At 71.1% G+C, this 56,706-nt stretch carries 53 protein-coding genes (2 of these 53 cut by a window edge); 24 read left to right on the forward strand and 29 right to left on the reverse strand.

The features are described 5' to 3' along the window. Positions 1–232 carry the 5' portion of a monocarboxylate uptake permease MctP gene (gene mctP / locus AB0J40_RS06125; RefSeq protein WP_364448292.1) on the reverse strand. 1,424 nt of this gene lie to the left of the window's left edge, so 232 of the gene's 1,656 nt are visible here — the first part of the coding sequence; its start codon is at positions 230–232; the stop codon falls past the left edge of the window. After that, a complete protein-coding gene (locus AB0J40_RS06130; protein ID WP_364448295.1) occupies positions 229–507 on the reverse strand; it encodes a DUF3311 domain-containing protein in 279 nt (92 codons plus the stop codon). The genes mctP and AB0J40_RS06130 overlap by 4 nt, the downstream gene beginning before the upstream one ends. A gap of 188 nt (positions 508–695) precedes the next feature. Here AB0J40_RS06130 and AB0J40_RS06135 point away from each other — a divergent pair, with 188 nt between their 5' ends. The 3 genes from AB0J40_RS06135 (at position 696) to AB0J40_RS06145 (ending at position 3,526) form a co-directional block, all read left to right on the forward strand. After that, positions 696–2,315, forward strand: coding sequence for an alpha/beta hydrolase (locus tag AB0J40_RS06135; RefSeq protein WP_364448297.1), 1,620 nt, complete (start codon positions 696–698; stop codon positions 2,313–2,315). Positions 2,316–2,428: 113 nt separating this feature from the next. Beyond that, positions 2,429–2,701 (forward strand): helix-turn-helix transcriptional regulator, encoded by a 273-nt coding sequence (locus tag AB0J40_RS06140; protein ID WP_364448300.1) that lies wholly within the window; start codon positions 2,429–2,431, stop codon positions 2,699–2,701. Between the two features lie 9 nt (positions 2,702–2,710). Further along, positions 2,711–3,526: a GNAT family N-acetyltransferase gene (locus AB0J40_RS06145; RefSeq protein WP_364448303.1), complete on the forward strand. Its 816-nt coding sequence runs from the start codon at positions 2,711–2,713 to the stop codon at positions 3,524–3,526. Here the strand turns inward: AB0J40_RS06145 and AB0J40_RS06150 are convergent. The 11 genes from AB0J40_RS06150 to AB0J40_RS06200 all read right to left on the reverse strand — a co-directional run bounded on the left by AB0J40_RS06150 (position 3,523) and on the right by AB0J40_RS06200 (position 15,262). Beyond that, entirely contained in the window at positions 3,523–4,101 is a 579-nt protein-coding gene (locus AB0J40_RS06150) for a hypothetical protein (RefSeq protein WP_364448305.1), read from the reverse strand. The two genes, AB0J40_RS06145 and AB0J40_RS06150, sit on opposite strands and share 4 nt — an antisense overlap. A gap of 30 nt (positions 4,102–4,131) precedes the next feature. After that, on the reverse strand, positions 4,132–5,409 hold the full coding sequence (locus tag AB0J40_RS06155; protein WP_364448308.1) for a hypothetical protein: 1,278 nt from the start codon (positions 5,407–5,409) through the stop codon (positions 4,132–4,134). Then, on the reverse strand, positions 5,403–6,008 hold the full coding sequence (locus tag AB0J40_RS06160; protein WP_364448311.1) for an ABC transporter ATP-binding protein: 606 nt from the start codon (positions 6,006–6,008) through the stop codon (positions 5,403–5,405). The genes AB0J40_RS06155 and AB0J40_RS06160 overlap by 7 nt, the downstream gene beginning before the upstream one ends. Then, a complete protein-coding gene (locus AB0J40_RS06165; protein WP_364448313.1) occupies positions 6,005–6,886 on the reverse strand; it encodes an LLM class F420-dependent oxidoreductase in 882 nt (293 codons plus the stop codon). The genes AB0J40_RS06160 and AB0J40_RS06165 overlap by 4 nt, the downstream gene beginning before the upstream one ends. 13 nt (positions 6,887–6,899) lie before the next feature. Further along, positions 6,900–7,742, reverse strand: a complete 843-nt coding sequence (locus AB0J40_RS06170) for a TIGR03621 family F420-dependent LLM class oxidoreductase (RefSeq protein WP_364448316.1) — start codon at positions 7,740–7,742, stop codon at positions 6,900–6,902. Positions 7,743–7,824: 82 nt separating this feature from the next. Beyond that, the gene (locus AB0J40_RS06175) at positions 7,825–9,648 is read right to left on the reverse strand and encodes a phosphoenolpyruvate carboxykinase (GTP) (RefSeq protein WP_364448319.1); all 1,824 of its coding nucleotides are present in this window, start codon (positions 9,646–9,648) and stop codon (positions 7,825–7,827) included. A gap of 349 nt (positions 9,649–9,997) precedes the next feature. After that, a complete protein-coding gene (locus tag AB0J40_RS06180) occupies positions 9,998–10,699 on the reverse strand; it encodes a hypothetical protein (RefSeq protein ID WP_364448322.1) in 702 nt (233 codons plus the stop codon). 104 nt (positions 10,700–10,803) lie between these two features. Continuing rightward, on the reverse strand, positions 10,804–12,642 hold the full coding sequence (locus tag AB0J40_RS06185; protein ID WP_364448325.1) for a dynamin family protein: 1,839 nt from the start codon (positions 12,640–12,642) through the stop codon (positions 10,804–10,806). Next, on the reverse strand, positions 12,639–13,028 hold the full coding sequence (gene grpE / locus AB0J40_RS06190; protein WP_364448327.1) for a nucleotide exchange factor GrpE: 390 nt from the start codon (positions 13,026–13,028) through the stop codon (positions 12,639–12,641). Before grpE ends, AB0J40_RS06185 begins: the two co-directional genes overlap by 4 nt. 18 nt (positions 13,029–13,046) lie before the next feature. Continuing rightward, entirely contained in the window at positions 13,047–13,694 is a 648-nt protein-coding gene (locus AB0J40_RS06195) for a hypothetical protein (RefSeq protein ID WP_364448329.1), read from the reverse strand. Between the two features lie 59 nt (positions 13,695–13,753). Beyond that, a complete protein-coding gene (locus AB0J40_RS06200) occupies positions 13,754–15,262 on the reverse strand; it encodes a dynamin family protein (RefSeq protein ID WP_364448715.1) in 1,509 nt (502 codons plus the stop codon). Between the two features lie 206 nt (positions 15,263–15,468). On the opposite strand from AB0J40_RS06200, the gene AB0J40_RS06205 reads away from it, so the two are divergent. Next, positions 15,469–16,620, forward strand: a complete 1,152-nt coding sequence (locus tag AB0J40_RS06205; protein WP_364448717.1) for a sensor histidine kinase — start codon at positions 15,469–15,471, stop codon at positions 16,618–16,620. After that, positions 16,617–17,273, forward strand: coding sequence for a response regulator transcription factor (locus tag AB0J40_RS06210; RefSeq protein WP_364448332.1), 657 nt, complete (start codon positions 16,617–16,619; stop codon positions 17,271–17,273). The genes AB0J40_RS06205 and AB0J40_RS06210 overlap by 4 nt, the downstream gene beginning before the upstream one ends. Positions 17,274–17,282: 9 nt before the next feature. Here the strand turns inward: AB0J40_RS06210 and AB0J40_RS06215 are convergent, their stop codons facing one another. After that, positions 17,283–18,047 (reverse strand): LysR family transcriptional regulator, encoded by a 765-nt coding sequence (locus AB0J40_RS06215; protein WP_364448335.1) that lies wholly within the window; start codon positions 18,045–18,047, stop codon positions 17,283–17,285. A gap of 70 nt (positions 18,048–18,117) precedes the next feature. Between AB0J40_RS06215 and AB0J40_RS06220 the strand changes: the two genes are divergently transcribed. After that, positions 18,118–18,843: an SDR family NAD(P)-dependent oxidoreductase gene (locus tag AB0J40_RS06220; protein WP_364448338.1), complete on the forward strand. Its 726-nt coding sequence runs from the start codon at positions 18,118–18,120 to the stop codon at positions 18,841–18,843. Positions 18,844–18,850: 7 nt separating this feature from the next. Here AB0J40_RS06220 and AB0J40_RS06225 read toward each other — a convergent pair whose 3' ends face one another. Both AB0J40_RS06225 and AB0J40_RS06230 read right to left on the reverse strand, forming a co-directional pair. Then, complete coding sequence (locus AB0J40_RS06225) at positions 18,851–19,795, reverse strand: SDR family NAD(P)-dependent oxidoreductase (RefSeq protein WP_364448341.1); 945 nt, start codon at positions 19,793–19,795, stop codon at positions 18,851–18,853. Then, entirely contained in the window at positions 19,792–20,379 is a 588-nt protein-coding gene (locus AB0J40_RS06230) for a TetR/AcrR family transcriptional regulator (protein WP_364448343.1), read from the reverse strand. Before AB0J40_RS06230 ends, AB0J40_RS06225 begins: the two co-directional genes overlap by 4 nt. Positions 20,380–20,576: 197 nt before the next feature. Between AB0J40_RS06230 and AB0J40_RS06235 the strand changes: the two genes are divergently transcribed. The 6 genes from AB0J40_RS06235 to trmB all read left to right on the forward strand — a co-directional run bounded on the left by AB0J40_RS06235 (position 20,577) and on the right by trmB (position 25,470). Next, positions 20,577–21,515: an ABC transporter ATP-binding protein gene (locus AB0J40_RS06235; RefSeq protein ID WP_364448346.1), complete on the forward strand. Its 939-nt coding sequence runs from the start codon at positions 20,577–20,579 to the stop codon at positions 21,513–21,515. Positions 21,516–21,531: 16 nt separating this feature from the next. Then, a complete protein-coding gene (locus AB0J40_RS06240) occupies positions 21,532–22,281 on the forward strand; it encodes an ABC transporter permease (RefSeq protein ID WP_364448348.1) in 750 nt (249 codons plus the stop codon). 91 nt (positions 22,282–22,372) lie between these two features. Beyond that, positions 22,373–23,278 (forward strand): ATP-binding cassette domain-containing protein, encoded by a 906-nt coding sequence (locus AB0J40_RS06245; RefSeq protein WP_364448351.1) that lies wholly within the window; start codon positions 22,373–22,375, stop codon positions 23,276–23,278. After that, positions 23,275–24,039 carry a hypothetical protein gene (locus AB0J40_RS06250; protein WP_364448353.1) on the forward strand — a complete coding sequence of 255 codons (765 nt, stop codon included), beginning with the start codon at positions 23,275–23,277 and terminating at the stop codon, positions 24,037–24,039. The genes AB0J40_RS06245 and AB0J40_RS06250 overlap by 4 nt, the downstream gene beginning before the upstream one ends. A gap of 174 nt (positions 24,040–24,213) precedes the next feature. Continuing rightward, positions 24,214–24,765: a hypothetical protein gene (locus AB0J40_RS06255; protein WP_364448720.1), complete on the forward strand. Its 552-nt coding sequence runs from the start codon at positions 24,214–24,216 to the stop codon at positions 24,763–24,765. A 72-nt stretch (positions 24,766–24,837) separates the two neighbouring features. Then, a complete protein-coding gene (gene trmB, locus AB0J40_RS06260) occupies positions 24,838–25,470 on the forward strand; it encodes a tRNA (guanosine(46)-N7)-methyltransferase TrmB (protein WP_364448722.1) in 633 nt (210 codons plus the stop codon). 39 nt (positions 25,471–25,509) lie between these two features. Here trmB and AB0J40_RS06265 read toward each other — a convergent pair whose 3' ends face one another. Then, positions 25,510–27,759, reverse strand: coding sequence for an ABC transporter permease (locus AB0J40_RS06265; protein WP_364448356.1), 2,250 nt, complete (start codon positions 27,757–27,759; stop codon positions 25,510–25,512). Next, entirely contained in the window at positions 27,756–28,457 is a 702-nt protein-coding gene (locus AB0J40_RS06270; RefSeq protein ID WP_257926046.1) for an ABC transporter ATP-binding protein, read from the reverse strand. Before AB0J40_RS06270 ends, AB0J40_RS06265 begins: the two co-directional genes overlap by 4 nt. Before the next feature lie 173 nt (positions 28,458–28,630). On the opposite strand from AB0J40_RS06270, the gene AB0J40_RS06275 reads away from it, so the two are divergent. Genes AB0J40_RS06275 through AB0J40_RS06285 form a run of 3 tightly spaced genes read left to right on the forward strand, consistent with a single transcriptional unit; the run spans position 28,631 to position 32,396 of the window. Beyond that, positions 28,631–30,418 (forward strand): histidine kinase, encoded by a 1,788-nt coding sequence (locus AB0J40_RS06275; protein WP_364448359.1) that lies wholly within the window; start codon positions 28,631–28,633, stop codon positions 30,416–30,418. Next, entirely contained in the window at positions 30,415–31,065 is a 651-nt protein-coding gene (locus tag AB0J40_RS06280) for a response regulator transcription factor (RefSeq protein WP_364448362.1), read from the forward strand. The genes AB0J40_RS06275 and AB0J40_RS06280 overlap by 4 nt, the downstream gene beginning before the upstream one ends. Before the next feature lie 23 nt (positions 31,066–31,088). Further along, positions 31,089–32,396, forward strand: a complete 1,308-nt coding sequence (locus AB0J40_RS06285; RefSeq protein ID WP_364448365.1) for an amidohydrolase — start codon at positions 31,089–31,091, stop codon at positions 32,394–32,396. A gap of 123 nt (positions 32,397–32,519) precedes the next feature. Here the strand turns inward: AB0J40_RS06285 and AB0J40_RS06290 are convergent, their stop codons facing one another. From AB0J40_RS06290 to AB0J40_RS06310, 5 genes are all read right to left on the reverse strand, one after another. Then, positions 32,520–33,197 carry an SDR family oxidoreductase gene (locus AB0J40_RS06290; RefSeq protein WP_364448366.1) on the reverse strand — a complete coding sequence of 226 codons (678 nt, stop codon included), beginning with the start codon at positions 33,195–33,197 and terminating at the stop codon, positions 32,520–32,522. Positions 33,198–33,210: 13 nt separating this feature from the next. Then, positions 33,211–34,818 carry an SdrD B-like domain-containing protein gene (locus AB0J40_RS06295; protein WP_364448368.1) on the reverse strand — a complete coding sequence of 536 codons (1,608 nt, stop codon included), beginning with the start codon at positions 34,816–34,818 and terminating at the stop codon, positions 33,211–33,213. 85 nt (positions 34,819–34,903) lie between these two features. Continuing rightward, on the reverse strand, positions 34,904–36,964 hold the full coding sequence (locus AB0J40_RS06300; protein WP_364448371.1) for a PhoX family phosphatase: 2,061 nt from the start codon (positions 36,962–36,964) through the stop codon (positions 34,904–34,906). Positions 36,965–37,063: 99 nt separating this feature from the next. Beyond that, positions 37,064–38,281: an MFS transporter gene (locus AB0J40_RS06305; protein ID WP_364448373.1), complete on the reverse strand. Its 1,218-nt coding sequence runs from the start codon at positions 38,279–38,281 to the stop codon at positions 37,064–37,066. Then, complete coding sequence (locus AB0J40_RS06310) at positions 38,271–38,729, reverse strand: MarR family transcriptional regulator (protein ID WP_364448376.1); 459 nt, start codon at positions 38,727–38,729, stop codon at positions 38,271–38,273. The genes AB0J40_RS06305 and AB0J40_RS06310 overlap by 11 nt, the downstream gene beginning before the upstream one ends. A gap of 66 nt (positions 38,730–38,795) precedes the next feature. On the opposite strand from AB0J40_RS06310, the gene AB0J40_RS06315 reads away from it, so the two are divergent. Beyond that, a complete protein-coding gene (locus AB0J40_RS06315; protein WP_364448378.1) occupies positions 38,796–39,434 on the forward strand; it encodes an HAD family phosphatase in 639 nt (212 codons plus the stop codon). On the opposite strand, the gene AB0J40_RS06320 is transcribed toward AB0J40_RS06315, so the two are convergent. The 4 genes from AB0J40_RS06320 to AB0J40_RS06335 form a co-directional block, all read right to left on the reverse strand. Then, the gene (locus tag AB0J40_RS06320) at positions 39,427–40,137 is read right to left on the reverse strand and encodes a hypothetical protein (protein ID WP_364448381.1); all 711 of its coding nucleotides are present in this window, start codon (positions 40,135–40,137) and stop codon (positions 39,427–39,429) included. The two genes, AB0J40_RS06315 and AB0J40_RS06320, sit on opposite strands and share 8 nt — an antisense overlap. Next, complete coding sequence (locus AB0J40_RS06325) at positions 40,134–40,664, reverse strand: SigE family RNA polymerase sigma factor (protein ID WP_364448384.1); 531 nt, start codon at positions 40,662–40,664, stop codon at positions 40,134–40,136. Before AB0J40_RS06325 ends, AB0J40_RS06320 begins: the two co-directional genes overlap by 4 nt. A 91-nt stretch (positions 40,665–40,755) precedes the next feature. Further along, the gene (locus AB0J40_RS06330) at positions 40,756–41,844 is read right to left on the reverse strand and encodes an inositol-3-phosphate synthase (RefSeq protein ID WP_364448386.1); all 1,089 of its coding nucleotides are present in this window, start codon (positions 41,842–41,844) and stop codon (positions 40,756–40,758) included. Between the two features lie 71 nt (positions 41,845–41,915). Further along, a complete protein-coding gene (locus AB0J40_RS06335) occupies positions 41,916–42,461 on the reverse strand; it encodes a PadR family transcriptional regulator (RefSeq protein ID WP_091304998.1) in 546 nt (181 codons plus the stop codon). 245 nt (positions 42,462–42,706) lie between these two features. On the opposite strand from AB0J40_RS06335, the gene AB0J40_RS06340 reads away from it, so the two are divergent. The 4 genes from AB0J40_RS06340 (at position 42,707) to AB0J40_RS06355 (ending at position 50,903) form a co-directional block, all read left to right on the forward strand. Next, positions 42,707–43,105 (forward strand): DUF5318 domain-containing protein, encoded by a 399-nt coding sequence (locus AB0J40_RS06340; protein ID WP_086679625.1) that lies wholly within the window; start codon positions 42,707–42,709, stop codon positions 43,103–43,105. Between the two features lie 67 nt (positions 43,106–43,172). Continuing rightward, complete coding sequence (locus AB0J40_RS06345; protein ID WP_364448390.1) at positions 43,173–45,908, forward strand: transglycosylase domain-containing protein; 2,736 nt, start codon at positions 43,173–43,175, stop codon at positions 45,906–45,908. Between the two features lie 326 nt (positions 45,909–46,234). Beyond that, positions 46,235–48,487: a transglycosylase domain-containing protein gene (locus AB0J40_RS06350; RefSeq protein ID WP_364448723.1), complete on the forward strand. Its 2,253-nt coding sequence runs from the start codon at positions 46,235–46,237 to the stop codon at positions 48,485–48,487. A 79-nt stretch (positions 48,488–48,566) separates the two neighbouring features. Then, a complete protein-coding gene (locus AB0J40_RS06355; RefSeq protein WP_364448393.1) occupies positions 48,567–50,903 on the forward strand; it encodes a transglycosylase domain-containing protein in 2,337 nt (778 codons plus the stop codon). A 42-nt stretch (positions 50,904–50,945) separates the two neighbouring features. On the opposite strand, the gene AB0J40_RS06360 is transcribed toward AB0J40_RS06355, so the two are convergent. Continuing rightward, positions 50,946–51,989 (reverse strand): Gfo/Idh/MocA family oxidoreductase, encoded by a 1,044-nt coding sequence (locus AB0J40_RS06360; protein WP_364448395.1) that lies wholly within the window; start codon positions 51,987–51,989, stop codon positions 50,946–50,948. Positions 51,990–52,045: 56 nt separating this feature from the next. On the opposite strand from AB0J40_RS06360, the gene AB0J40_RS06365 reads away from it, so the two are divergent. Both AB0J40_RS06365 and AB0J40_RS06370 read left to right on the forward strand, forming a co-directional pair. After that, a complete protein-coding gene (locus tag AB0J40_RS06365) occupies positions 52,046–53,104 on the forward strand; it encodes an ROK family transcriptional regulator (RefSeq protein WP_364448725.1) in 1,059 nt (352 codons plus the stop codon). Positions 53,105–53,153: 49 nt separating this feature from the next. Then, positions 53,154–54,704, forward strand: coding sequence for a glycosyltransferase 87 family protein (locus AB0J40_RS06370; RefSeq protein ID WP_364448398.1), 1,551 nt, complete (start codon positions 53,154–53,156; stop codon positions 54,702–54,704). Here the strand turns inward: AB0J40_RS06370 and AB0J40_RS06375 are convergent. Further along, positions 54,701–55,474, reverse strand: a complete 774-nt coding sequence (locus tag AB0J40_RS06375; protein ID WP_364448401.1) for a deoxyribonuclease IV — start codon at positions 55,472–55,474, stop codon at positions 54,701–54,703. The genes AB0J40_RS06370 and AB0J40_RS06375 overlap by 4 nt on opposite strands. A 114-nt stretch (positions 55,475–55,588) precedes the next feature. Between AB0J40_RS06375 and AB0J40_RS06380 the strand changes: the two genes are divergently transcribed. After that, the gene (locus AB0J40_RS06380) at positions 55,589–56,389 is read left to right on the forward strand and encodes a hypothetical protein (RefSeq protein ID WP_364448404.1); all 801 of its coding nucleotides are present in this window, start codon (positions 55,589–55,591) and stop codon (positions 56,387–56,389) included. Positions 56,390–56,510: 121 nt separating this feature from the next. Continuing rightward, on the forward strand, positions 56,511–56,706 hold the start of the coding sequence (locus AB0J40_RS06385) for a hypothetical protein (protein ID WP_364448406.1). Its footprint extends 707 nt past the window's final position; the window shows 196 of its 903 coding nt (coding positions 1–196); its start codon is at positions 56,511–56,513; its stop codon lies beyond the right edge, outside the window.

The following is a 56,706-nucleotide window of genomic DNA, read 5'->3' on the forward strand; positions in this document are numbered from 1 at the left end:
CGGCGCTGAACACCAGCGCGGGCACCGCGACGAACGTGTACGCGGTGTAGAGGTCACCGCCGAGCAGGAACCACGTGATCCACGAGCCGAACTTGCGGCCGCCGAGACCCCACTCGTCCAGGTGGTCCAGCGTGCTGCCGCGCTGCCAGCGGGACGCCATGAAGCCGAGGACGGTCACCAGCGCGAACAGGACCGTGAAGATGATCAGCTCGGGCCACTGCAGGTTGCTCATCGAGCGTCCCCCTCGTCCAGGTCCTCGACGCTCAGCTTGTCCGGCGCGTCAACAGTCGGCTTGTCCCGCGTCATCAGGTAGACGATCCAGGTGCTGAGCACCCCGACCGCCACCATGAGGAACTGGAACCAGTAGAAGAACGGCATCCCGAACAGCCGCGGACCGTCCATGTTGAACAGTGGCGTGACCAGGACCAGCAGCGGGACGATCAGGAGCAGGTTCCACGGGCTGAACCGCAACCCGCGCACCTTTCCGTCGTGCTTCGCAGTCGACATCGGACCTCACCTAACACTCCTGTAACCGACCGCCTGACCTTAAGACCTCGGTGACAGGGAGTCACGTCTGTCCGATATCGATTTGATCGCCACGATCCGCGATGCCGACCAACGTCGGTTGCCCCGCCCCCACCCGGCCTATAGGAATAGCCGGACTCGCACGCGAAAACCCGATAAGGGGCAACCGTATGACACGACTCCGCTACGCGGTGGTGATCCCGGCGATCGCCGGCACCCTGCTGGCCGGGTTCACCCCTGCGTTCGCAGGCCAGGATGCCGCGGCCGGCAAGCAGCCGCTGAACTCCACGAACATCCCGCCGCAGTACGCGAACCAGAAGCTGGACTGGCACAAGTGCGCCGTCCCCGCCGAGCTGCCCACCGCCCCGCCCGCGGGCGCCGAGGACATGGAGTGCGCGACCTACAAGACGCCGCGCAACTGGTACCAGGCGAACGCCCAGATCGACCTGACCATCGCGGTCAGCAGGCTGAAGGCGACGAAGGACGCGACGGCCAGCGTCGTCACCAACCCGGGCGGCCCGGGGGCGCCCGGGCGCAACTTCCCGGCCCGCCTGCGCAACCAGCCCAAGCTGCGCGAGCACCAGGAGATCGTCGGGTTCGACCCGCGCGGCACCGGCAAGAGCACGAACATCACGTGCGGTGGCGCCATCGGCACCGGCTCGGACCTCGACCCGCGTGACCGCAGCAAGCAGAACCTGAACCTGATCCTCCAGGCGACGAAGTACGCGGCGCTGTCCTGCCAGCAGAAGTCCGGCGAGCTGGGCCCGCTGATCAACACCGACCAGACGGTCAAGGACATCGACCTGCTGCGCGTGCTGCTCGGCCGCGACAAGATCAACTGGGTCGGCTACTCGGCGGGCACCTGGATGGGCGCGCACTACGCACAGGCCTACCCGACGCGCACCGGCCGGTTCGTCCTCGACTCCTCGACGGAGTTCACCACGACCTGGCAGAAGTCGTTCGACTGGCAGCCGCTCGGCTTCGAGCGCCGCTGGCGGCAGGACTTCCTCCCGTGGATGGCGAAGTACGACAAGCTCTACCACTTCGGCACCACCGGCGAGGCCGCGCGCCAGACCTACGAGCAGGTCCGCTACGCCCTGACCCAGGGCGCGGTCACCCTGCCCGACGGCTCGACCGTCTCGGCCAACGGCCTGGACTCGTTCATCGCGTCTTCGATCTACTCGAAGCGGTCGTTCCCGGGTCTGGCCGACTACCTGGTCAGCGTCCGCACGCTGACCCAGGGCACCGCGTCCGCGCAGGCCAAGACGTCGGCCGCGCAGAAGGTCAAGGCCGCCGACAAGAGCACCGAGACCTCCGGCGCCCAGCCGCTGATGGTCCCGACCGACGGCGACGCCTACGACGCGTCGTTCTGGACGATCCCCTGCAACGAGGGTCCGTGGACCGGCTCCACCCAGAGCGCCATCAAGCAGTCGCAGAAGCTGATCGACCAGCAGCTGCCCCTGCTCGGCGCGGGCTGGTTCATCCAGCCGTGCCTGTTCTGGCAGAAGCCGCCGGCGCCGCTGCCGGTGCTCAACGGCAAGGGTGTCCCGCCGGTGCTGATCGTCGAGTCGGAGCACGACCCGGCGACGCCGATCGAGGGTGCGCGCCGCGCGCACAAGGCGTTCGACAACTCGCGGATGCTGACGATCACCGGTGAGGGTGACCACGGCATCTACGCCGGCGGCAACGCGGGTGTGGACAAGGTCGTGGAGGCCTACCTGGTCGACGGCGTCGTGCCGAACGACCAGAGCCTGCCCGGCATGCCACTTCCGGTGCCTCCGGGCGCCTGAGGGCACTAGATGTGGTGGGGCCCCGCCGATCTCCGGATCGGCGGGGCCTTTTCCACACCTGTGCACAGAGTTGTCCACCACCTGTGGACAACTCTGGTATTAGAATCACGGTCATGGTGCGGGTACCGCTGACGGACGAAGAGCGCGAACGGGGCGAACGCCTCGGCCAGGCGCTGCGGACGGCGCGGGCCGGCCGGAGCATGGTCGACGTCGCCGCGGAGGCCGGGATCTCCGTCGAGACGCTGCGGAAGATCGAAACCGGGCGCATCCCGACGCCGGCGTTCTTCACGGTCACGGCCATCGCGGACGCGGTCGGCCTGCCGCTGGACGAGCTGCGCGCGACGGTCGCGGCGACCGCGTCACCACCGCTGTCCCAGGCGAGCTGACCGCCGGACATGAGCTGGCACCTCACCGAGGACATCGACGACTTCCTGACCCACGCCGGCGACTTCCTGCGCTCGCGACCCGCGCTCCACACCTCGCAGCTGACCCGGCTGGAAAAGCTGCGGACGGACGAGGAGAAGGGCACCCTCTTCGGCCGCCTGGAAGAGGACGGCGAGGTCCGCGCGATCTGCTACCGCCGCCCGTCGCAACGGCTGATCCTCACCGCGGTCGAACCCGGTCAGGCCGGCGCCCTCGCCGCGGAACTGGCAGGCCACCCGCTGGGCGGGGTGACCGCGGAAGACGACTCCGCGGCCGCCTTCGCCGAGGCGTGGCAGCGGCACACCGGGGCGGTGCCGGCGCCCGGGGTGCGGGTCCGGCTCCACCGGCTCGGCACGCTCACCCCGCCGGAGCCGATGCCCGAAGGCCACGTCGCCGACGCACCGGACCGCGCGGAGGTCATCCGCTGGTGCAGCGAGTTCGCCACCGCGGTCGGGCAGCCGCCCTTCGCCGACGAGCGGTCCTGGGCCGCCTCGAACTTCGCCGGCAAGCGGTTCACCTTCTGGGCGACCGACGTCCCCGTCGCCATGGCCGGTTCCACTCCGATGGTGGCCGGCATGGTCCGGGTCGACCCCGTCTACACCCCGGCCCGGTTCCGCGGCCGCGGGTACGCGGGCGCGGTGACGTTCGCGGTGAGCCAGGCCGCGCTGGCGGCGGGCGCGACGGACGTCGTCCTCTACACCGATCCCGCCAACGTCACCAGCAACGCCCTGTACCGGCGCCTCGGCTACCGTCCGATCGCGAACTTCACCGGGTACGACTTCCGCTAGACCGGGCGAAGCTGGCTGAGGATGTGCTCGCGGTCGTTGAGGAACGCGCACGCCGGCACCGGCAGGTCGTAGCTGTTCAAGAGCCGCTCGAAGTCGGAGAACTCGTCCGTCGAGAACGCGAAGCCGATCTTGACCGCGTGGGCCGCCAGGACGTCGGCGAACTCCTCCCACTCGCCGGACCACAGCAGCGTCCGGTAGTGCGTGTAGTCCTCGGGGGACAGGCGGTCGGCCAGCTGGGTCAGGACGCTGTCCCCGAAGAAGCTGATCCGGTTGTCCTTGAGGTCGGCCACCGTCGGGTTCGCCGGGTCGCGGGCCGCGTCGGGGTTGCGGACCACGCCGGGGCCCGCCACCGGGTACGCCGTGTGGACGTGGCCGTTCTCCTCGACCAGCACGATCAGGTGCACGTTGAAGCGCTCGCCGGCACAGCGCCAGCGGCCGTTGCACTGCCGCCGCCGGGCCTCGCTGGGGTCGTTCGCGACGTCCTTGACCACCGAGATGATGTGCTCGTCGCTCCAGCCGGGCGGGAACTCACTGGTCGCCCGCCGTCCGACGCCCGGTGCGTGTCCGCCGCCCACCGCTGCTCCCTTCGACGCAACGAGCGTAGGTCAAACGGCGGCAGACAGCACCACGATGCCGAGCACCAGCAGGTCGGGACCGCGGAACAGCTGCCGGGTCAGGTTGGCGGGCATCGGCCCGACCGGGGTGTCGACGAAACCCGGATTCGCGTAGTCAACGGCGGTCCGCCTGACCGTGCGCAGGATCGAAAGCACCGCCAGCGGCACGGCGAGCCACGCGCCGGCGCCGAACGACGTCCCACCCGCGAGGGTGACCACCGCGAGCACGCCCGCCCAGAGCAGACCGGTGCCCGCGAGCACCACGCCGTGCGCCACGACGAGGTCGCGGTTCGGCGACCCGAGCCAGCGGCGGCGGCCCGGGTTGCGCCACAGCTCGCCGAGCCCGGCGCCGAACGGCGTCAGCGCGACGTACGCGCCGATGCCGGCCAGGACCGCGCCCGGCAGGGTCGGCAACGCGATGTGCGCGACGACCACGGCGAAGCCGACCAGCACCGCCGCGCCCGCGTACCGCGACCGGCCGAGCGTGCCCGCCACCGCCAGCCGCAGCGGGGTCGGCCGCCGGACCGACAGCCCGATCGGCGCGGACGGCGGGAGCAGCATCATCGGGTCGAGGAAGGTGACGGCGACCGAGCGCAGCACCCGGCCGTCCCACCCGGCGAGCAGCGTGGACCGGCCCGCGCGCGAGACCGGCTCGCCGCCGAAGGCCAGTGGCAGCGCGGCGATCAGCACGCCCGCCGCGGCGAGCTCGACGGTCGCCGGGCCGAGGCCGAACGCGGCGATTGCCAGCCCGAAGACCGCCAGCACCAGCGGACCGAACGCGTCGAACCGCAGCGACGTCCGCCGCGCGGACACGAACGCGACCACCGCGGTCGCGGCGACGACGGCGATGCCCGCGCGCCACTGGTCCAGCCCCGCGCCGCCGACCGCGAGCATCAGCGCGGCCAGGTAGCCGGTCACCGCGACGACACCGGTCCAGGCGCCGAGCAGCCGCAGCGTGACGACGCGGCCGCGGTCCACCGGCGCGAAGTCGAGCCAGGTCAGCTCCGCCGGTTCGACCCACGCGAACCCGCGGCGCAGCAGGCCGCGCCAACCCACCGCGCAGCAGAGGGTGAGCAGGCCGAGCACGGCCGGGAAGTCGACGTGCGCCGAGCCGTAGACGGCCTGGCGCCAGCCGTCGACGTGGAAGAACGCGGTGAACAGGAACCCGAAGCCGAACAGGAAGACGAACGACGCCGTGTCGCCGCTGAAGATCCCGCCGAACCGCTTGCGGCCCGGGATCCGCATCCGGCGAGGCGCGATGGTCACCACAGCTCGAGCGTGCTGTCGGCGGCTTCCAGCAACGGCGGGTGGTGCGTCGCCACCACGACCGCGGCGCCGGCCGCCGTCGAGCGGGCGATCAGCTCGACCAGCCATTCCTTGCCCTCGACGTCGAGGGCGCGCTCCGGCTCGTCGAGCAGCAGCAGCTTGTGCGGCCGCGCGGTGACGCCGAGCAGGAGCAGCCGGCGGCGCTGGCCCGCCGAGAAGTGCCCGGACGTCACGCGCATGCGGTCGCCCAGCCCCGCGTCGCGCAGCAGCTCCTCGTGGTCGCCGAGGTCGGCGCCGAACGAGCCGGACAGCAGTTCGAGGTGCTGCAGCGGGGTCAGCTCGGCGAAGAAGTCGGAGTCGTCGAACAGCACGGACACCTTGCGGCGGAACTCGACGTCCCGCTCGTCCGGCGCGCGGCCGTCGACGAGCACGCGGCCGCGCTGTGGCTTCTGCATGCCGTAGAAGCAGCGCAGCAAAGTCGACTTGCCGACCCCGTTCGGCCCGACGATCGCGGCGCACTCGCCGGGGTCGACGGAGAAGTCCAGGTCGTCGAACAGCCACAGTTCGCCGGCCCGGACCCCGATGCCCCGTGCGTCGATCATCGGAGGTGCTCGAGCACCGGGGCGAACTCGTCGAGGAACATTTCGAGGATGGTGAAGTAGGTGAAGCCCCACCGCTCCCGGTGCCCACGGATCTGGTCGGCGATCTGGGCCGGTGTGCCGACGAGCGCGATCGGCAGCTCGCCGATCTCCTCGGCGCTCATCCCGCCCGGGACGAGCCGCTCGAGCTCGGCCAAGCCCGCCGCGCGGTCGTTCGTCACCTTCACGAACTGGCAGAGCAGGTTGAACTCCACTTCGGACGCGCGCTCGCCGAGCTTCCCCCGGACGAACGCCACCCGCTCGTCGACGTCCGCGGGGGTGCCCGCCGCGATGGGCGCGCCATCCGGCGTCTTCGCCGTGCCGGTGAAGCCGATGATGTCGGCGTGCTCGACGGCCAGGCCGAGCACGCGGTCGCCGCGGCCGCCGAGCAGCAGCGGCGGACCCTGCGGGCGAACGGGCGACGGCTTGTGCTCAGGGTCGGCGTAGCACCGCTTCAGCTCGAGGATCGTGCGTTCGAGGTGGTCGACGCGCTCGCCTGCGGACGGGAACCGCATCCCGGCCGCCTCGAACTCCGCCTTGACGTACCCGGCGCCGAGGCCCAGCTCCAGCCGGCCGTCGGTGAACTGGTCGGTGCCCGTGACGTCCCGTGCCAGCAGCACCGGGTTGTAGAAGGGCGCGTTGAGCACGAACGTGTTCAGCTTGACGCGGGAAGTGGCCTCGCCGGCGAGCACCAGCGAGGGGAATGGCGTGGCCATGCCGAGGTGGTCGGCGACGGAAAGCACGTCGTAGCCGAGGTCCTCGACCTTGCGGCACTTCTCGACCCACGCGGCGCGGCTGTCCGGAACGACCATGTTGACACCGAAGCGGAATTCCCCAGTCATGATCCCAAGGTACTCACCGGAGTTTTTCGATCACCGGGGCCAGCCGGGTCAGGTCGTCCTCGAGCACGGTGAAGTAGCTGATGCCGAACGTCTCGCGAGTGCGCAGCAGCTGGCCGGCGACGGCTTCGGCGGACCCCACGAGGACGGTCGGGAGGTCGCCCAGCTCGTCGACGCCGAGGTGCGGCACGAGCCGGTGCGCCGCTTCGAGCGCCGTCCGCCGGTCACCGGTGATCCGGACGACGTGGACCATCAGGTTGAGCTCGGCGTCGCGGCCGCCGAGCGCCCGGTTGGCGAACCCGGCGCGCTCGGCGAGCGCGGCGCGGCCGGCCAAGGCCAGCCGTCCTTCGGCGGCGCCGGGCGCGGTGCCGGTGAGGGCGATGGTGTCGGCGTGCTCGGCAGCGAAGGTCAGCATGCGGTCGCCGCGGCCGCCGAGCAGCAGCGGCGGGCGGGGGCGGCCCTCGAAGGCGCGGCCGAGTTCGGCGACCGCGCGGACGACCCGCTCGTACCGCTGCCCGGGCGTGCCCCACTCGATCCCGGCGGCCTCGAACTCGGCGCGGACGTACCCGGCGCCGATGCCGACCTCGAGGCGGCCGCCGGTGAACTCGTCGAGCCCGGCGAGATCGCGGGCCAGCAGCACGGGGTTGTGGAAGCTCGCATTGAGCACGTAAGTGTTCAGGCGGACCCGCTCGGTTGCCTCGGCGGCAAGCAGCAGCGCGGGCACCGGCGCGGCCCGCCCGAGGTGGTCGACCACGCCGATGACGTCGTACCCCAGATCCTCGGCGCGGCGGCACTTCGCCACCCACTCGGCGCGTGAGCCGGGCACGTACATCGCGACGCCGAAGCGGAACGGTCTCATGGTCGCGAAACTACCCCGGAGAAGGAAGAAGGGGACGCCTCCCGGATGCGGCCGGGAAGCGTCCCCCTCTGTCTCAGGGAGCTCAGCTCAGGCGCTGGGCCAGCGCGTCGAGCTCGTCACGCAGCGACGTCGGAACCTTGTCGCCGATCTTCTCGAACCACTCCTCGATCAGCGGCAGCTCCTCGCGCCACTCCTCGGGCTTGACATCCAGGGCGGCCTGGATGTCCTCGATCGGCTCGGTCAGACCCTCGGTGTCGAGGTCCTCGGCGCGCGGCACGAAACCGATCGGCGTCTCGACCGCGTTGCCACGACCCTCGACGCGCTCGACAACCCACTTCAGGATCCGCGAGTTCTCGCCGAAGCCCGGCCACAGGAACCGGCCGTCGTCGCCGCGGCGGAACCAGTTGACGTAGAAGATCTTCGGCAGCTTGTTCGCGTCGGCGTTCTTGCCCAGGGTCAGCCAGTGCTTGAAGTAGTCACCGGCGTGGTAGCCGAGGAACGGCAGCATCGCCATCGGGTCGCGGCGCACGTTGCCGACCGCGCCGGCCGCCGCGGCCGTCGTCTCCGACGACATGGTGGCGCCCATGAACACGCCGTGCTGCCAGTCGCGGGCCTCGTTCACCAGCGGCACCGTCGTCTTGCGGCGGCCGCCGAACAGGATCGCCGAGATCGGCACGCCCTTCGGGTCGTCCCACTCCGGCGCGAGGATCGGGCACTGCGACATCGGCGTGCAGTAGCGCGAGTTCGGGTGGGCGGCCTTCTCCTCGGAGTCCGGCGTCCAGTCCTGGTGCTTCCACGAGGTGGCGTGCGCGGGCTTGTTCTCCATGCCCTCCCACCAGATGTCGCCGTCGTCGGTCAGGGCGACGTTCGTGAAGACCGTGTTGCCCTTCTCGATCGTGCGCATGGCGTTCGGGTTGGTGTGCCAGTCGGTGCCCGGCGCGACGCCGAAGAAGCCGAACTCGGGGTTCACCGCGTACAGGCGGCCGTCCTCACCGAAGCGCATCCAGGCGATGTCGTCGCCCAGGGTCTCGGCGCGCCAGCCCGGGATGGTCGGCTGCAGCATGGCGAGGTTGGTCTTGCCGCAGGCGCTCGGGAACGCGGCCGCGACGTAGTGGACCTTGTCCTCGGGCGAGATCAGCTTGAGGATCAGCATGTGCTCGGCGAGCCAGCCCTCGTCGCGCGCCATCACCGACGCGATGCGCAGCGAGTAGCACTTCTTGCCCAGCAGCGAGTTGCCGCCGTAGCCCGAGCCGTAGCTCCAGATCGCGCGCTCTTCGGGGAAGTGCGAAATGTACTTCGTTTCGTTGCAGGGCCAGGAAACGTCCTTCTGGCCCGGCTCGAGCGGCGCACCCACGGAGTGGAGTGCGGGCACGAATTCACGCTCGGTGCCATCGGGCGCGATGAACTTGTCGAGGGCCGCCTTGCCGGCGCGGGTCATCACGCGCATGGAGGCGACAACGTAGGCGAAATCGGTGATTTCGATACCCAGCTTGGGGTTCTCGTCACCGAGCGGGCCCATGCAGAACGGGATGACGTACATCGTGCGGCCGCGCATCGAGCCACGGAAGAGCTCGGTCATCGTGGCCTTCATCTCGGCCGGGTCCATCCAGTTGTTCGTCGGCCCGGCGTCCTCGGGTCGCTCCGAACAGATGAAGGTCCGGTCCTCGACGCGGGCGACGTCGTTGGGGTCGGAAGTGGCCCAGAAGGAGTTGGGCTTCGACTTGAGCTGCACGAACGTGCCGGCCTCGACCAGCTCCTGGTTGATCCGGGCGGCTTCTTCGTCGGACCCGTCGACCCACACCACGCGGTCCGGGGTGGTCAGCTCGGCGACCTCCCGGACGAAGGACAGCACGCCAGTGTGCGTCGTCGGCGCGGTGTCCAGTCCGGGGATGGCGACTGCGGTCATCTCTACTCCTGACTTCCGACGACAAAAGAGCCCACACCGGAACGACGCTGTTCCGGCGCGGGCCACATTGCCGACGACCGAATGGCTTCGCGCACCGGCTGGCGAACCGGTGTGCGTGATTTGGGATTCCCTGAGAGTAGCCGCATGACCGGCAGGTAACCGAGAGCTGGCGTGTAGGTTCTCTCACAAGAACGATAAGGGAATCGATTCAGAAGTCACTGAATCGGTGTATCTGCTGAAAATCTTCCGGTGGTCCGGGACACACCTGTGACCTGCTCGTTTTCATTGAAGACATGAAGAAAGCCCGAGGCCGGAGCCTCGGGCTTTCAAACTATGACCTGAGTCACGTTCAGTTCGGCGAAATCCACTGTCCCGTGCCGGAGTCGATGCGCGCGACGCCTTCCAGCGTCTGCGTGCCGGCGCCGCCCCATTCGGCGTCGCCCGCCGGGTCGCCCTCGCCGCCGGAGTCCATCAGTCCACTCGAGACCTCGGTCCACTGGCCGGGGCCGGTGTGCTCGAACGTCGTGGTCGTGCCGTCCGCTTCGGTCTGCACGGCGATGTCCGCTTCGCCGTCGCCGTCCTTGTCGGTGAAGGCGATCGTGCCGCCGCTCTTCGTCTCAACGATGGCGGTGTCGTTGTGTCCGTCGTGGTCGGTGTCGATGGTCGCCGCGCCGGCGTCGACCTCGCCGTCCGGCATGTCCGCGTGGATGTGGCCACCCGAGCTGTCGTCGTGACCGCTCGTGCCGGAGTCGTCGTGGCCGCCACCGGAGGCCTCGACCCATTCGCCGCTCGCCTCGTCGTAGACGGCCTGCTCGACGACCTTGCCGTTTTCGTCCAGTACCGCGTACTGGTCGGCCTCACCGTCGTGGTTCGTGTCGATGAAGGCCTGGGCGGTGCCGTCGTCGTGCTCGACGATCGCGGTGTCGTTGACGCCGTCGTCGTTCACGTCGTAGTTGACCTCGGCCTGGTACTCCTGGCCGTCGACGTGGACGGTCATCGCCTCGGTGCCGCTGGCATCGGTGTCGCTGCCGCCGCTCTCGTCGACCCACATGGGAACTGCCCCCTTTGAACCGGGTAACGCCGTCTCTGACCTGCTGTCGGAGGGTATGACTCACCGTAGGCCCGTTCGGTTCCGCTCCACAACCGGACGGGTGCTCAGGCCGTCTTGTCCCGCAGCGCCCGGATCCGGGTGAGGAAGGCTTCGGCGCGGTCGCGGCCTTCGGAAACCTCTTTGAGCCGCTTCGAGACGATGGCGATCTTCTTGGCGCGTTCCTGGGCGCCCATCTTGATCGTCTTGTCGACTTCCTTCAGCTCCGCCTCGATGGCGTCGATGCGCCGGCCGAGCGCCTCGTCCAGGGCCATCGACAGCTGCTGCTCGGCCTCGATGAGCTGCTCGGCGACGAGCTGGTCGAGCGTCGAGCGGGCGTCCGCGATGGCCTCGACGAGCCACTGCTTCATGTGCTGCTTGTCGGCCGCGTGCTTGCGCGTGCGAGCCATCCACCAGCCGGCGCCCAGGCCGATGATGATCGTCGCGGGCAGCACGACGGGGTTGAGGATCGCGACCCCGGCCAGCGGCAGCGCGGCTACCTTGCCCGCGCCGACGCCGCCGGAGATGCCCATGAAGACGAGCAGCTTGTCCTCGGCCGTCGGCGGCTTCTTGTCCGGCGGCCGCAGCACCACCGGCGGGCCGCCGGCCCGGGCGAACTGCGCGCGGATGACGTCGAGCTCCTCGGGGGAGAACAGCTCCGAGAGCGAGACGTTGGTGACCTGGTTCAGGCGTTGCGAGAGCAGCATCGAGATGCGCTGCGACGTCGTCTGCAGCGCGATGTCGACCTGTTGCGGCAGCGCGGCCAGCTCGTCGCGCTTGGCGGCGTCGATCAGCTGGCGGAAGTGGGTCTGCGCGTCCCGCATCTGCCTGCTGCTCTCGTGCCCGACCTCGACGCGGGTGCGCTGGACCTCGCCGCGCAGCTTCAGCTGCCAGCCGCGGGTCGACGTCCGGCGCTCGGCCTGCAGCTGGTCACGGCGTTCGCGCAGCTGCTCGGCCTCGGCCTCGCCCGCGGACAGCGCCCGGCTCTCGGCCTGCAGCTTCGCCTTCAGCTCGCCGAGCGCGGTGGACAGCGCACGCAGCGTGTTCGCTTCGCCGAGCATGGCCGACCGGCCGACGAGCAGCTCCTGCAGCGCGGTCTGCACCGCCGCGACGCCGGACTTCTCCCGCAGCATCGCGGCCATCTGCTCGTTCGGCGCCTTCGCGGCCGTCTCGAACATCCGCGCCGACACCGGGTGGAACACGGCGTCGGCGAAGCGGGGCGCGTGCTCGCGCAGCAGCTGCTTGTCGGCCTCCATGACCTCGCGCCAGCCGCGGAACATGTCCACCTTGGTCAGCGCGAACACCACGGTCTCGACGCGCTCGCCGACGTCGCGCAGGAACTGCAGCTCGGTCGAGGTGAACGGCGCCGACGCGTCGACGACGAACAGCAGTGCGGTCGCGCCCGCGGCGGCTTCCTTGGCGAGCTCGCCGTGCAGCGAGTCGAGGCCGCCGACGCCCGGCGTGTCGACCAGCGAGAGCCGTTCCAGCAGCGGGACCGGCCCGGTGACCTCGACGTACCGCGGCGGGAGCTGGCCGGGCGGCAGCTCGTGCGCGGCGGACACCCAGTTGATCAGCTGGCCGAGGTCGATCGGGACCGACGCCAGCTGGCCGGGGTAGCAGGCCTGCGCGCCCCACGCGTCGGCGTGGTCGAACACGAGGTAGGTGGCGGTGGCGACGTCGGCGTCCACAGGGGACAGTCCCGGCGTCGCGAGCAGCGCGTTGACCAGCGAACTCTTCCCGCGGTTCGTCTCGCCGACGACCACCACGGACGGCTTCTTCGGCCGGGCGCGGCGGACCTCTTCGACCCACTTCGCGGCGTCCGGGTCGGCGTCGCGGACGACGGTCAGCAGCTGGTCGCGGGCCGCCTGGACCTGCGCGGGCAGGCTCGGCGCGGTCGGTGCGCTCACAGGTTCTTCTTCGCGTAGACGGTGACGATCGGGGCACGCAGCAGCCGGTCGTGGTCGGCGAAGCCGGTGACCTCGGTTTCGGCGACGACGCCGTCGAGCGCGGGGTCGTCGGTCGGGACCGCGCCGCCCGCCTCGTGGCGGGCCGGGTCGAACCGCTCGCCGTCGGGCCGCAGGGCCTGGACGCCGATCGCGGCGAGGCCTTCTTCCAGGCGTTCGACGACACCGCCGCTGCGGGCGCGGTCCAGGGCGTAGAGGCACATCTGGATCAGTGCCTGGCGATCCGCGAGTGCGCGCTCGAGATCGGTGTCCTGCTGCTGCAAGGGGTGCACATCGGTGTCCGACGCGGTGGACCCGCGGTCGGTTCCGTCCTTGCGAAACCACGCCATGCGGACAGTCTGGCGGATTCAGACGAGCTGGTCGATCACCTCGCGGAGCACCGCTTCCAGGCCGGGGCCGTCCTCGGCGAGCCGGGACGAGACGAGCAGCTGGTCCTCCGCCGTGCGCAGCCAGATCGACCCGGCGACGGAGATCTCGATGACGTTCAGCCGGAACGGGTACGCGCGGCGGCCCAGCCGGACCTCGGCTTCGCGCACCAGCTGGCCGAGCCGTTCGCCGGCCACGATCTGCCGCCGGTAGAAGCCGGGGGCCCACGGCGTGCCCCCGGACGGCTCGCTCGCGCCGCGCAGGGCGGGCCCGCGCGCGTTGGCGAAGTGGCGGGACGCGGCCGGGCCGAAGAACTCGAGCGCCTGCCGCATCGCCGACCCCTGCGCGAGGGCGGGCCTGCCGTAGCGGGAGCGCGGGCTGCGCGGGTCCGGGTCCTCGCGGTTGCGCAGGAACGCCAGCAGGTCGACCCACCAGTCGGCCCACTGCGCCTGGACGGCCGCGCGGTCGATCTCGGGCGGGACGTGCACCGGGACCCGCGGCTCCACGGGCGGCAGCACCTGTCCTTCGGAAACGGACAGCGCGAGGGCGTCACGGATGTACAGCGCGACGTCGATCTCGTTCTCGCTGCTCCAGCCCGCTCGCCACGATGTCGTGTTTTCTAGGCGCACACCTCAACAGTACGCGGGAAAAGGGCGCTGACCGGCGAAGTCGGCAAGCAGAGACAAACTCAGGCTTCGCGGACCTGTTGCCAGATCAAGAAGTACGCGCGGTGCACGACGTGCGCGACGCGGCTCTGCGCGGGCGTCGCCCCGAAGGACGCGAAGGACCGCCACCAGCCCGCGCGCTCGAGGGCGTGCGCGGCCAGCTCCGGCCGGGGCGCGCCGGGCTTGCCGAGCTGGGCCCCGATGTCGGCGTTGCTCCCGACACGCAGGACCTCCTCCGACAGGTCTTCCGGCATGTCGACCGCGCCGGACGCGACCAGCGTCAGCGCTTCGAGCAGCCGCAGCTGGTGGGCCTCGGGCTTGGCGAGCAGCACCTCGATGGCGTCGTGGACGCGCTGGCGTTCGGCCGGGTCGCCCGAAGCGTGCGCGAGCGCGGTGACCGACGCGAGCGCGGCGGCCGCCTTGATGCCGTCGGCGCGGGCGGCGAACACGATCGACAGGCGCTGCCGCACCGCTTCCAGCCCGGACGCGTCGAGCAGCGACCGCCGCAACGCGCCGGCCGTGATCTCCGGTTCCTTGCGGATGGCCTCGACGGCGTGGGAGATGCCGAACAGGTCGAGCTTCTCCAGCAGCCGCAGCCGGGTGCCCGACGGGACGTCGCACTCCCAGGTCGTGAAGATGTCGGCCGAGATCAACATGGTCTGCAGGACGTCGTCGTCGAGGCCGGCGAGCTGCCGCAGCGCCTCGGCGTCGGCGGAGGTGAACCCGCCCGACTCGGCGGACTCGGCGATCAGCCCGATCACCGGCAGCACGTCGGCCACGCGCGGCTTCAAGGTGCTCGCCTGCTTCTCGGCGAGGATCGTCGCGGCCTTCCAGACGTCGCCGCCGGAGCCCTCGACCGACTCCGGCGCGATGGTGTCGGCCTTGTTCAGCACGGCGATGGCGTTGACCGGGCCCGCCTCGCGGCTCGCGGTGGCGGCGGTGAAGGCGGCGAGGGCCTGCTGGTCGTCGGCGCGGACGCCCTGCGTCACCACGTAGAGGACGGCTTCGGCGCCGGCGACCGCGTTGCGCGAGGTGTCGTCGAGCTCGTCCGAGCCTTCGTCGTCCTTGGCGTGTTTCGCGGCACCCAGCAGCTGCTCGGTCCGCGACACCGAAGCGGCGTCGAGCGAACCGAGGCCGGGCGTGTCGATCACCGTCATGCCCTGCAGGACGGCGTTGGTCAGGTACGCCTCGATGTGCGACACCTTGTCGATGTCGACGCCCAGCTCGGCGGGGATCATCCCGTCGGCGGCGAAGGGGAGCACCTGCTTGCGGCCGTCGGTGAAGACGATCTCGACGCGGTCGACCGTGCCGTACTGGAACCGGGTCACCAGCCGCGTGCACTCGCCGATGTCGGTCGGCGCGACCCGGCGCCCGATCAGCGCGTTGACCAGCGTCGACTTGCCCGACTTGATCCGCCCGGCGACGGCCACCTGCAGCGGCGCGCCGAGCCGGCGCAGCACTTCGGCGAAGCCGGCCGCGGTGCGCGCGGAGACCTGCGACTGCAGGCGGTGGCACAGGTTGGCCACCGACATCGACAGCGGTCCCGCGAGCCGGCCCTGCTCCGGTGACGTCACGGCCCCCAGTCCTCCCCGGTCGTACGGACAACCCCGTGAATCGTGCCATGCACGTCATCCGGAGGTCGCACCGAAGGTGGTACCGCCGACCGACGCGCTTCCCCCGGCCCGGGACCTAGTGTTGCCTGGTGCGACGGCTGAGCCTCTGGATGCGTGCCCACCCCATGGCGGGCGACACGGTGCTCGCCGTCCTGCTCGGCTTCGTCGACCTGACGCTGTTCGTCGCCGACCAGTTCGCCGAGCTGCCCGAGCTGCCGCCCTGGTACGTCGCCGTGCCGATCAACATCGCGATGGTCGCGCCACTGGTGTTCCGCCGCCGGTCGCCGCTGTGGTCGGCCTACGTCGTGCTGGTGATCAGCATCGTGCACGCGACGCTGATGCTCGGCATCGGCAGCGCCGCCGGGCTGGCGATGAGCATCTACTCGGTCGTCGTCTACGCCGGGCGGCGGCAGGGGCTGGTGTTCGTCGGCGCGGTCGTCGTGTCGTCGGCCGTGCAGCTGGCGCTGGACGCGCCGGACGACGACCTCGTCATCGAGATCCTGTTCCTGGCGTTCGGCATCGCGCTGTGCTGGACGCTCGGCGAGTTCGTCGGCGCCCGGCGCGCCTACGACGTGGAAGTGGAGGCCAGGTTGCACCTGCTCGAGACCGAACGGGACCAGGCCACCCGGATCGCGGTGGCCGAGGAGCGCGGGCGGATCGCGCGCGAGCTGCACGACGTCGTCGCGCACGCGGTGAGCGTCATGGTGGTGCAGGCCGACGGCGCGTCCTACGCCATCGAGAGCAACCCGGAGCTCGCCCAGCGGGCCCTGCAAACGATTTCCGAGACCGGCCGCGGCGCGCTCGGCGAGCTGCGGCGCCTGCTCGACGTGCTCCGCAGCGACGACGCCGACGGCGAACCCCGCGTCCCGCAGCCGGACGCGCACGCCATCGCCGACCTGGCCGACCGGATGCGCACCGCCGGGGTGCCGGTCGAGCTGGAGACCGACGACCTCGGCGACCTGCCCGCCGGTGTCTCGCTGGGCATCTACCGGATCGTGCAGGAGTCGCTGACCAACACGCTCAAGCACGCCGGCCGCGGCGCGACCGCGTCGGTGCGGGTGCACCGGACCGGCGACCTGGTGGAGGTGCTGGTGTCCGACGACGGCGCCGGCCGTGTCCCGCAGCTGGCCGGTTCCGCGCAGCGCCTGCCGGGCGGCAACGGCTTGATCGGCATGCGCGAACGCGCGCACGTGTACGGCGGGACGCTCGACGTGGGCCCCGCTCCGGGCGGTGGGTGGCAGGTCCGCGCGGCCCTGCCGGTTAGGTTGGACAAGTGATCCGGGTGGTGGTCGTCGACGACCAGGAACTGATGCGCGTCGGGTTCCGGATGGTGCTGGGCGCGCAGGCCGACATCGACGTCGTCGGCGAGGCGGCCGACGGCGCGCAGGCGATCGAGCTGGCTTCGCGCCTGCGGCCGGACGTCGTGCTGATGGACGTCCGGATGCCGGTCCTCGACGGCGTCGAGGCGACGAAGCGGATCGTCGCCGCCGGCACCGCGCGCGTGCTCGTGATGACGACGTTCGACCTCGACGAGTACGTCTACGCGGCGCTGCAGGGCGGGGCGAGCGGGTTCCTGCTCAAGGACACCCAGCCCGGCCACCTGGTGTCGGCGCTGCGGGCGGTCGCCTCGGGCGACGCGGTGGTGTCGCCGTCGGTGACCCGCCGGCTGCTCGACCGCTTCGTCGGCTCCGGCGGCGCCCCGATGCGCGACACGGCGGAGCTGGACGTGCTGACCGACCGCGAGCGCGAGGTGCTCGTGCTGATCGCCAAGGGCATGTCGAACCTGGAGATCGCGGAGGCGCTGTTCCTCTCGGAGGCGACGGTGAAGACGCACGTCGGGCGGATCCTGGCGAAGCTGGAGCTGCGCGACCGGGTGCAGGCCGTGGTGCTGGCCTACGAAACCGGTCTCGCGCGCCCCGGCCTGGGCTGAGCCGGGGCGTCAGAGCCGGGTGGCCGCGCGGACCAGGCCGGCGAGGGCGGGCGAGCGGCTGTGTGGTGGCCAGGCGATGACCGTCGTCACGGTCGGCGCGTCCGGAACCGGCACGGCGACCAGGCCGTCGAGCAGGTTGGCGCGGCTGGACTCGGGCATGACGACCGTGGTGCGGCCGAGCGCGATCAGCTGGAAGAGCTGGGTCTGGTTGCGGACCTCCGCACCGGGACCATCGGGGTAAGCGCCGCCGGGGCCGGGCCAGCGGGCCATCGGGAGGTCCGCCAGTGCGCTGATCTCCGCAAGCCGGAGGGCGGACCGGGCGGCCAGCGGATGCGCGGCGGGGAGGATGGCGACCTGTCCTTCGGTGCTCAGGACTTCGGTGTCGAAGCCGGCCGCCGAGTCGAAGGGCTGGTGCAGCAGAGCGACGTCGGCCCGGCCGGCGTGCAGCGGTTCCTGCGGCTGGGATTCGCAGAGCAGCAGGTCGACCGGGACGGCGTCGGGCTCGGCAGCGTACGCGTCGAGCAGTTTCGCCACCAGTTCGCTCGACGCGCCGGTCTTGGTGGCCAGGACGAGCGCGGGCCGGCTCGTCGCGGCGGATCGGGTGTGGCGCTCGGCGGCGGCCAGCGCGCCGAGGATCGTGCGGCCTTCGGCCAGCAGCACCGACCCGGCTTCGGTGAGCGTGACCTTGCGGCTGGTGCGTTCCAGCAACGCGACACCGAGCCGCCGCTCCAGCCGGGCGATGGTGCGCGACAGCGGCGGCTGGGCCCGATCCATGTCGTCCGGGTATCGATGCGCGGCTCAGGTGGTGTTGGTTCCCCGCCGGTCCCCGGCCACGATCGACGGCATGAGCGAACGGACGATCGCACTGGTCACCGGTGCGAACAAGGGAATCGGCCTCGAGATCGCGGCCGGGCTCGGCGCGCTGGGCTGGAGCGTCGGGGTCGGGGCGCGGGACGAGCAGCGCCGGGAGGACGCCGTGGCGAAGCTGCGCGCGGCCGGCGTCGACGCGTTCGGCGTGCCGCTGGACGTGACCGACGACGCGAGCGTGGCGGCGGCCGCCTCCTTGGTCGAGGAGCGGGCCGGACGGCTCGACGTGCTGGTCAACAACGCCGGCATCGCCGGGGCCTGGCCGGACGAGCCGTCGGCCGTCACGCCGGAGAACCTGCGGGCGGTCGTGGAGACCAACGTGATCGGCGTCGTCCGGGTCACCAACGCGATGCTGCCCCTGCTCCGCCGCTCCGCGCACCCGCGGATCGTCAACCAGTCCAGCCACGTCGCGTCTCTGACGTTGCAGACCACGCCGGGTGCCGACCTCGGCGGGGTCAGCGGGGCGTACTCGCCGTCGAAGACGTTCCTCAACGCGGTCACCGTCCAGTACGCCAAGGAGCTGGCCGGCACGCCGGTCAAGATCAACCTCGCCTGCCCCGGTTACGTCGCCACCGAGCTGAACGGCTTCCACGGCACCAGCACGCCGGCGGACGGCGCCAAGACCGCCGTCCGCCTCGCCACCCTTCCCGACGACGGCCCGAGCGGTGGGCTCTTCGACGACGCCGGGCCGGTGCCGTGGTGACGGCCGGTCAGCGGTAGCCGTCCGGCGGGGTGGCCGCCGGGTCCTTGCCCGCGTTGCGGACTTCGGTGAGCCAGCGGCCGAAGTCCGGGCGGTCGCCGTCGATGTCCGTGTAGCCGTACTCCTTCATCAGCGTCCAGGACGCCAGTGTTCGGCCGGCGAAGCGGGACACCGAGGGGTCCTGCGCCAAGGCCGCGACGCCGCGGGCCAGCAGGTACGGCGTCTCGGAGATCTTGAAGTCGACCGGGGCGAGCTTGCCGACCGCGTCGCGCCAGTTGTCCTCGGTGACCTCGAAGTGGTCGAGCATCGACTCCGAACGCAGGAAGCCCGGCGTCACCGCGAGGCCGACGCAGTCGTTCTTCTTCAGCTCCACGCCCAGCGCCCGGCCGAGGGCGCGGATGCCGCACTTCGCCAGGTAGTAGGGGAGACCCGCGCCGACGTAGTCGTCGTTGTCGCCGTCGGTGACCTCGAGGACTAGCCCGCGGCGGGCGACCACCAGCGGCAGCAGCCTGTGCAGCGCGATGAGGTGCGTGTCGAGCGCGTTGTGCGTCAGGTTGAGCGCGTCTTCCAGGGGCGTCTCCCAGAACGGCGCGTCGAAGTGGAAGTACATGTCGCCGCCCCAGACGTCGTCGACGAGGACGTCGATTCCGTCCACTTCGGACTCGATGCGGGCCTTCAACGCGTCCACATCGGACACCGATGTGAAGTCGCAGCGGACGACCACCGCGCGGCCGCCCGCCGCCTCGACCAGTTCGCCCGTCTCTTCGATCGTCTCCGGGCGCTTCAGCGGTGACGACGTTTCCCGCGTCGTGCGGCCGGTGACGTACACCGTCGCGCCCGCGCGGCCCAGCTCCACCGCGATCGCCCGGCCGCAGCCCCGGGTCGCCCCGGTGACCACGGCTACCTTGCCCTGCAAGCTCAGTGTTGAATTCGATTCGTTCGCAAGCTCACTCATGCATCCTCCCGTCCTCGCCACGCGGTCAAAACCGCGTCGACGTCCTCCGCCAGCCGGTCGGCCAGCCGCCCGTGCGGCCGGATCGACCAGTCGATCGACACCCCGTTGATCACGTCCAGCACGACCCGGGCGGCCCGCGGCACGCCCGGCGCGCGCGGCAGCGCCGGAGCCGCCGCCCGCACGAGCCGCCGCAGTTCTTCCTCGACCGCCGTGAAGTGCTCGCCCAGCAGCGACCGCAGCACTGGGTCGCCGATGTCCACGCCGAGCTGGCCCAGGTGGTTCGCCGCCTCTTCGGCGTCGCCCAGCACCGCGTAGACCGAAACCGCCGCGGCGCGCAGGCCGTCGACCGGGTCGTCCGCCCGCTCGGCGCACTCCCGCATCTGCTCGACCGCCCGCCGCGTGGCCCGCCGGCTCATCGCCTGCAGCAGGCCGCTCTTCGAGCCGAACCGCTGCGCGACCGTGCCGACCGAAACGTTCGCTTCCGCAGCCACCTGCGCCAGCGTGAAACCGGGGCCGCAGCGGCCGATCACGGTCTCCGCCGCACCCAGCAGCCGCTCGTCGGTGATGCTCCTCGGCCGGGCCACGGCATTATTGAACCACAGTTCATTAATGCCGTCGAATCAGGGTCGTCTCAGGGTCATCACGGATCGCGCATCGGCCGAAGAGCCAGCAAGGTACTACTCAGGTAGGGGGCGCGGTTCGGTCTCCAGGGTGACGCGCGAACCGGCTCCGACCCGCGACGATGAACGCGTCGTAAGCGAGGGGCGGAAGAGGAGCAGTCATGATCGAGGCAACCGGCCTCACCAAGCGGTACGGGAAGACACTGGCGGTGAACAACCTGTCGTTCTCCGTGGCCGCGGGTCAGGTCACCGGCTTCCTCGGCCCGAACGGGGCGGGCAAGTCCACCACCATGCGGATGATCCTGGGCCTGGACAACCCGACGGGCGGCCAGGTCACCATCGGGGGCAAGAAGTACCACGAGCTCAAGGAACCGCTGCGCACGGTCGGCGCGCTGCTCGACGCGAAGTGGGTCCACCCGAACCGCTCGGCGCGCGCCCACCTGCTGTGGATGGCGAAGTCCAACCGCATCCCGGCGAGCCGGGTCGACGAGGTGCTCGAGATCGTCGGCCTGACCAGCGTCGCCGGCAAGCGCGCCGGCGGGTTCTCGCTCGGCATGTCGCAGCGGCTCGGCATCGCGGCCGCCCTGCTGGGCGACCCGGAGGTGCTGCTGTTCGACGAGCCGGTGAACGGCCTGGACCCGGAGGGCATCCTCTGGATCCGGAAGTTCATGCACCGCCTGGCCGAGGAAGGCCGCACGGTCTTCGTGTCGAGCCACCTGCTTTCGGAAATGGCGCTGACCGCGAGCAACCTCGTGGTGATCGGCCGGGGTCAGCTGATCTCGCAGTCCTCCACCGAAGACTTCGTCTCCCGCGCCGCGGAGAACACTGTCAAGGTCCGCTCGCCGCAGCTGGGCGAGTTGCGCGACGCCCTGCAGCGCGCGAGCGCCGGGGTCGTCGAGGACGGCGTCGCCCTCGTGGTGTCCGGGATGGACAGCGACAAGATCGGCGAGATCGCCGCCGCCAACCGGATCGTGCTGCACGAGCTGAGCCCGCAGACCGGCTCGCTGGAGCAGGCCTTCATGCAGATCACCGGCGACTCCGTCGAGTACCACACCGGCCTCGACGCCGAGGCGCAGCACGTGCTCGAGTCCGCCAAGTAACCGGGGAACCAAGACCATGAACCTGCTCGCAGTCGAACGCATCAAGCTGTTCAGCACCCGATCGCCGTGGTGGTGCGCGCTCATCACCCTGGCCCTGACCATCGGCTTCGCCGCCATCATCGCCGGCGCGACGCCGTCCGACTCGCAGCTCACGCTGCCGGCCACCCAGTTCGGCGGCTCCCAGTTCGGGATCGCCGTCGTGATGGTGCTCGCCGCGCTCGCGGTGACCACCGAATACCGCTTCAACACCATCCGCACGACGTTCCAGGCCGTGCCGCACCGCTCGCCGGCGCTGGTCGCCAAGGCGATCGTCGTCGCGCTCGTGGCGCTGGTGATCGGCGAGATCGCCGCGTTCGGCGCGCTGGGCCTCGGGATGCTCATGCGGCCGAACGACGGCCTGGGCCTGCACACCTCGCAGGACTGGATGAACGTCGCGGGGCTCGGCCCGGTGTTCGCCCTCAGCGCGGTGCTCGCCGTCGCGCTCGGGATCCTCATCCGGCACAGCGCCGGTGCCATCGCACTGCTGCTCATCTACTACTTGGCCGTGGAAGAGCTGGTGCAGCTGATCCCGAAGATCGGGCACACCATCCACGAGTGGCTGCCGTTCAACGTGGCGAACAAGTTCCTGCGCGGCTCGGCGGTCGTCGACGGCCCCGCGCCGTCGGACTCGCCGCTGAGCCCGGGGTGGGCGCTGGCGTACTTCGCCGGCATCGCGGTCGTGTTCCTGCTCATCGCGCTCGGGGTCGCGAAGAAGCGGGACGCATAAAGGGGGAACAAGGGGATAAAGGGGAAAACGGGAATCCGGGTCGCGCTGTCGGGGGGCGACCCGGATTCCCGTTTCTCGGTAGGCTCCTCGGGTGATCGAAGCGAACGCACTGACCAAGCGGTACGGCGCCACCACCGCGGTCAACGAGCTGACGTTCACGGCGCGGTCGGGCCGCGTCACCGGCTTCCTCGGCCCGAACGGCGCCGGCAAGTCCACGACCATGCGGCTGGTCCTCGGGCTCGACACCCCGGACGCGGGCACGGTCCTCGTCGACGGCGTCCCGTACCGGCAGCTGAAAGATCCACTCAGGACGGTCGGCGCGATGCTGGACGCCACCTGGCGCCACCCCGGCCGCAGCGGACGCGACCACCTGCGCTGGCTGGCCGCGACCAACGGCATCCCCGAGAAGCGCGTCGACGAGGTGCTCGCGCTGGTCGGGCTGACCAGCGCCGAGGGCCGCCGCGCCGGGCAGTACTCGCTCGGCATGCTCCAGCGGCTCGGCATCGCGGCCACGCTGCTCGGCGACCCGCGCGTGCTCCTGTTCGACGAGCCGGTGAACGGCCTGGACCCCGAGGGCATGGCCTGGATCCGCCAGCTGCTCCACGCGCTGGCCGCCGAGGGCCGGACCGTCTTCGTCTCCAGCCACCTGCTGCCCGAGATGGCGCAGACCGCGCAGGACCTGGTCGTGATCGGCCGGGGCAGGCTGATCTACCAGGGCACGATGGACGACTTCGTCGCGCGGACGAGCCAGCACGGCGTGCGCGTACGCACTCCACACGCCGACGAGCTGCGGGCGGCGCTGACCGGGCAGGCCGAGTTCACCGAGTCCGACGGCACCTTCGTGGTGTCCGGTTTGGACAGTGACCGGATCGGCCGGCTGGCCTTCGACGCCGGCGCGACACTGCACGAGCTGAGCCCGATCACCGGCTCCCTCGAACAGGCCTACCTCGACCTCACCCGCGAGGCCACCGAGTTCACCGCTGGAGCCGGCCGATGACCACCACCGCGAACCTGCTGCGCGCCGAGCGCATCAAGCTCTTCAGCACCCGCGCGCCGTGGTGGTGCCTGGCGCTCGCGTTCGCCGCGCCGCTCGGCTTCACCGCGCTGTTCTTCGCCCTGGCCGGCCCGGAGATCCCGCCGACCGTCGGCAACACCCAGCTCGCCAGCGGCAACGGCCGGACCGTGCTGGTCGTCCTCGCGATCCTCGCGACGGCGTCGGAGTTCAACTGGGGCACCATGCGGCTGACGTTCCAGGCCGTACCGAGCCGGGTGCCCGCGCTGCTGGCGAAGGTGACCGTCGTCGGCGCGGTCGGCGCCGGGCTCGGCCTGCTCGTCGGCTTCGGCTCGTGGGGGCTGGCGACGGTCGTGGCGCCGGACGCCGACCTCGCGCTGCACTCCGGCGCGGAGTGGCGCTCGGTGCTCGGGCAGAGCCTGGTCTTCCTGCTCGCCGCGGTGGCCGGCGTCGGCGTCGCCCTGCTGCTGCGCAGTGTCGCCTTCGCGCTGACCGTGGTGCTCGTCTGGACGCAGGTGCTCGAAGGCGTGGTGATCTTCATCCCGGGCGCCGGCAAGCACATCTACCAGTGGATGCCGTTCCACGCGGCCGACCAGTTCGTCGGCGCCGGCGGCGGCCTCGGCACCGGGGCGCTGCAGCTGCCGGCCGCCCCGCTCGGCCCGTGGGGGTACCTCGGTTACTTCGCGGCGATCTGCGTTGCACTGTTCGTGGCCGGGGTCATCACGACGGCACGCCGCGACGCCTGAGCGTGACGGCGCTGTCAATACCTCAAAAATTCGTGTTAACAAAAGATGAAGAGGCTGTGGCTTCTCTCACAGGCACCGGACATACTGCTATGACCAGGCAATATTCGTAAGTGAGCACCGGAACCGTCTGCGCTCCCCTGGAGGTGATCCTTGACGGTGAACACCGGGCAAGAATTGGGTGGCACCATTCCCCGAGCTCGCGTCGAAGACGACGTTCCCCGGCTCGAACCGATGCTGGACCTCGAATGGTCGCGGGCGATCGAGCTCCCGCAGGCTGCCATGACGGCGGCGACGCCGGCCGAACTCCGCCGGGCGTGGGTGCACCGCGCCCCCGAAGACACCGTCCTGGCCTTGTTCCGCGCCTCGGCCGGGATGGCGGGGCCGATCCCGGCACCGTGGTGGCTCCGCGCGGTCGCGGACGGGAAGCTGGATTCGCGGGAACAGGGTTTCCGCGTCGAAGACCGCATCGCCCAGCTGCTCGGCAGGCGGCCGGGCTGGGAATTCGTCCCGTGGGCCGCGGACGGCGAGTCCGGCTACTGGGAGTTCATGCCGTCCGAACGCGGGAAATCGGGCCACGCGATTCCCACGACGGTGATGAACACCGACCGGCACCCCGGCTGGATCGACGTCCTGCCCGCGCACAGCGGCCGGACGCCGGAACCGATCGCGATCGCCGGACTGGCGGGGCTGCGGTCTCGTCTCGGGGTGCTCGAAGCCGTTCGTTAACCTCGCTGCGTGGAAGAACAAGACGGACGTCGGCTGCGCAGCGTGGTCAGTTACGTCAAGCGCGGTGGCCGGATGACCGTCGGGCAGCAGCGCGCGTGGGAAGAACTGTGGCCGGGCCTCGGCCGCACGGTCGGTGAGCTGCCCGCGGGCCCGCTGGACTTCACCGAGTGGTTCGGCCGCGAGGCGCCGGTCATGCTGGAGATCGGCTCGGGCATGGGCGAGACGACGTCGCAGCTGGCCGCCGCGGCGCCGGAGCTGAACTACGTCGCGGCCGAGGTCTACGACCCGGGCCTCGGCCAGCTGATGCTGCGCGCCGAAAAGCTGGGCGTCCGGAACCTGCGGCTGCTGCACGGCGACGCCGTCGTGTTCCTGACCGAGCACGTCGAGCCGGACACGCTGCACGGCGTCCGGCTGTTCTTCCCGGACCCGTGGCCGAAGAAGAAGCACCACAAGCGGCGGATCGTGTCGCCGTCGTTCGCGGCGCTCGTGGCCTCGCGGCTCGCGCCCGGCGGCACCTTCCACATGGCGACCGACTGGGAGAACTACGCCGAGCAGATGCTCGAGGTCTGCTCGGCGGAACCGGCGTTGAAGAACCGGTACGACGGCTGGGCGCCGCGACCGGAGTGGCGGCCGGTGACCAAGTTCGAGCAGCGCGCTGACGTCGAAGGCCGCGTCTCGCACGACCTGATCTTCGAAAAGCGGTAGGAGTTCGCCCCTCCCCCGACAGAGGGGCGAACGTCCTTCCTATTCCTCGGCCAGCGGCTCGGCCTGGACCCGCTTGAGGGCGGGCGTGCAGACCGACGCGCCGAGCAGCGCCACGCCGACGCCGAGCACGACCGGCGCCAGCAGCCACGGGCTGAGCACGATGCCCCGCTCGTCGACCATGCTGTAGAGCCCAACACCGACCAGCACCCCGACGATTCCCGCGCCGATGGTGGCGACCAGCGCGGGCAGCGCGGCCTCCATCCGCAACGCCCTCGCCAGCACCCGCACCGGCGTGCCGGCGGCCATCAGCGCCCCGAACGTCCGGCGGCGGTCCATCACCGAGCCGGCGGTCGCGACCGCGGCGCTGCAGCCGGCCAGGATGCCGGCGGCCACCAGCCCGATCACCGTGACGCGGCGCAGGTCGCCGAGCTCGGTCTGCTGGTTGTACAGGTACTGGTCCCGGCTGCCGATCTCCTCGCCGGCGGCCGGCGCGGCCAGCGCCGTCCGGACGATCTCGCGGTTGGCGTCGGTGGTCGGCGCGACCACGGTGACCCACTTCGGCGTGACGCCGGCCGGCAACGCGGCCGGGTCGATGATCGACGTGCTCGAGAGGTCCGAGTCCCGGGGTGGCACGGCTTCCGCCCGCGTACCCGAGTTCACGGCCACCGCGGGACCCTCCCATTCGTTGGCGATCTTGTACTTCGCCAGGTCCAGCTGCGTGTCCGCGAAGACGGCCGGACCGCCGGCGCAGTTGGCCGGGGTGAGGCCGTAGCGGGTCAGCTTGACGGCGTCGGCGCAGGTCATCACCAGCGCCCGGTTGCCGGTGCGCTCCCGGCCCTCGCCCTGGACCAGGTAGACCTCGCCGACCGCGACGGCCTTCTCGGCCTGCCCGTACTTCCGCAGCGACGCGTTGGCCTGGTCGACGATCGCGCCAGCGTGCTGGGCGTCGGTGTCGACGTAGAGCACCGAGTCCTGGAAGGACCGGCCGCCGCCGGCCATCGACTCGAACGTCGGCAGCAGCGTCAGCGCCATCGAGCCGGCGAACACCGCGAGGACGATCCCGGCGGAGGCGCGGTAGGCGCCCTTCGGGTCGTCACGCAGCCGGCGGCCGGCGAGCAGCGCCGACGGGCGCCGCCAGATCCGGACGAACGTGCCGCCCACCGCCGACGTCACCCACGGCCCGACGACCGCGGCCGAGCCGACCAGCAGGAACAGGCCCGCCATGACCATCGTGATGCCGCCGGAGTCCTTCGCCGTCGTCACCGCGACGAGGAAGAACAACCCGGCCGCGGGCAGCGCCAGCAAGCGCCACCACCGCAACGGCTTCTTCGTGTGGCCGCCGGTCGCGAACAGCGGGTTCTTGAGCACGCGGCGCAGGCCGAGGACACCGGCGAGCACGACGAGCACCGGGATGGCCAGGACGATGAACACCGTCAGGCCGACCGGGAGCGCGAAGTCGGACGCGAGCCAGGTGCCCCCGGCCCACGGGACGAACGACGCGAGGCCGTGCAGCGCCGGGCTGATCAGCAGGCCCAGCAGCGCGCCGATGCCCGCGGACAGCGTCGTCTCGGCGGCCACCATGTTCGTGACCTGCCCCGGCGTCGCCCCGGCCAGCCGGATCGCGGCCAGCCGCCGCTCCCGCCGGGCCGCGGTCAGCCGCGCCGAGGACGCGACCAGCACCAGGCTCGGCACCAGCAGCACGATGATCCCGACCCAGGACAGCAGCATGAGGAGCGGATCCGGGCTCGCCTTCCCGCCGGGGAAGCCCGCGATCGGGTTGGCGTTCTCGGGCATCTGGTCCGGGGTGTGCCCGACGAGCGCGACGAGCTGCTCCGGGAAGCGCAGCGCGTCCTCGCCGAGGGCGCCGACGGGCTTGCCGAACCGGTCGCCGAGCTGATCGGCCGGGTGGCCCTGCAGGAGCCGGCCGAGCGCCGGCGACACGACGGTCTCGCCCGGTCCGGGCAGCTGCGGCACCCCGGGCGGCAGCGCGACTCCGGCCGCCATCGTGCCGGGGGTCAGCGCGACGTCGACGCGCATGATCTGCTGCCCGTCGAAGTAGTCCTTCGCCGAGTTGAAGACGATCTTGGCCGGGGCGTCGGAGCCGCGGCTGAAGAAGTGCTCGCCCTGCCAGAGGGCGCGTTGTTCGCGGTTCTGCGTGGCGAACGGCAGCGTCGCCAGCAGCAGCACCAGCCCGGTCGCGACGGCCACCCCGATCGCGGTGAGGATCGCCGACGTCCGGGTCCGCCGGTCGACCTTCAGCACCCGCAGGGCGATCTGGAGTGAGTTCACGCCGCCAGCCTCGTCGCGATCAGGCCGTCGCGGATGGCGACGGTCTTGGGCATCGACTCGGCCAGCTCGCGGTCGTGGGTCACCACGATCACCGCGGCGCCCGTCTCGTGGGCGGCGCCGAGCAGGGCGTCCATCGTGTCGCGGCCGGTGCGCGTGTCGAGCGCGCCGGTCGGCTCGTCGGCGAAGATGACCTTCGGCCGGTGGGTCAGCGCCCGGGCGATCGCGACGCGCTGGGCCTCCCCGCCGGACAGCTCGCCGGGACGGCGCTTCTCCTTGCCGGCCAGGCCGAGGCGCGAGAGCCACTGGCGGCCGGCTTCGATGGCCTCCTTGCGGCCGAGCCCCGCCAGCAGCGACGGCAGCGCGACGTTTTCTTCGGCCGACAGCTCCGCGACCAGCATCCCCGACTGGAAGACGAAGCCGAACTCGGTGCGGCGCAGCTCGCTGCGCTTCTTCTCGCCGAGGTGGTCGATCCGCTGCCCGGCCAGGAAGATCTGCCCGTCGTCGGCCTTGAGGATCCCGGCCAGGACGTGCAGCAGCGACGTCTTGCCCGAGCCCGACGGCCCGACGATGGCGACGGCGTCCCGCGGCTGGATGTCGATGTCGATGCCGGCCAGGGCGTACTGCGCGCCGTAGCGCTTCACGAGCCCACGGCCGGACAGCACCGGCCCATTCGTCCACTGTGGAGTGTTCGGGTCCACCACGTTCTCCCTGTCGGTTCGGATCTTGACGCCGACGAGCTTCGCGGAGAGCCGGGGGTGTCCACTTCGGGCAGACGGCCAGTCACGGCCGGTACCGCATCGGCCGATCGGCCGATGGAGCGCGGGCCACTCGGCCAAGGTGCGAACGCGCGCGAATCCTCTAACGTCACGTTGTGACCGCCGCGCCCCCGCCGAAAACGCTCTACGCCCGCGCCGCCGCACTGGTGCGGCGCATCGGCGTGCCTTCGGCTGTCCTGTTCGCCGCCCTGCTCTTCGACGTCGTCTTCACGACGCAGGCGGCGCTCGACGACCACGGTCCCAAGTTCATCGACTTCGGGCTGCTGCCCGGCATCTTCGCGATGGTCGCCTGCGCGCAGTGGGCGCAGAAGCGCGCCGCCGTCGCCGGCGTGGCCGGTGGCGTGGTGCTGGTGTTCTCCACGCTCTGGATCCACGCGTTCCGCATCCCCGCGTACTCCAGCGTGCTGCCGAAGATCACCATCACCGAGGTCGTGGCCGGGGTGCTGATGGTCTACTACGTCACCCGGCGGGCGCGGGCGGGCGTGGCGTTCTGCGTGGTCAGCTTCCTGGTCGTCGGCGGCCTGGTCGCGCTCTTCGGCCGGTACCGGGGTGTCAACGACATCGACGGCGGCACGGCGACCCAGGGGCTGGTGTTCGGCCTGCTGCTGCTCCTCGGCCCGGTCGTGCCCGCCATCACGCTGCGGGACCGCCGGCCGAAGGCCGATCCGCGGACGCGGAAGCTGCAGCGGGTGAACGAGCTGGCCCTCGGGCAGTGGCCGTTGATCGGGTTGCTCGGCTTCGCGCTGATCTTCGAGTTCGGCTACACGTACTCGAGCAACGCCCGCGGGTTCCCGATCCTGTTCTGCTCGCTCGCCGCGGCCGTGATCGCGGTGCTGGCCCCGCGCCGGCCCGCCGACGCGCTCCTCGGCATCGCCGGGATATTGCTGCTGTCCGCCCTCGTCACGCCGTTCCTGCACCTTCGCTACGACTACCCGATGCCGGGCGGGGTGCCGTTCGTGCAGGTCATCGCGGCGATGGGCGTGATCGTCACGCTGACCCGCGCGCGCGGGCTGAGCCAGTCGTGGCCGCGGATCGGCATCCTGTCGGCCGTCGTGGCGCTGGCCGCGATCGTCAACTCGAACAAGCCCGCGGGCCTGGAAACCGACCCGCAGATCCTGTCGACCCTGGCCTTTTCCGCCGCGCTGCTGCTCGGCATTTCGATCGCCGTCGGCCTGATGCTGCGGTCCCGGGACTCCGAGCGCACGACGGTCGTCCAGTCCGCGGTGGCCGACGCGCAGACCGCCGAACGGATGGCGCTGGCCCGCGAGCTGCACGACGTCGTCGCCCACCACGTCACCGGGATCGTCGTGCAGGCGCAGGCCGCGCGGCTGATGGCTTCGCAGAAGCCGGAGGTCGCGGTCGAGGCGATGGAGCGGATCGAGAACGCGGGCGTCGAGGCGCTGGCCGCGATGCGGCGGCTGGTCCGCTCGATGCGCGGCGACGCGCCGGCCGGGTCGAGCGAGTTCAGCGAGCAGGCCACCACCGACCTCGGCGCCGACCTGCGGAAGCTGGTCGAGGGCGCCAACCACGGCGTGCCGACGTCGATGCACCTCGACCTGCCGCCGGACCTGCCGCACGAGGTCGGCCGCTCGGCGCTGCGGCTGGTCCAGGAGTCCCTGACGAACGTCGGCAAGCACGCCTCGGACGCGACGGACGCGTTCGTCCTCGCCGAGGTGCAGGGCGACGAGCTGCACCTGCGGGTGACGGACAACGGCCACGAGACGGCGCGGCGGCCGGCCGGCGGGTCGGGCGGATACGGTCTGGTCGGCATGCGCGAACGCGTCGCGCTGCTCAAGGGACGGCTGTCGGCCGGGCGCGGCCCGGACGGCGGCTGGCGCGTCGAAGCGTGGCTGCCGCTGGCCGCCGGGGAAGGGGACGAGTGATCCGGGTACTGATCGCCGACGACCAGGAGATGGTGCGGATGGGCTTCCGCATGATCCTGGACGCCCAGGACGACATCGAGGTCGTCGCCGACGTCGCGGACGGCGTCTCGGCGGTCACGAAGGCCCGCGAGCTGCGCCCGGACGTCTGCCTGCTCGACATCCGCATGCCCGGCCTCGACGGCCTGGAGGTCACCCGGCAGCTGGCCGGCCCGGACGTGGCCGACCCGCTGAAGGTGGTCGTGGTCACGACGTTCGACCTCGACGAGTACGTGCACACGGCGTTGCGCAACGGCGCCCACGGCTTCCTGCTGAAGGACGCGGGCCCGGCGCTGCTGATCGAGGCGGTCCGCGCGGCCGACCGCGGGGACGCGCTGGTGTCGCCGCAGATCACCGTCCGGCTGCTCAAGCACTTCGACGGCGGGCCGGCCCGGTCGCAGGTCGCGCCGCCTTCGGAGCCGCTGACCGCGCGGGAGATGGACGTCGTCAAGGCGGCGGCGCGCGGGCTGACGAACACCGAGATCGGCGCCGAGCTGTTCCTGTCGCTGTCGACGGTGAAGACGCACCTGGCGTCGGTGCAGGGCAAGATCGGCGCGCGCAACCGCGTGGAGATCGCGGCGTGGGCGTGGCGGAGTGGAGTCGTCTCGTAATCCAGGGTGCGTAGTATCCAGAGATGCAACGCCGTTTCCACGCCCCTGTCGTTCTCCCCGCCGACGCGTCCTGTTCGCTCCTGCGTGACGCGGTCGTCGATGTGGACGCCGACGGGCGCATCTCCTACTGCGGACCGGCGGCCACCGCCCCCGGGTCCGCCGCACCGGTCACCACCCTGACCGGCATCCTGCTCCCCGGCCTGGTCAACACGCACGCGCACAGCCCGATGACGCTGCTGCGCGGCATGGGCGGCGACCTGCCGCTGCTGCCCTGGCTCAACGAGATCATCTGGCCCGCCGAAGCGAAGCTGCGGCCCGAGGACGTCCGCACCGGCATGCTGCTGGGCTCGGTCGAGATGCTGCGCCACGGCGTCACGACCAGCGCCGAGATGTACTTCGAAGGCGAGCAGCTGGTCGACGCGGTCCTCACGACGGGCGGCCGCGTGCTGGTGGCGCCGCCGGTGATGGAGCTGCCGGGCCTCGATTGGCAGGCCCAGCTGGCGGCGATCGAGCGCTGGATCGACACGGACGGCCTGCGCTTCGGCCACGGCGACCGCATCGAGCTGGGCTACGGCCCGCACTCGGCGTACATGCTGTCGGCGGAGGGCCTCCGGGCGACGGCGGAGTCGGCTGCTTCGCGCGGTGCGCTGGTGCAGATCCACGTCGCCGAGGCGGCCGCGGAGGATGCGGCGGTTCGCGCCTCGCACGGTTCGGTGCCGGCTTTGCTGCGTGAGCTGGGCATGCTGGACGGCCGAGTGCTGGCGGCGCACGCGATCCACCTGTCGGACGCCGACATCGCGCTGTTCGCGCAGTACGGCGTCGGAATGGCGCACTGCCCGGGTTCGAACGCGAAGCTGGCTTCGGGGATCGCGCGTGTCGCGGACCTGCGTGCGGCCGGGGTCGCGGTGGGTCTCGGGACGGACGGACCGGCGTCGAACGACGACATCGACCTGTGGGAAGAGCTGCAGCTCTCGGCGATGTTCGCCCGCCTGGCGACGGGCGATTCGACGGTGCTGACGGCCGCGGACGTGTTCCTGCTGGCGACCCGGGGCGGCGCGGCGGCGCTGGGGCGAGACGACATCGGCGCGCTGGAGCCGGGCCGCTGGGCCGACCTGGTGCACATCGACCTGGACGACCCGGCCTTCGCATGCGGCCTGGATGTGCCGGACGTGCAGCTGCTGTCCAACCTGGTGTGGGCGGCGGGGTCGCGGCGGGTCCGGGACGTGTGGGTCGCGGGCGAGCAGGTCGTGGCGGACGGAGAGTCGACTCGCGTCGATCGGGCGAAGGTCCAGGCCGGGGTGGCCGAGACCGCCGCCCGGCTGCGGGCCTGATCCACAGGCTCGCGCGGATGTGGACAACTCCGGGCCGGCAGCGTCGGCGGGCCGGGTTTGTCGGCCCTCGCCGATAGAATGGACTCGGGGACGCCCCCCAGGAGAGGGCGGGGGCCGGGCTGGTCAGCGCGGGCGGAGGATGACCTCCGTCTGGTGGGCGTCCGGGGTGGCGGACACCGCGGTCACCACCGCGGTCGCCACCGAGTCCGCCTTCAGCAGGTGCGAGGTGTCGTAGTCGCGGCCTTCGCCCTTGAAGATCTCCTGCTGCATCTCCGTGTCCGTGCGGCCCGGGTACACCGACGTCACGCGGATCTCCGGCTCCTCCTCGCGCAGGGCGTCGGCGAACGCGCGGACCGCGAACTTGCTCGCCGCGTACGGGGACCAGCCCGGGCGGGCGTTGCGGCCCGCGCCGGAGTTGATCACCACCACGTGGCCGCGGGCCGCGCGCAGGGCCGGCAGCAGCATCCGGGTCAGCTCGACCACCGCCAGCGTGTTGACCTCGAAGTTGTCCCGCCACGCCTGAGCCGTCGCCTCCTCGACCCGGCCGAGGCGGGCGACGCCGGCCGAGTGGACCAGGACGTCCAGCGACTCGATTCCCGCGACCGCCGAGGCCAGCGAGGCCGGGTCGGTCAGCTCGACCGGCCACGGCTTCGCGCCCGGGAGCTCCTTCGCCAGCGCCTCCAGGACGGCAGCGTCCCGGCCGCCGAGGAGGAGGCGGTGGGTCGGGGCCAGCTGGTGGGCGACCGCCTTGCCGATGCCGCGGGAAGCGCCGGTCACGAGGGCGAGGGGAAGATCCGTCATGCCCCCACCGTAGCTACGCGAAGCCGACGTCGACCGTGCGGTCTTCGCGCTTCTCGGGACCCAGCTGCCGCGGGTCGGTGCAGCCCGTCGCCGGGTCCGCGTCCGAATCCTTCGCGTCGTCGCCCGCGTCCTTCGGCGCCGGGTGCTTGCCCTCCGCCGTGAAGCACACCTGGTAGCTGCCGTCCTCGAGACCGTCGAAGCCGTACGCGCCGTCCGGGCCCGTCACCACGCTCGCGATCTCCTTGTCGCCGCTCTTCAGCACCGCCTTGACGCCCGCCAGGTCCGGCTCGCCCGCGTCCTGCAGGCCGTTGCCGTTCGTGTCCGACCAGGCGAGGTCGCCGATCCGGTTCGTCGGCGTGACCAGGCCGACGTCCACCGTGAAGTCCTCGTGCGACGGGCCGCCGACCGTGCGCGGTGCGGTGCAGCCGTCCGGGCCCGCGTCCGAATCGCGGTCGTCCGGAGCCGCGTCCTTGCTGGTCACCGCGTAGCCGGAGGGCACCGCGAAGCAGACCTGGTACGTGCCGTCCTTCAGCTTCTCGAAGCCGTACTTGCCCTTGTCGTCGGTCGTCGTGGTGGCGACCGTGCCGCCCGCGCCGTCCTTCAGCGTCACCTTTACGCCCGCGACGCCGGGCTCGTCCGGGTCCTGGATCCCGTCGCGGTTGCGGTCCGCCCAGGCGAAGTCGCCGATCTTCGCGACGGACGGCGGGGGCAGCACGGTGATCGTCGCCGACGCCGTCTTGTCGCCCAGCGTGCCGCCCGGGTACTGCACGCCGGTCACCTTCGCCGTGTTGACGTGCCCGGTGTCGGCCACCGTCAGGTTCGGGTGGTCGCAGGTCAGCGCCTTGTTCGCGCCCGCCGCGAGCGAGAACGGCTCGAACGTCCCGGCGCACCACGGATCCAGCACGGTGATCCCGCTCAGGTCCTGGGTGCCGTCGTTCGTCACGGTGACGCGGTAGTGCGCGGTCTCGCCCGCGGTGACCGTCGCGAACGGGCCCCACCCGCCGGTCGCCGGGTTCTGCACTTCCTTCTTCACCGAGTACGCCGCGAGCTGCAGGTCGACGCAGTCCCAGCGCAGCCGCTCGGCGCTCGTCGTCGCGAAGAACTTCACCGCCGCCGCCTTCGCCGGGGCCGTCGCCGCCGGGAAGTCCTGCCTGACCAGCTGCCCGTCTCCGGCGAAGTGGTCGGCGACGAGCTTGGTCTCCTGGACCTGGGCGCCGTTCACGTCGAAGAAGCGCAGCCCGGTCGCGGGTCCGGCCTCCGGCACGTACGAGCCGGTCGACACGCTGAGCGTGTAGACGCCGCCGGGGACGAACTTCTCGGTCGAGTAGGCCGTGCTGGCCCGGCCGTCCGGCGTCTGGATCACCGCCGACCGGAGCCCGTCGACGGCGAAGGCCTGCTCGGTCAGCAGTCTCGGCGCCTTCGAGGGCGGCGTCCCGGGCGGCACGGGCGCCGCCGGGGTGAAGACGTAGGCGTCCGGGGCGCCGTTGCGCGCGGTCTCCTCGACGCTCGGGTTGGCCGCGATCCCGCCGCACGCGGGCGGCGGATCGGCGACGGCCGCGGGTACGACCGTCCCCGAGAACGCCACCACCGCCACTGCCACCACGCGCGCCGAACGGACCATGCCTCGACTATGGCGCGGCGCCGGGGCCCGCACCGGCCGAGAACCGTCCACTTAAGAGTGAACCTGCGGGGTCGTGAGTGACCTGTCAGCGCTCGCCGATGCGGCCCGGCAGGCCGAAGCGGCCCTTCTTCCACACCGAAACGATCGACGGCCGCGGCTGGGCGGTGCCGCCGTCCGGCCAGTGCGACGTCGGGTTCGCCGAGCTCGCCGCGTTCTCGCCCGGGTGCTGGACCGCGACGAGCACCAGGTCGTCCGTCACGACCGGGCCGCAGGTCTCCGCGCCGACCGGCACCGAGAGGAACTGCTTGACCTGCCCGCGCTCCGGCCCGGTGACCGGCACCGAGAACAGGCCGTCGTTCGCGCCGAGCGCGTTGCCGTCGGTGGAGATCCACAGGTTGCCGTGCCGGTCGAAGGCCACGTTGTCCGGGCACGAGATCGGGCTGACCAGGCTCTTGTCGAAGCCGCCGAAGTACGTGTCGGCCGCGGCCGGGTCGCCGCAGACGAGCAGCAGCCGCCACGCGAAGCGCGTCGACGCCGCGTCGCCGCGGTTCTCCTCCCACTCGAGGACGTGGCCGTTCTTGTTGCCGTTGCGCGGGTTCACCTCGTCGACGCCGGCCTTGCCCGCCGCGCCGCGGTCGGTGTTGTTGGTCAGCGCCGCGTAGATCCGGCCGTTGACCGGGTTCGGCTCGATGTCCTCCGGCCGGTCCATCTTCGTCGCGGCGACCTTGTCGGCGGCCTGGCGGGTGAAGACGTAGACCTCTTCGGCGGTGAATCCGTCCACAAAGGACTTTTCGCCGCTGGCCAGCGGGATCCACTCGCCGGTGCCGTCGAACTCGTGGTCCGCCGGCAGCTTGCCGGTGCCGTCGATCTCGCCGGGGCTGTCGCCGGTGAAGCGGGCGACGTACAGCGTGCCCTCGTCGAGCAGCGCCGAGTTGTGCCGCCGCGCGTGGGCACTGTTGCCCGGCTTGTACTTGCCCTTCGAGACGAACTTGTAGATGTACTCGAACCGGCTGTCGTCCCCGGAGTAGACGGCGACCCGGCCGTCCGCGGTGATCTTGACGTTCGCGGCCTCGTGCTTGAACCGGCCGAGCGCGGTGTGCTTGACCGGCGTCGAGTCCGGGTCGTTCGGGTCGATTTCGACGACCCAGCCGAAGCGGTTCGGCTCGTTGGGCTCCTGCGAGACGTCCCAGCGCTTGTCGAAGCGCTCCCACTTGCGGGTGCTCGTGCCGGTGCCAACGGTGTAGCGCTTGAGCCGCGCGGCCACGACCGGGTCGGTGACCTTGTCGGAGTTCGCGAAGTACTGGTCGAAGTTCTCTTCGCCGGAGAGCACCGTGCCCCACGGCGTCACGCCGCCGGAGCAGTTGTTCTGCGTGCCGCGGACCCTGCGCCCGCTCGGGTCGGCCGAGGTCTTCAGGTACTTCGAGCCGGCGGCCGGGCCGCGGACCTCGAAGACCGTGTCGAGCGTGATCCGGCGGCCGTACCGGCTGGGGACGACCTCGAGGCCGCCGTGGACCGGGTCGCGGCGGGTCAGCAGCACCGACAGGCCGTGCGCGGCCCAGGCGATCTTGACCTGCTCCTCGGTCGGGTTCGCCGGGTCGTACTGGTCGGCCGGGAACATGTGGACCTCGGTCGTGTACTCGTGGTTGACCACGAGCAGGTTGGTCAGCCCCAGCGGGTCCTGCGGGATCAGGCCGACGAAGTCGTTGTTGTAGCCGAACTGCTTGGCCTGCGCGGCCGCCGTCTGCCTGGTGAAGTCGAACTTCGGGGCGCCGGCGACGACCGGGTCGCCCCACCTCACGACGACGCGCTGGTCGTAGCCCGCGGGGATGCTGACCTGGTCGAGCTTGTTCGGCGGGACGGGCTCGAAGTCCGTGCCGGGCACCGGGCGCGGCGGCCGCGGCTTCCGGAGCGGCGCGGCCGCCGCCGTGCCCGAGAGGGCGGCGAACCCACCCGCGGCGGCGGCCAGCACGGCACCGGCCTGGAACACCCGGCGGCGCGAGATGTCCTTGACGACGTCACCGAAGTACTCGTTCGCGGACTCGTTCGCCTCGGGGTGGGCGCACGCGTTTCCGCAGCGGTACTCGCAGGTGATCGGGGACCGGCCGCCGGCGTGGGCGGGGAAGAGCGGGAGCAGGCGGTCGAGCACAACGCCTCCATGGTGGGGTTCGGGAACGAACCGAACCTAAGCTCCCAAAACCAGCCATTCCAGACATTCAGATGAACACCTGGTGTACTGGCGTTCCCCTCAGAACTCCTCGCCGACGAGCGCGGCCTCCTGCGGCACCGAGTGCGGGTCCGCCTTCTTCTCCCGCAGCGAAAGCAGGCCACCGGCGATCACGCACAGCACGGCCGAGGCCATGAACGGCGCCTGCGGCGAGCCGAACCACTCGGCGACGTGCCCGACGAGCGTCGCGGCGACGGCGCCACCGAGCCAGCGGCAGAAGTTGTAGCCCGCGCTCGCGACCGGGCGCGGCGCGTCGCTGATCGACATCGCGGTGCCGGTGAACAGCGTGTTCAGCAGGCCGGACACCAGCCCCGAGACGACGATCCCGGCGACCAGGACCGGCTTGCTCGGCACGGCGAGCACCAGCATCAGCACGGCGTAGCCGAAGACGGCGGCCGCGGCGGCGTGCCGCTCGCCGAGCTTGGCGGCCAGCCGCGGCGCGAGGGCGACCCCGGCGACGGCGACGCACAGGCCCCAGCCGCAGAAGACCAGCCCGACGGCGATGGCGTTCCAGCCGAGGACGAACGGCGACCAGGCCAGCACGGCGAAGAACGCGGCCGTGTAGAGCGCCGAGGCGACGGAAGTGCGCAGCAGGCCGGTGTGCTTCAGCGCGCGCAGCGGGTCGAGCAGCTTGATCGGGGCGCGCCGCTCGCCCTTGTCGCTCTTGAGGAAGACCGCGCACAGCACGAGCGCGCCCGCCATCAGGATCGCGGTGCCGAGGAACGGGCCACGCCACGAGATGCTGCCGAGCAGCGCGCCCAGCAGCGGGCCGACCGACAGGCCGACACCCAGCGCGGCCTCGTAGAGCAGGATCGCGCCGGACTGCCCGCCGGTCGCGGCGCCGACGATCACCGAAAGCGCGGTCGCGATGAAGAACGCGTTGCCGAGCCCCCAGACCGCGCGCAGCCCGACGAGCTGCTCGATCGAGCCGGCGGCCGAACACAGCGCGGTGGCGACGACGATCAGCGTCAGCCCGACCAGGACGGTCTTCTTCGGGCCGAACTTGGCGCTCGCCGCGCCGGTGACCAGCATCGCGACGACCTGGACGCCGAGGTAGGACGAGAAGAGCAGCGTGACCTGCGACGGCGTCGCGTCCAGGCCCTTGGCGATGGACAGCAGGATCGGGTCGACCAGCCCGATCCCCATGAAGGCGATGACCGCGGCGAACGCGGTGATCCACACCTGCTTGGGCTGGCCCTTGACGGCGTCCAGCAGGCTCGAGTGGTGTTCAGCGCTCATCGCTGATCAGTTCCTCCTTTTTGGTGTCTACGAGCAACTTGGCGAGAGCCGGGAGGGCGGCTTCGATCGCGGCGCGGTCGGTGTCGTCCATGGCGATGAGCCGTTCGCGAAGGAACTCTTCGCGGGCAGCCACCGTCTCGGCGTAGAAGCGGCGGCCCTCGTCGGTGACGTCCACGAGCACGGCCCGCCGGTCGGCGGGGTCCGGCGTGCGGGTGGCGAGGCCGAGGCGTTCGAGCCGGCTGACGACGTCGCTCATCGACGGCAGCTTCACCTGCTCGAACTCGGCCAGCGCGCTCATCCGCCGCGGTCCGCCGTTGACCAGCTCACTCAGCACCGAGCCCTGGGTGAGGGTCAGCGACAGCTGCGGCGTCTGCCGGCGCACCTGGTGGTACAGCCGGAAGACCAGCGGCCGCAGCCGGTGGGCGAGATCGGTGATCGGAGAAGTCACTTAGCAAGGCTAACAAAAAATAGTAAGGGTAGCTAAGTAAGTCGGCTCACAGGCTAGGCTCGGGGTATGGAAGCGGTGATCTTCGACCTCGACGGCGTCCTGGTGGACTCGGAGCGCATCTGGGACGAGGTGCGCCGCGCGGTGGTCGCCGAGCACGGCGGCACGTGGCGGCCGGAGGCGACGCGCGCGCAGCAGGGGATGAGCACCCCGGAGTGGGCGCGGTACCTGGTGGAGGAGCTGGGCGCCCGGTTGTCCCCGCCGGAGATCGCGACTTTGGTGGTCAAACGGATGGCGGCGCGGTACGCCGCCGAGCCGCCGTTGATCCCGGGCGCGGTGGAGGTCGTGCGGCAGGTGTCGGCACGGTGGCCGGTGGCCATCGCGAGCTCGTCGCCGGTGATCTTGATCAAGGGCTTCTTGGACGTGACGGGGCTCCCGGTGGGGGCGGCGGTGTCGTCCGAGCAGGTGGGGGCCGGGAAGCCGGCGCCGGACGTGTACCTGAGGGCGGCGGAGTTGCTGGGCGTGGCGCCCTCGGATTGTGCGGCCGTCGAGGACACGACCAACGGGTTGCGGTCGGCGCTGGCGGCGGGGATGGCCGTTTATGCGGTGCCGAACCCGCACTTCCCGCCGGATGACGAGGTGTTGAAGCAGGCCACGGCGGTGGTGGAGAAGATCACCGACTTGCCGGGGGCACTCGGGCTCAGCTGACTTCGGCGCGCGCGGGCGGCGAGCCGGGCACGACATCGGCCAGGAACAGCTGGTACGAGGAGGCCGCCCGGCCAACCCACTTGCCCTGGCTCAGGTCCCCGTTCGCATCGAACAGCCGGAGCTGGTTCGAAGTCGATTCCAGCAGGTAGACCGCCTTGCCCGGGGGCAACGGCCCATCAGCCTCGCCGACGTATCCGGCCAGGACGGTCTTCGCTCCGCCCGGGCGGAGGGGCACGCACTGCGGCGACTTCGTCCCGTATTGCGGAGCCGCGCTGTCGAGGGATTGCCCCACGGGGACGGCCGCGACGCAGAGCAGGTCCTGGCCGGGGTTCGCCACCGCCACGGCGGCGAAGGCCCACGCCTGCCACCTGTCGGTCTGCCCCGCGAACTCCGTGAGTGCCGTGGGGCTGCTGCGCGTGAGCAGACCGGCCATCGACTGGTGCTGCGGCTTCGGCAGCGTGAACGGTTCGCCGGGGTTCGCCGGTGGCGCCGGGGCGGGGTCGGTGTTCACCCGGGTCGCCAGCAGCACGCTGGTCAACACCACCAGCACCGCGGCCAGCGGCGCGACCACCACCGTGAGCCGACGGCGCCTCGGCCGGCCCTGCCTCCGCTGCTGCTCCGCCCACGCCGCGTCGAGGTTGGGCGTGACTTCCTCCGCCTGCCCGCGCAGTGCTTCGGCCAGCTTGCGCTCGAGGTCGGTCATCGCTCACCTCCCGGCTCTTCCCCCAGGTGCTTGCGCAGGTTCTCCATCGCGTGGTGGGTCGTCGCCTTGACCGTGCCCGGGGAGATCCCGAGCGTCTCCGCGATGCCCGCCGTACTGAGGTCCAGCCAATAGCGAAGCACCAGCACCTCGCGTTGGCGACGGGACAAATTCCCCAGCACCTCGCGCAACCGCTCGTGCTCCCAGTTGGCCACCGCCCTGACCTCGGCCGACAGCTCGTCCGGTGGTTTTTCCTGCGGCGTCCGCCGGACCACGCGCAGGTGCCGCGTGCGCGACCGCGACATGTTCACCACGGTCGTGCGGAGGTAGCCGGCCACGCGTGTGTGGTCGGACAGCGTGTCCCAGCGCTGGTGGAGCTTGACGAACGCCTCCTGGGCGACGTTCTCCGCGTCGTCCGCGCCGAGCAGGTGCGCCAGCCGCGTCATCTGGGCGAAGTGCTCCCGGAACAGGTCGTGGAACGTCGGCGCGCCCAGATCCCCCGGCGCGCTCTCGCCCACGCTCGCACTCACGCCCCGCCAACGCCCACCCCGCCCCACCGGTTTAGTCCACCATGCGAAGAAGGCCGCCACCAGCGGTGACGGCCTTCTGCTCAGCGGAGGATCAGCGCTCGACCTCGCCGCGGATGAACTTCTCGACGGCGTCGCGGGCGGTCGCGTCGTCGTACTGCTCCGGCGGCGACTTCATGAAGTAGGACGACGCCGACAGGATCGGGCCGCCGATGCCGCGGTCCTTCGCGATCTTCGCCGCGCGCACCGCGTCGATGATGATGCCCGCCGAGTTCGGCGAGTCCCACACCTCGAGCTTGTACTCCAGGTTCAGCGGCACGTCGCCGAACGCGCGGCCCTCGAGCCGGACGTAGGCCCACTTGCGGTCGTCGAGCCACTGGACGTAGTCCGACGGTCCGATGTGGACGTTGCCCTTGCCGAGCTCGCGGTCGACCTGCGACGTCACGGACTGGGTCTTGGAGATCTTCTTCGACTCGAGCCGCTCGAGCTCCTTCATGTTCAGGAAGTCCATGTTCCCGCCCACGTTGAGCTGCATCGTCCGATCGAGCTGGACGCCGCGGTCCTCGAACAGCTTGGCCAGCACGCGGTGCGTGATCGTGGCGCCGACCTGGGACTTGATGTCGTCGCCGACGATCGGGACGCCGGCGTCGGTGAACTTCTTGGCCCACTCGGGGTCGGAGGCGATGAACACCGGCAGCGCGTTGACGAACGCCACGCCAGCGTCGATCGCGGCCTGGGCGTAGAACTTGTCGGCCACCTCGGAGCCCACCGGCAGGTAGGACACGAGCACGTCGGCCTGCGCCTCGCGCAGCGCGGCGACGATGTCGACCGGGGTCTCGTCGGACTCCTCGATCGTCTCGCGGTAGAAGCGGCCGAGCCCGTCGTGGGTGTGACCGCGCTGGACGGTGACGCCGAGCGGCGGCACGTCGGCGATCTTGATGGTGTTGTTCTCGGAGGCGAAGATCGCCTCGGACAGGTCACGGCTGACCTTCTTGGCGTCCACGTCGAACGCGGCGACGAACTCGATGTCGCGGACGTGGTAGCCGCCGAAGTCGACGTGCATCAGACCGGGGACGCGGGTGGCCGGGTCCGCGTCGCGGTAGTACTGGACACCCTGGACCAGCGACGCCGCGCAGTTGCCGACGCCCACGATGGCCACCCGTACGCGGCGGTTCTCGCCCATGGGGTTTTCTCCTTCATCTATGTCTGTTCAGTAGGTCTGGTGCCGCGACGCTGCGGCCCGGGCCGGGCGGCTCAGGTCTCCGGACCCTGCCGTTCGGCTTGTTCGTGCGCGATCAGCTCGTTGAGCCAGCGCACCTCCCGCTCGCTCGTCTCCAGCCCCAGCCGGTGCAGCTCGCGGGTGTAGCGATCGATCTTCTCCTCGGCCCTGGCCAGCGCCGCCCGCAAACCCTCACGGCGTTCTTCGACGCGGCGGCGGCGGCCCTCGAGGATCCGCATCCGCACGTCGGCCGGGGTCCGCGAGAAGAAAGCCAGGTGGACGCCGAAACCTTCGTCGTCCCAGGTCTGCGGCCCGGCGTCGCCGAGCAGCTCCCCGAAGCGCTCCTTGCCCTCCGCGGTGAGCTTGTAGACCCGCCGTCCGCGCCGCGACCACGCCCGGTCGTCGGCCTCGTCCAGCTCTTCGACCAGGTACCCGGCCCGCAGCAGCTTCCGCAGGGTCGGGTACAGCGAGCCGTAGGAGAACGTCCGGAACGTGCCGAGCGTCTCGTTCAGCCGCTTGCGCAGCACGTACCCGTGCATGGGCGCTTCGTGCAGGAGACCCAGGATCGCGAACTCCAGCACACCGCACCCCCTTCCGGGAACAAACCGAGACGAACCGCGTTGCTCCGAATGATCGCCTCGATCCAACCTACTCAGCCACTATATCGCGCCGATACATCGAAGTGGCGAAGCTAACGGGGCTCCTCACTCTGGAGTGGGGGAAATTCACCGGAGAGTTATCGAACGTCCGGCGTGTCCGCCCCGGTCGCGGGGCCGCTCGCGCTAGGGGGCGTGGACGACACAGGAAGAGCCCGTACTCTGTCCTGGTGATTAACCAGCGGCAGGTCGTGGACTACGCGCTGCAGCGCCGTGCGCTGCTGGCCGAAGTCCGCTCCGGGCGCGTCGGCAGCTACGAAGCCTGCGACGCGAGCCCGTACCTGCTGCGGGCGGCGAAGTTCCACGGCCGGGCCGGTGACCAGCCCTGCCCGATCTGCCGCCAGGAGCCGCTGACCCTGGTGTCCTGGGTCTACGGTGACGAACTCAAGCACGTCGCGGGCTCGGCGAGGACCCCCGAAGAGCTGGCCAGGATGGCCGGCCTGTTCGCCGAGTTCACCGTGTACGACGTCGAAGTCTGCCGGGCGTGCCACTGGAACCACCTGGTCCGGTCGTACGTCCTCGGCACGGGGGAACCGGCCGACGGTCCGCGAAGGACCGCGGGCCGGTGAGCTGGATCACAACCGCTGAAGAGCGCAGAACGGCGCAGCACCGGGCGCCGGTCTGGGAGGCCCATTCGTGAACGACGACCGCAACCGCTCCTGGCCCGGCCAGGAGCCAGATGCACCTCGCCGTGCCCAGTCAGGCCCGTGGCCGGGGGAAGACCCCGGACCGGCGTGGCCCGGCGAAGAAGCCCCCCGCCGGCCCCAGCGTGGGACCCCGCCCCGCGGGAACCCGCGCGGCGGGTCGCCCGAGTGGCCCTCCGGCGACGAAGGCGGCCCCCAATGGCCCGGTGAAGAGCCGCCGCGACGGCCGCAGCGCCCGCGTCAGCAGGGCCAGCAGGGCATGCCGCCGCGGCGCGCCGTGCCGCCGGGGCAGCAGCGCACCCAGCAGGGTCCGCCGGGGTCGCCGCCGCAGGGCTTCCGGCAGCCCCCGGGTGGCAGGCGCCCCGCGCCGCCGCCCGAGCGCGAGCCGGACCTGATCACCCACCACGCGCACAACGGCACCGACGACTTCGGCCGCGACCCGTACGACGACGGCTACGACGACGCCGCCTTCAACGAGTTCGCCGACGACGTCGAGCCCCAGGAGGAGCTCGACGAAAAGGGCAAGAAGGTCCTCACGCCGGCACAGCGCAAGAAGCGCCGGTGGAAGATCGTCCGGCGGGTGGCGTACGCCTGCGTCGGGCTGTTCTTCGTCGTCCCCGCGATCGCGTTCGTCATCACGTACTTCCTGGTCGACGTGCCGACGCCGGAGAGCATCAAGTCGCTGCAGAACCAGCCGATCACCTACTACGACGCCAGCGGCCAGGTGATGGGCCGGGAGCTGCCGCCGGGCGGTGACCGCCAGCTGCTCAAGCCGGGCGAGGTGCCCGAGGTCGTCAAGCACGCGGTGTACTCCGCGGAGGACGCGACGTTCGAGACCAACTCGGGCTTCGACGTCACCGGCATCCTGCGCGCGGTCTGGAACCAGGTTTCCGGTGGCCAGGGCGGTGGTTCGACCATCTCCCAGCAGTACATCAAGCAGGCGACGCAGAACGACGCCCCGACGCTGACCCGCAAGTGGACCGAGCTGGCCAAGTCGTTCAAGATGAACAACCAGCAGTCCAAGGAAGAGATCATTACTTCCTACCTGAACATCGTCTACTTCGGCCGCGGGGCGAACGGCATCCAGGCGGCCGCGAAGGCGTACTTCAACAAGGACGCCAAGGACCTCAACGCGTCCGAAGCCTCGCTGCTGGCCGGCCTGATCCAGGGACCGGGCCGCTCGGAAAACCAGGCGTACGCGCAGAAGCGCTGGGCGTACGTGATGGACCAGATGGTCGCCAACAAGTGGCTGCGCGCGGACGAGCGGGCGACCTTCCAGTACCCGACGCCGATCCCGAAGAACGCCAACAAGGAGCAGAACTCCGGCAAGCTGACCTACCAGGTCCAGCAGCGGATCAAGGACGAGCTCGCGGCGAAGGGCTACGACGAGAACAAGCTGTTCTCCAGCGGCGCCAAGATCTACACCACGATCGACCCGGCGGCCCAGGACGCCGCCGAGAAGGCCGCCGCCGACGGCATGAAGGGCCAGACCGACGAGAACCTGCTGAACGCGCTCGTCGCGATCGACCCGAAGACCGGCGGGGTGCTCGCCTACTACGGCGGTCCCGAGACCGTGAAGGACGCCAACGGCAAGGACCAGATCGGCCAGGACCGGGCCAACCAGGCGCGCAACCCCGGTTCGTCGGTGAAGGCGTTCGACCTCACGGCGTTCCTGAAGATGGGCAAGGGCCTCGGCGAGACCTTCGACGGCTCGAACAACCGGGTGCTCGGCGGCCGCGTCGTCCGGAACGCGGGTGACAGCGCCAGCTGCGGCAAGGACTGCACGGTCGCCAAGGCGATGGAGATCTCGGCGAACACCGTGTTCTACGACATGGTGCTGAACGTCACGAAGCCGTCCCGGGTCGCGGAAGCGGCGAAGGAAGCCGGGGTCAAGGTCGCGCCGGAGGGCAAGAGCGTCCTTTACACCGACGACAACAACATCTCCCTCGGTGGTGGTGGCACGGCCGTGACGCCGGAGGACATGGCGGCCGCCTACGCGTCGTTCGCCAGCGGTGGCACGTACCACGAGCAGCACTTCGTCGCGAAGCTGACGAACAACCAGGACGAGGTGGAGTTCGACCAGAACAACATCAAGACCAACCCGGCGTTCGACGACGACGCGTCGAAGAGCCAGCAGATCGCGGGCAACGTCACCGAGGCGCTGAAGCCGGTCATCAACCACTCGAACCTGAAGTGCCCGAGCGGCCACGAGTGCGCGGGCAAGACCGGTACGCAGCAGTACACGGCGAAGGCCGACGACCCGAAGTCGTACGCCGACCGCAACGCGCAGACGTGGATGGTGGGCTACACCCCGTCCGTGTCGGCCGCGGTCTGGGTCGGCGGCGACGGCAACAAGCCGCTGCACGACCCGAAGAACAAGCCGATCTTCGGTGCCACCATCGCCGGCCCGACGTGGCAGAACTTCATGAACCTCTACCTCAAGGGCAAGCCGGCGGAGAAGTTCGACAAGGTCCAGCCGATCGGCAAGGACGTCAACGACGTGACGACGACGCAGCAGAAGCCGTCGGACACGCCCACCACGACGACCCCGCCGACCACGACGGAGACCCAGCCGAGCACCGAGCCGACGGACACCGAGACGAGCACGCCGTCGCGGACCCGCACCCGGCCCGGGCCGCCGATCACGAGCATCGACCCGGGCACCGGGAACACCTTCGGCGGAGGTGGTGGCGGGCTCGCCTCGCCACCGGGCGCCGGGCCCGGGTAGCAGCGTCCTCCTTCAGGGCCCTCCGCGAACGCGCGGAGGGCCCTGAAGCGTTTCAGGAAGATCGTTTCCGCAACCCGGGCGATGCACGCGCGTCCTTTCCAGAAGGGGGCGGCGACTCCGGCTGCCCGCGCACACTGGAGGACTGCACCGTGCCCGACGATCGATCCCGCTCCTGGCCCGGCCAGGGACCCGATCCGCGCCGTCGCGCACCCCAGGGTCCGCCGCCCGGCCAGGGTCCGCGCCGGCCGCAGCAGCCGTGGCAGCAGCAGCAACCGCCGCAGCAGCCGTACACGCCGCCGCGCGGGTACCGGCCCGAGCCGCCGCCGATGAGCGGCGGCCCCGAGCTGATGACGCACCACGCCTACGAAGAGCCGGTCGACGACGTCCAGCCCGATGACGACGGCAAGCCGGTCCTCACGCCGGAACAGCGCAAGAAGCGCCGCTGGAAGATCATCCGGCGGGTCGCCTACGCGTTCGTCGGGGTGTTCTTCGTGCTCCCCGCGATCGCGTTCGTCATCACGTACTTCCTGGTCGACGTGCCGTCGCCGACCGAGGTCGCGCAGAACCAGAGCCAGGCGGTGACCTACCTCTACGCCGACGGCTCGCCGATGGGCAAGGACGTCCCGCGCGGCGGCAACCGCGTGCTGCTGACCCCGGAGCAGATCCCCGACGTCATGAAGCACGCGGCGATCGCGACCGAGGACGACTCGTTCGAGACCAACTCCGGCTTCGACGTCGGCGGCCTGCTGCGGGCGGTCTACAACCAGGCGACCGGCGGCACGGGCGGCGGCTCGACGATTTCGCAGCAGTACATCAAGAAGGCCACCGACAACGACGCCCCGACGTTGACGCGCAAGTGGACCGAGCTGGCCAAGTCCTTCAAGATGAACCAGACGTACGAGAAGAAGGACATCATCACCGCGTACCTGAACATCATCTACTTCGGGCGCGGGGCGTACGGGGTCGGCGCGGCGTCGCAGGCCTTCTTCCACAAGGACGCCAAGGACCTCACGTTCTCGGAAGCCGCGCTGCTGGCCGGGCTGATCCAGCAGCCGGGCCGCTCGGAGAACCCCAAGGTCGCCCACGACCGCTGGAACACCGCGCTCGACCGGATGGTGAAGAACAACTACATCACCGCGGCCGACCGCGCGGCGGCGCAGTTCCCGACGCCGATCCCCCTGGAGGACAGCAAGCAGCAGGCCGGCGCGCCGCCCGCGTTCGTCGTCCAGCAGGTGAAGAACGAGCTGGCCGCGCACGACATCCCCGAGGACCGCTACTACTCCGGCGGCTTCGTCGTGCAGACGACGATCGACCCGAAGGCGCAGGAGGCCGCCGAGAAGGCCGCCACCGAGGCGCTGGAGAACCAGGTCGACGACAACCTGCTCGACGCGCTGGTCGCCGTCGACCCGAAGACCGGCGGCGTGCTCGCCTACTACGGCGGCAAGCCGATCGTGCAGGTCAACGGGCAGGACCAGGCCGGGCGCGACTGGGCGGACACGCCGCAGAACCCGGGTTCGTCGATGAAGCCGTTCGACCTCACCGCGCTGCTGAAGATGGGCAAGGGCCTCGACACGACGTACGACGGCTCCAACAACCGCGTCTTCGACGGCCGCGTCGTCCGCAACGCCGGCCCGGGCAGCTCCTGCTCGCAGCAGTGCACGGTCTCGGAAGCGATGATGCGGTCGGCGAACACCGTGTTCTACGACATGGTCCTGCACGACACCAAGCAGGGCCCGGTCAAGGAAGCCGCCAAGGAGGCCGGCGTCGAGGTCAAGGAGGACGGCGGCCAGTCGATCATCTCCACCAAGGACAACAACATCTCCCTCGGCGGTGGCGAAACCCAGATCACGCCGCTGGACATGGCTTCGGCGTACGCGACGTTCGCCGCGAACGGCCAGCAGCGGCAGCGGCACTTCGTGCTCAAGGTGACCAACGGCCAGAACGAAGTCGCGTACGAGGCGCCGACCGACGCGAAGGCCGCGTTCGACAGCGACTCGGACAAGAGCCGCCAGATCGCCGGGAACGTCACCGAGGCGCTGAAGCCGGTCATCGACTTCTCGCACCTGAAGTGCCCGAACGGCCACGAGTGCGCCGGCAAGACCGGGACGCAGCAGCACACGAAGGTCGCCGGCGAGCCGTCGTGGGCGGCGAACGCGAACTCGCAGACGTGGATGGTCGGGTACACGCCGTCGGTCTCGGTGGCGGCCTGGGTCGGTGGCGACGGCAACAAGCCGCTGCACGGCAAGAACAACTCGCCGATCTACGGCTCGACCATCGCCGGCCCGATGTGGCAGAAGTTCCTCTCGCTGTACCTGACCGGGAAGCCGGGCGAGCGGTTCGACAAGGTCGACCGCATCGGCGGCGAGGTCCCGCCGCCGTCGTCCGACGTCGCCACGACGACGGACGCGACCCCGACGAACGAGAACCCGGACAACGGCGGCGACCAGGGCGACAACGGCGGCGGCAACAACGACGACAACGGCCACAACCAGTCGTCGTCGAAGGAGAGCACGCCGAAGCACACGAAGACGCCGACGTCGAAGGAGACGACGACGAACTCCGACGCGCCGGACAACTAGCCGGGCTGAACCACGGTGGGCCGCGGTCCGTGTCCTCTTCGAGAGGACTGCGCCCGCAGCCCACCGTGGAGGACGGCCCGTGAACCACGACCGCACGTCACCCGGCCGGCAGCACGTCCCGCGTCGACGGACCCGGCGGCCGGTGCCGCGCCCCGGCCTGCTGGGCGCCGAGCCCGAGCTGATCACCCACCACGCGCACAACGGCACCGAGCCGGACGATCCGCCGACCGTGCCGATCCGGCGGCCGCGTCCCGGTGAGCCGCCCCGGCGGCCGCGGCCGCTCACCGGCCAGGACCTGCGGCGGCGCCGCTGGCGCCGGGTCCGGCGGATCGCCTACGTCGCCGCCGGGCTCTTCTTCGCCGTTCCCGCGATCGCGTTCCTGATCACCTACCTCGCCGTCGACGTCCCCTCGCCGGAGACGGTCGCGCAGGCGCAGGGCCAGGCCGTGACGTACCTCTACAGCGACGGCACCGAAATGGGCAAGGACGTGCCCACCGGCGGCAACCGGCAGATCCTGGCGGCGAACCAGATCCCGGACGTCGTCAAGAAGGCCGTGATCGCGACCGAAGACGCGTCCTTCGAGACCAACTCCGGCTTCGACGTCGGCGGCATCCTGCGCGCGGCCTACAACCAGGTCACCGGCGGGTCCGGCGGCGGGTCGACGATTTCGCAGCAGTACATCAAGAACGCCTCCGGCGAAGACGACCCGACGCTGACCCGCAAGTGGGTCGAGCTCGCGAAGTCGTTCAAGATGAACCAGACCTACGAGAAGGCGGACATCATCACCGCCTACCTCAACATCATCTACTTCGGCCGCGGCGCCTACGGGATCCAGGCCGCGGCGCAGGCCTACTTCGGCAAGGACGTCGGGCAGCTGGACTACTCGCAGGCCGCGCTGCTGGCCGGGCTGATCCAGCAGCCGGGCCGCTCGGAGAACACCGCCGTCGCGATGAGCCGCTGGAGCACCGCGCTGGACCGGATGCAGAAGAACGGCTACCTGACGCCGGCCCAGCGCGCGGCGGCGAAGTTCCCGGCGCCGATCCCGCTGAAGGAGAGCCGGGAAGCCGGCGCGCTGAACCCGTTCATCAAGAAGCAGGTCAAGGCCGAACTGGCCGCGCAGGGCATCGACGAGAAGCAGTACTACGCCGGCGGGTTCCAGGTGTTCACCACCATCGACCCGCGGGCCCAGCAGTCGGCGGAAAAGGCCGTCGCCGAGGGCATGGCCGACCAGACCGACGACCGGATCCTCAACGCGCTCGTCGCCGTCGACCCGAAGACCGGCGGGGTGCTCGCCTACTACGGCGGCGACGCGATCGTGAAGGGCCCGAACGGCGAGGACCAGGCCGGCCGCGACTGGGCCGACGAGCCGCACAACCCGGGTTCGTCGATGAAACCGTTCGACCTGGCCGCGTTCCTCAAGCTCGGCCGCGGCCTCGACGCGCGCTTCGACGGCACGTCACCGCGGACGTTCCCCGGCGTCGACCTGCCGATCCGCAACGCGGGCGACAGCAGCAGCTGCTCGCAGCAGTGCACCGTCGCCGAAGCCATGCAACGGTCCACCAACACCGTCTTCTACGACATGGTCCTCAACGTCACCAAGCCGTCCGGCGTGGCGGAAGCGGCGCAGGAAGCGGGAATCCGGACGTCGGAAAACGGCGGCCGCAGCAAGCTGTTCACCGGCGACAACAACATCTCCATCGGCGGCGGTGGCACCCAGGTGACGGCGGCCGACATGGCGTCGGGGTACGCGACCTTCGCCGCGGGTGGCGTCCAGCGCGACCGGCACTTCGTGCAGAAGGTGACCAACGCGAACGGCGAAACCGCTTACGAGGCCAAGGATCGCTCGACCGACGCCTTCGCCGACAACGACCCGCAGAAGAGCGCGCAGATCGCCGGGAACGTCACGGCGGCGCTGGCCCCGGTGATCCAGTTCTCGCGGCTGAGCTGCCCGGCCGGGCACGAGTGCGCCGGGAAAACCGGGACGCAGCAACACACCCCGCAGAACGACGAACCCGCGTCGGCGGCGAACGCGAACTCGCAGACCTGGATGGTGGGCTACACGCCATCGGTGTCGGCGGCGGTCTGGGTGGGCAGCGACGGCGACAAGGCGTTGCGCGGCCCGAACGGCGCCCCGCTGTTCGGCTCGACGCTGGCCGGGCCGATCTGGGACCGGTTCATGCAGCTGTACCTGTCCGGCCGGCCGGGCGAGCGCTTCGACCGCGTGGCGGCGATCAGCTCGCCGCAGGACCGGGTGCAGGTCCAGGTCGAGCAGCCGCAACAACAACAGCAGCAACAACAACAGGACCAGCGGGTCCAGGTCGGCCCCGGCGATCAGCGGCAGCTGGACCAGTTCCGCCAGTTCCAGCAGCGGCTGCAGGAACTGCAGGACCGGCAGCGGGGAAGGAAGAGGCCGTGACGTCGGCGCTGGGGGACACCGGCGTCACGGCCAGACCGGGGGTCAGAGCTTGATGACCGTTCCTTCCACGCCCGAGCGGTGCGCCGCCTCGATCACCCGGAGGGCCTCGACCGACGACTCCGGGTCGACCGGGAAGGCGCCTTCGCCGCGCAGGGCGTCGCGCACCTCGGCGTAGAACTGCTCGTAGCGGCCCGTCTCGGTGGGGACCGTCTTGACGTCGTTGCCGACGCCGATGCGGCCCGCGTCCGACGCGGGTTCGACGGCCCAGCCGTCGTCGCCGGGGCGCATGCCCGCCTTGATCTGGGGTTCCTGCACGTCGAGGCCGTACTTGGTGAACGTCGCCTGGTCGCCGAGCACCCGGAACCGGGGGTTCAGCGTGCCGGCGAGCGCCGACGCCCAGAGGTGCGACCGGACGCCGCCCGAGTGCTTCAGCGCGACGAACACGTCGTCGTCGACCTGGACGCCCGCGCGGCGGCGGTCGGTCTCCGCGTAGACCTGCGTGACCGGGCCGAACAGCTGCAGCGCCTGGTCGACGATGTGCGCGCCCAGGTCGTAGAGCAGGCCGCCGGCCTCGGCCGGGTCGCCGAACTCGCGCCAGTTGTCCTTGGGCTTCGGCACCCAGCGGTCGTAGCGGGACTCGAAGCGGAAGACCTCGCCGAGCTTCCCGGACTCGAGGACCTTCCGGACGGTGAGGAAGTCGGAGTCGAGCCGCCGGTTCTGGAAGACCGTCAGGCCGACGCCCGCCGCCTTCGCCGCGGCGACGACCTGCTCGGCCTCCAGCGCGGTCGGCGCGAACGGCTTGTCGACCACGACCGGCAACCCGGCCTCGATCGCCCGCAGCGCGAGCGGCACGTGCGTGCGGTTGGGCGTGCTGACCACGACGAGGTCGAGGTCGGCCGCCCGCTCGAACAGCGCGTCGGCGTTCGGGACGACCTCGGCGCCGGGGTGGTCGGTGCGAGCCTGCTGCGCGTTGCTCGCCGTCGTGATCACCGCGGGGGTGAGCCCGGGCGTCGCCGCCACCAGCGGCGCGTGGAAGACGCGGCCGCCGATGCCGTACCCCAGGATGCCCACGCGCAAGTCACTCATGACCCTCATTAAACAACAGTGTTGCTTAATTGACCAGCCGTGGGAAGATCCTGTCCATGGCGGACACCGGGGTGAACCTGCGCAACGTGCGCGAGCACAACCGCGCCCTGCTGCTCACGCACATCCTGCGCGCCGGCGGCCTCAGCCGCGTCGAGCTGGCCGAACGCACCGGCCTCACCCAGCAGGCCGTCTCGAAGATCGTGCCCGAGCTCCTCGACGCCGGCCTGCTGGACGAAGAGCGCCAGGCCTCGACCGGGGTCGGCAAGCCCCGCACCCAGCTGACCATCCGGGCCGGCGCCCGGCACGCCCTCGGCGCGCGCCTCGACCGCGACGAGTACCGCGTGCTGCGCACCAACCTCATCGGCGAGGTGGAGGAGACGGCGGGCGGCCCGCTGCCCGTCGGCTTCACGCCCGAGCAGGCCGTCGAAGCCATCGGCGCGAGCGCGCTCGAACTCGCCGACGGCTTCGACGTGCTCGGCCTCGGCCTCGGCGCGGTCGGCCCGCTGGACCACCTCGCCGGGGTGGTCCGCGACGCCACGAACATGCCCGGCTGGCACGACGTCCCCCTGCGCGACCTGCTCGAGAAGCGCACCGGGCTGCCGGTGACGCTCGACAAGAACACCAACGCCGCCGCGTTCGCCCAGGTGTGGCCGCACGGCGAGCCGACGGCGACCGCGGTCGTGCTGGTCGGCACCGGCATCGGTGTCGGCCTGGTGATCGACGGGCGGCTCTACCGCGGCCCGCGGACCAACGCGGGTGAGTTCGGGCACACCACGATCGCGTTCGACGGGCCCGTCTGCGCCTGCGGGCGCCGCGGCTGCGTCGAGATCATGGCCAAGCGGGCTCCCGACACGCGGACCGCCGCGGGCTTCCTCGGGATCGGGCTCGCCGACCTCGTCCAGGTGCTCGACCTGGAGCGGATCGTGCTGGCCGGGCGCGCCGTGCGGGACGAACCGGACGTCCACCGCGAGGCCGTTTCGGCCCGGCTGGAGGAGCTGCTGCCGCTGCCGCAGTGGCAGCGGATCGAGGTCGTCGAGGACGACGGCGGCGAGGAGATCGTCACGCGCGGAGCCGCCGCGGAGGTCCTGGCCTCGTACTACGCGAAACCGGCATGATCACCGGCTTCACCTCGGTGGCGGCCGCCGACCGCTAACATCCGCACTCGTGCCAGAGGAGACCACGAGCGAGCCGGACGACGGCCCCGTGACGCTTACCCGGGCGGAACGGGTCGTCCCGAGCTGGAACGAGCCCCTCGCCGCGGCGGTCACCAGACCCCTCGGCGGTCCGCTCGGCGAGCACGCGGCGGTCGGCAGGCACTGGTTCTGGTCGCCGCAGCGCGTCGGCCTGCTGCTGGCCACCCTCGCGCTGATGCTCTGCTGGCTCGGCAAGGGCTCCTGCATCCAGCAGTACCAGGACTCCAGCGGCGCCACCCAGCTCGACTGGCGGGCGGGCCGCCCGTTCGTCGCGATGTGCTACTCCGACATCGTGCCGCTCTACAGCTCCGAGCGGCTCGACCGGCCGGGCACCTTCCCGTACTACACGTCGTGGAAGGAGAGCTCGCAGACGGCGGAGAACGACACCCGGTACATGGAGTACCCGGTGTTCACCGGCCTCTTCCAGTGGGCGAACGCGAAGCTCGCGGCGGGCTGGTTGAACATCGCCGAGAGCGGCTGGCTGCCCGGCGCGCTGCCGGTCGCCGTCTACTTCGACTTGACGGCGTTGTTCCTGGCGCTGGCGTGGCTGGTGACCGTGTGGGCGACCGGCCGGACGGTGAAACGCCGGCCGTGGGACATGGTGCTGGTGGCGGTCTCGCCGCTGGTGCTGGTGCACGCGTTCACCAACTTCGACGCGATCGCGACGGCGTTCACCGCGACCGGCCTGCTCGCCTGGGCGCGCAAGAAACCGCTGCTCGCCGGGCTCCTGCTCGGCCTGGGCGCGACCGCCAAGCTCTACCCGCTGTTCCTGCTCGGGGTGCTGTTCTTCCTGTGCCTGCGCGCCGGGAAGCTCACGCCGTTCTGGAAGACCGCGGCCGCGACCGTCCTGACCTGGCTGGCGGTGAACGCGCCCTTCATCCTGACCGCGACCCGCGGCTGGTGGGAGTTCTTCCGGCTCAACACGCTGCGGCCGATGGACCCGGACTCGCTGTACAACGTCTTCTCGTACACGACGGGCTGGGCCGGCTTCGACGGCGTGCTGCAGAAGAACCAGACGCCGACGTACCTCAACCTGACCGTCGCCGTGCTGTTCCTGGCCTGCTGCGCGGGCATCGCGTACATCGCGCTCGCCGCACCGCGGCGGCCGCGGGTCGGCCAGCTCGCGTTCCTCGTCGTCGCCGCGTTCCTGCTGACGAACAAGGTGTGGAGCCCGCAGTACTCGCTGTGGCTGGTGCCGCTGGCCGTGCTGGCGATCCCGCGCTGGCGGCTGCTGCTCGGCTGGATGCTGATCGACGCCCTGGTCTGGGTGCCGCGGATGTTCTACTACCTCGGCGTCGACCACAAGGGCCTGCCCGAGGGCTGGTTCCTCGGCGCGGTCGTCATCCGCGACCTCGCCGTCGCCGCGCTGTGCGTGCTGGTCGTGCGCGAGATCTACCGGCCGGGCACCGACCTGGTCCGGGCGGCGGGCGACGACGACCCGGCGGGCGGCTTCCTCGACGGCGCCCGGGACGTGGTCGTCCCGAACGCCGTCCGGCGCCGCCGCCGGACCGTGGCCGCTTAACCCAGCTTTTCGCGCAGGTAGGCGATGTCGGTCGCCTGGCCGTCGGCCGGGGTCTCGACGACGACCGGCGCGCCCGCGGCCCTGGCCACCTCGACCAGCACCTCGGGGTCGATCGTGCCCTCGCCCTCGACGACGTTGGCGTGCCGGTCGCGCGTCGAGCCGAACTCGTCGCGCGAGTTGTTGAGGTGCACCAGGTCGATCCGGCCGGTGATGGCCTTGACCTTCTCGACGGCCGTCGAGAGGTCCCAGCCCGCGGCGAACGCGTGGCAGGTGTCCAGGCAGAACCCGGCGCCGAACTCGCCGACCTTGTCCCACAGCCGGGCGATGACCTCGAGGTCGCGGGTGATCGCGTTCTCGCCGCCGGCGGTGTTCTCGATCAGGATCGGGACCTTGAAGCCGCCCTTCTCCTGCTCGCGCTCGAAGAGCTTGCGCCAGTTGTCCAGGCCGGCCTCGACGTCGTCGTTCGCCCCGACGTGCCCGCCGTGCACGATCAGGCCCTTCGCGCCGATCGCCGCGGCGCCGTCCGCGTGCTGCGTGACGTTCTTACGGGATGGGATCCGGATCTTGTTGTTCAGCGAAGCCACGTTGATGAGGTAAGGAGAGTGGATGAACACCTCGACGGGGTCGGCCTGGATGGCCTCGCCGTGGGGGTGCGGCTTCGGGGCCTTCCAGCCCTGCGGGTCGGAGAGGAAGAACTGGACGACGTCGGCTTTGCGCTCGGCGACCGCGGTCAACGGGTCGTCGTCACGGACATGGGCGCCAATCAGCATGCCGAGCACGCTACTCCGGGTGCATCTTTGGCCTGTGGGACCGGTTGGTGACGCTCGTGGAGTACCGTGAGCGCGTTCCGTGATCCAGATTGGTCCGACTGCCGGAGGGCATCGATGGGGAAGCAGTTCACCCGGATCACCGCACTGGGATTCACCTTCGCCGCTTCGGCCGCGCTGTTCGCTCCGGGGGTGGCGAGCGCGGACACCAGCCCGACCCTCGGCGGCGACTGCTCGGCCACCCTGCAGAACGGCCAGGCCCGCGACGCGAAGACCGGCCTGGTCCTGGACGCCGGCGCCCCGCTGAACGCCCCGGACCGGCTGACCGTCGGGCTCGACTCCACGTCCCGGAACACGAACGGCTCGGCCCCGCTGCTCACCCTCCCGGTGGGGGACACCGTCCGCGCGCTCGGCATCGGCGACGTGCCGGTGGTCGGCGACGCGGCGGCGAAGACGGTCTGCCCCGCCGCGCAGGGCGTCGTGAACACCGTCGGCGGCGTGACGCAGGGCGTGGCCGAGGAACTGCCGCCGCTGCCGCTCCCGCCGGGCCCGAACCCGCCCGCACCGCCCGCGCCCCCGGCCCCGCCGGGCCCGACGCCGCCGGGGCAGAACCCGCCCGGCGACAGCACCGGCCCGGTGACCACCGGCCCCGGCAACGCGGGCCTGCCCGGCGACGCGATCTCGGGCATCTTCAGCAACGCCTCCCTGCTGCCCGGCAGCCTGGTGCAGGCGCCGGTGATCGCACAGATCATCCCCGGCCAGCAGGTCCCGACGGTCGACGAGCAGAAGTCCGGCACGGCCGAGGCACTGCCCGCCGTCACGCCGCCGGCGAAGCTGCCCATGCTGCTCGCGGTGCTGGCGCTGGCGATCGTCGCCGCGGCCCTCGTCCGGGCGTGGATCCGCCGCAAGCCGGCCTGATTCGACTGAGCGTGACGCCCGCTTCCACTCGAATGCCGGACATTTCTGAGCGAGCGGGCGTCACCGTGCTGCCTTAACGTCGTTGTCCTGGGGAGAGGCGACGAGGCAAGGGGCGGCGAGCATGCGGGATCGGACACGGAGGGCAACGGCGGTCGGAGCGACGGCGTTCGTGCTCGCGGGTTCGGCCGTGCTCGGCATGCCCGGCACCGCCTCCGCCGATACCAAGACCGTGCCCTGCGGCAGCACCGTCACGGCGAAGCCCGGCGACCACATCCAGGGCACCCTGCTCGGGCTGCCGCTGCCTGTCGACCTGGGCA

This window comes from Amycolatopsis sp. NPDC049691, assembly GCF_040675005.1.
GTDB lineage: Bacteria > Actinomycetota > Actinomycetes > Mycobacteriales > Pseudonocardiaceae > Amycolatopsis.

Coding starts and splice junctions, on each gene's coding strand:
- AB0J40_RS06130 (WP_364448295.1), bottom strand. CDS start 507: ATGTCGACTGCGAAGCACGACGGAAAGGTGCGCGGGTTGCGGTTCAGC.
- AB0J40_RS06135 (WP_364448297.1), top strand. CDS start 696: ATGACACGACTCCGCTACGCGGTGGTGATCCCGGCGATCGCCGGCACC.
- AB0J40_RS06140 (WP_364448300.1), top strand. CDS start 2,429: ATGGTGCGGGTACCGCTGACGGACGAAGAGCGCGAACGGGGCGAACGC.
- AB0J40_RS06145 (WP_364448303.1), top strand. CDS start 2,711: ATGAGCTGGCACCTCACCGAGGACATCGACGACTTCCTGACCCACGCC.
- AB0J40_RS06160 (WP_364448311.1), bottom strand. CDS start 6,008: ATGATCGACGCACGGGGCATCGGGGTCCGGGCCGGCGAACTGTGGCTG.
- AB0J40_RS06165 (WP_364448313.1), bottom strand. CDS start 6,886: ATGACTGGGGAATTCCGCTTCGGTGTCAACATGGTCGTTCCGGACAGC.
- AB0J40_RS06170 (WP_364448316.1), bottom strand. CDS start 7,742: ATGAGACCGTTCCGCTTCGGCGTCGCGATGTACGTGCCCGGCTCACGC.
- AB0J40_RS06175 (WP_364448319.1), bottom strand. CDS start 9,648: ATGACCGCAGTCGCCATCCCCGGACTGGACACCGCGCCGACGACGCAC.
- AB0J40_RS06180 (WP_364448322.1), bottom strand. CDS start 10,699: ATGTGGGTCGACGAGAGCGGCGGCAGCGACACCGATGCCAGCGGCACC.
- grpE (WP_364448327.1), bottom strand. CDS start 13,028: ATGGCGTGGTTTCGCAAGGACGGAACCGACCGCGGGTCCACCGCGTCG.
- AB0J40_RS06200 (WP_364448715.1), bottom strand. CDS start 15,262: ATGTCGGTGGCCAACCTGTGCCACCGCCTGCAGTCGCAGGTCTCCGCG.
- AB0J40_RS06205 (WP_364448717.1), top strand. CDS start 15,469: ATGGCGGGCGACACGGTGCTCGCCGTCCTGCTCGGCTTCGTCGACCTG.
- AB0J40_RS06215 (WP_364448335.1), bottom strand. CDS start 18,047: ATGGATCGGGCCCAGCCGCCGCTGTCGCGCACCATCGCCCGGCTGGAG.
- AB0J40_RS06220 (WP_364448338.1), top strand. CDS start 18,118: ATGAGCGAACGGACGATCGCACTGGTCACCGGTGCGAACAAGGGAATC.
- AB0J40_RS06225 (WP_364448341.1), bottom strand. CDS start 19,795: ATGAGTGAGCTTGCGAACGAATCGAATTCAACACTGAGCTTGCAGGGC.
- AB0J40_RS06235 (WP_364448346.1), top strand. CDS start 20,577: ATGATCGAGGCAACCGGCCTCACCAAGCGGTACGGGAAGACACTGGCG.
- AB0J40_RS06240 (WP_364448348.1), top strand. CDS start 21,532: ATGAACCTGCTCGCAGTCGAACGCATCAAGCTGTTCAGCACCCGATCG.
- AB0J40_RS06250 (WP_364448353.1), top strand. CDS start 23,275: ATGACCACCACCGCGAACCTGCTGCGCGCCGAGCGCATCAAGCTCTTC.
- trmB (WP_364448722.1), top strand. CDS start 24,838: ATGACCGTCGGGCAGCAGCGCGCGTGGGAAGAACTGTGGCCGGGCCTC.
- AB0J40_RS06285 (WP_364448365.1), top strand. CDS start 31,089: ATGCAACGCCGTTTCCACGCCCCTGTCGTTCTCCCCGCCGACGCGTCC.
- AB0J40_RS06290 (WP_364448366.1), bottom strand. CDS start 33,197: ATGACGGATCTTCCCCTCGCCCTCGTGACCGGCGCTTCCCGCGGCATC.
- AB0J40_RS06295 (WP_364448368.1), bottom strand. CDS start 34,818: ATGGTCCGTTCGGCGCGCGTGGTGGCAGTGGCGGTGGTGGCGTTCTCG.
- AB0J40_RS06305 (WP_364448373.1), bottom strand. CDS start 38,281: ATGAGCGCTGAACACCACTCGAGCCTGCTGGACGCCGTCAAGGGCCAG.
- AB0J40_RS06315 (WP_364448378.1), top strand. CDS start 38,796: ATGGAAGCGGTGATCTTCGACCTCGACGGCGTCCTGGTGGACTCGGAG.
- AB0J40_RS06320 (WP_364448381.1), bottom strand. CDS start 40,137: ATGACCGACCTCGAGCGCAAGCTGGCCGAAGCACTGCGCGGGCAGGCG.
- AB0J40_RS06330 (WP_364448386.1), bottom strand. CDS start 41,844: ATGGGCGAGAACCGCCGCGTACGGGTGGCCATCGTGGGCGTCGGCAAC.
- AB0J40_RS06350 (WP_364448723.1), top strand. CDS start 46,235: ATGAGCGGCGGCCCCGAGCTGATGACGCACCACGCCTACGAAGAGCCG.
- AB0J40_RS06360 (WP_364448395.1), bottom strand. CDS start 51,989: ATGAGTGACTTGCGCGTGGGCATCCTGGGGTACGGCATCGGCGGCCGC.
- AB0J40_RS06365 (WP_364448725.1), top strand. CDS start 52,046: ATGGCGGACACCGGGGTGAACCTGCGCAACGTGCGCGAGCACAACCGC.
- AB0J40_RS06375 (WP_364448401.1), bottom strand. CDS start 55,474: ATGCTGATTGGCGCCCATGTCCGTGACGACGACCCGTTGACCGCGGTC.
- AB0J40_RS06380 (WP_364448404.1), top strand. CDS start 55,589: ATGGGGAAGCAGTTCACCCGGATCACCGCACTGGGATTCACCTTCGCC.